The following is a 56259-nucleotide window of genomic DNA, read 5'->3' on the forward strand; positions in this document are numbered from 1 at the left end:
GACCCTGTGGGAGAGTAGGACGCCGCCGAACTCCTTTTAGAGCTCTGGCTCTTGGGCATCTGGCCCAAGAGCCAGAGCTTTTTTGCGTTGAGGTAAGGTCAGGGGGCAAAGTTGGCTCGTTTCCCACCACAGGAGGCCCCCGGGTGGAGGTCCAGGAGACCCGCGTCCAGACGGATCGGGTACTCACCATCCCGAACATCCTCAGCATGGCGCGCCTCGTCGGCGTACCCGTCTTCCTGTGGCTGATCCTGTGGCCCGAGTTCGGCGGGCCCAAGAGCGACGGCTGGGCCCTGCTGGTGCTCCTCTTCAGCGGCGTCAGTGACTACCTGGACGGCAAGCTGGCCCGGCGCTGGAACCAGATCAGCAGCCTCGGCCGGCTCCTCGACCCGGCCGCGGACCGGCTCTACGTCCTGTCGACCCTGGTCGGACTCACCTGGCGCGAGATCCTGCCGCTCTGGCTGACAGGCGCGCTGCTGCTGCGTGAACTGATGCTGCTGGTGATGGTGTGGATCCTCCGGCGGCACGGCTATCCGCCCCCGCAGGTGAACTTCCTGGGGAAGGCCGCCACCTTCAATCTGATGTACGCGTTCCCCTTGCTGCTCCTCAGTGACGGAAGCGGCTGGATCTCGTCACTCGCTGCTATTTTCGGATGGGCGTTCGCCGGATGGGGTACAACCCTCTACTGGTGGGCAGGAGTGCTCTACGTGGTGCAGGTCCGCCGCCTGGTCCGTGCGGACGCCACAGCCGATTGAGCTCGGCGATTGTCCGGACGTAGTGGCTCTCGATTCCTCTCGATGGCTCGCAGCGCAAAAGTGCGGGACAATCTTGACGGGTGAAGTCGGCTAGACAGTCATCTCTTAGAGGAGGACGCTTCCGACATGAAGGCCGTCGTGATGGCCGGTGGTGAAGGCACACGCCTTCGCCCCATGACCTCCAGCATGCCCAAGCCACTCCTTCCGGTCGTGAACCGACCGATCATGGAGCATGTGCTTCGGCTGCTCAAAAGGCATGGGCTCACCGAGACCGTTGTCACCGTGCAGTTCCTGGCATCGCTGGTCAAGAACTACTTCGGTGACGGCGAAGAGCTCGGCATGGAGCTCACCTATGCCAACGAGGAGAAGCCACTCGGTACCGCCGGAAGCGTCAAGAACGCCGAAGAGGCGTTGAAGGACGATGCTTTCCTCGTCATCTCCGGCGATGCGCTGACCGACTTCGACCTCACCGAACTGATCAACTTCCACAAGGCAAAAGGCGCGCTTGTCACGGTGTGCCTCACGCGTGTGCCCAATCCGCTGGAATTCGGCATCACCATCGTCGACGAGGAAGGCAAAGTCGAGCGCTTCCTGGAGAAGCCGACCTGGGGTCAGGTGTTCTCCGACACGGTGAACACGGGCATCTACGTGATGGAGCCCGAGGTATTCGACTATGTCGAGGCCGACGTTCCCGTCGACTGGTCCGGCGACGTCTTCCCGCAGCTGATGAAGGAAGGCAAGCCCGTCTACGGCTATGTGGCCGAGGGTTACTGGGAGGACGTCGGCACGCACGAGTCGTACGTGAAGGCGCAGGCCGACGTGCTGGAGGGCAAGGTCGACGTCGACATCGACGGCTTCGAGATATCTCCCGGCGTCTGGGTCGCGGAGGGCGCCGAGGTGCACGCCGACGCCGAACTCCGCGGGCCGCTCTACATCGGTGACTACGCGAAGGTCGAGGCCGGCGCGGAACTCCGGGAACACACCGTCGTGGGTTCCAACGTCGTCGTGAAGAGCGGAGCCTTCCTGCACCGGGCCGTCGTGCACGACAACGTGTACGTCGGACAGCACAGCAACCTGCGGGGCTGTGTCGTCGGGAAGAACACGGACATCATGCGGGCCGCGCGGATCGAGGACGGGGCGGTCATCGGTGACGAGTGCCTGATCGGTGAAGAATCGATCGTTCAGGGCAACGTCCGGGTCTATCCGTTCAAGACCATCGAGGCCGGCGCGTTCGTCAACACGTCGGTGATCTGGGAGTCCCGGGGACAGGCGCACCTGTTCGGTGCCCGTGGTGTGTCCGGGATCCTGAACGTCGAGATCACGCCCGAACTGGCCGTCCGGCTGGCCGGCGCGTACGCGACGACGCTGAAGAAGGGCTCCACCGTCACGACGGCCCGCGACCACTCCCGCGGCGCCCGTGCGCTGAAGCGTGCGGTCATCTCGGCGCTCCAGGCCAGCGCCATCGACGTACGGGACCTGGAGAACGTACCGCTGCCGGTGGCGCGGCAGCAGACCGCGCGGGGCAGTGCCGGCGGCATCATGATCCGGACCTCGCCGGGGGTGCCGGACTCCGTCGACATCATGTTCTTCGACGGGGCCGGCGCGGACCTCTCGCAGGCCAGCCAGCGCAAACTGGACCGGATCTTCGCGCGGCAGGAGTACCGGCGCGCGTTTCCCGGTGAGATCGGCGACCTGTACTTCCCGGCCAGCGTCTTCGACTCGTACACGGGCTCGCTGCTGCGCAACGTCGACACGACCGGGATTCTCGAGTCCGGCCTCAAGGTCGTCGTGGACGCGTCCAACGGCAGCGCCGGGCTGGTGCTGCCCAGCCTCCTCGGCAAGCTGGGTGTGGACTCGCTGACCATCAACCCCGGCCTCAACGAGGCGCGGCCCACCGAGACGGCCGACCAGCGGCGGTCCGGAATGGTGCGCCTCGGCGAGATCGTGGCGTCCTCGGGAGCCGCGTTCGGCGTGCGGTTCGACCCGGTCGGCGAGCGGCTGTCCCTGGTGGACGAGAAGGGCCGCATCATCGAGGACGACCGGGCGCTGCTGGTCATGCTGGATCTGGTCGCGGCGGAGCGGCGCAGCGGCCGGGTGGCGCTCCCGGTCACCACGACCCGGATCGCCGAGCAGGTGGCCGCCTACCACGGCACCCAGGTCGAGTGGACCACGACCTCGCCCGACGACCTCACGCGCGTGGGCGGTGAGGAAGGCACCATCTTCGGCGGTGACGGCAAGGGCGGGTTCATCGTCCCCGAGTTCAGCAGTGTCTACGACGGCACCGCGGCCTTCGTACGGCTGATCGGTCTGGTGGCGCGGACGCAGCTCACGCTCAGCCAGATCGACGCTCGGATTCCGCGGGCGCATGTCCTCAAGCGCGACCTGGCGACCCCGTGGGCTGTCAAGGGTCTGGTCATGCGGCGTGTCGTCGAGGCGGCCGGTGATCGCTTCGTGGACACGACCGACGGTGTGCGGGTCGTCGAGACCGACGGACGCTGGGTGATGGTGCTGCCCGACCCGGCCGAGGCGGTCACCCACCTGTGGGCGGAAGGGCCCGACGACGCCTCCGCGCAGGCCCTGTTGGACGAGTGGGCGGCGATCGTGGACAGCGCCGGACGGTAACCGCGCCGCACGCGCGCGTGCCGGACAAGTGTCCCCAAGGGGGCCTGTCCGGCACGCCGGAGGGGCCGTTCGGAGGTACTGGTCGCGACGTGCGACGATGTGCGGCATGCCGCAGCAACCCCCCGTTCGGAGCAGCGTCCCCCGGCCGCAGCGCCCGGACGCCTCCATGTCGTTGATCACCAACGTCATGGATCACAGCCTCGACGACGGGTACGCCGAGGCAGCGGCCCGGAAGCGGGCCCTGGGGGAGGGCGGTGGCATGCCGAAGACCCTCCGGGCCAGGCTGGGTCTCGCCGGCGGTCTGGTGCTCGCGGCGCTCGTGGTGACCGTGGGAGCCGCGCAGGCGCGTGTGACGGCGCCCGTGGTGGCCAAGGAGCGCCAGGAGCTCATCGACCGCATCGACCGTGAGACGACGTCCGCCGACAAGCTGGAGACCGACGTCGACAAGCTGCGGGACGACGTCAGCGACCGGCAGCGGGCGGCGCTGAGGGAGAGCGGTGGCAGCGGGCAGGCCGACCTGGTGGGCGTTCTGTCGGGTGCCACGGCGGTGCACGGCCCCGGTGTGAAGCTGGTGGTGGACGACGCCAAGGAGGCCTCCGCCGGCGGTGACGCCGACAATCCGCGGGAGACCTCCGGGTTCTCGGACACCGGCCGGGTCCGTGACCACGACATGCAGCGCGTCGTGAACGGGCTGTGGGCCTCCGGCGCCGAGGCGGTCTCCATCAACGGCCAGCGGCTGACCGCCCTGTCCGCGATCAGGGCCGCCGGAGAGGCGATACTGGTCGACAACAGGCCGCTGGTGCCGCCGTACACGGTGCTGGCGGTGGGGGACGGGAAAAGCCTCGCCTCCAGGTTCCAGGACAGTCCCGACGGGCTGTATCTGCACGCCCTGGAGGACAACTTCGACATCCGGGCGACCATCGCCACGGAGAGTGACGTCCGGCTGCCGGCCGCGCCGAGCGTGATCGTACGTACTGCGCAGCCGTACACCGAGAAGACTGAGAAGGGCACATCGTGATCGCCGTACTTGGCCTCGTCGTGGGCGTCGTGGCCGGACTGTTGGTCCGTCCTGAGGTTCCGGCGGTCGTCGAGCCGTATCTGCCGATCGCCGTCGTCGCGGCGCTCGACGCCGTCTTCGGCGGTCTTCGGGCCATGCTCGACGGGATCTTCGACGACAAGGTCTTCGTGGTGTCGTTCCTGTCGAACGTGGTGGTGGCCGCGTTGATCGTCTTCCTGGGCGACAAGCTCGGCGTCGGCTCGCAGCTGTCCACCGGGGTCGTGGTGGTGCTCGGTATCCGTATCTTCTCCAACGCCGCGGCGATCCGGCGGCACGTCTTCCGGGCGTGAGTGGCATGAGCGAACACGACAAGCGGCCGGAGCACCGGCTGCGCAGAGAACTGCCCGCCGAGGTGCCCCCGGCGGTGCCGGCGGCCGGCGTGGCCGACGAGCCGACGGCGGAGCCCGGGCTGACCGGTCGGCAGCGGCTGGTCCAGGGCCTGTGGCCGCCGAGGGCCAGCCGGGCCCAACTGATCGTCGCCGTGCTGCTGTTCGGGCTCGGGTTCGGGCTCGCCGTGCAGGTGGCGTCGAACAGCGACAACGACAGCGCGCTCCGCGGGGCCCGGCAGGAAGATCTTGTTCGCATCCTCGATGAACTGGACGACCGTACTCAGCGTCTTGAGGACGAGAAGACAGGACTCGAGAAGCAGCGGCAGGAGTTGCAGAGCAGTTCCGACCAGGCCGCGGAGGCCCGAAAGCAGACGGCCGAGAAGGAGAGGCAACTCGGCATTCTCGCGGGCACCGTGGCGGCGCAGGGTCCTGGTATCACGATGACGGTCGACGACCCGAAGGGGACGGTGCAGGCGGACATGCTGCTCGACGCGATCCAGGAGTTGCGTGCGGCCGGGGCGGAGGCGATCCAGGTCAACGGCGTCCGGGTGATCGCCGGCACCTATCTCACCGATTCCGGCAAGAGTGTCAGCGTCGACGGGAACAAGATCACCCAGCCCTTCGTTTTCAAGGTGATCGGCAAGCCGCAGGACCTGGAGCCGGCCCTCAACATTCCCGGAGGCGTGGTGCAGACCCTCGAGAAGGAGCAGGCGACCGTGAGTGTCGAGCGGTCGGCCGGGATCGTCGTGGATGCCTTGCGACCGGCGAAGGAGCCTGACTACGCTCGGTCGTCCTCACAGTGAACCGGTGGTGCATGGGGGACGTCCGGCGAGGGCATGAGGATGCGGGGGGTCGGCGCACCGGGGACCCGGTGCGTGGTGGAAACTGTTTGGTGGATACGGACGTTGTGAGGTTGTCCGGGTCGGCCGGTTTATTCAGTCAGGGTTCGTCCTGCCCCACGGGCGGGTCTGTTTCGGTCAAGGGGAATCGCCCGTGAAGTTGTTTGCGAAGTTGTTCGGCAAGAGCGCGCGAGAGGGCAGCGACAACGCGACCGCTCGCCATCGCGCACAGCCCGACGCAGAGGGCCAGCGCCCCCTGTTCCGGGATCAGGTGGCTGGTCCGGGGGGTGACATTTCGGGAGGTCAGGGCGCGCCGTCAGTTGACCCGTCCCAGTCCGGCGGCATAGGTTTCGGGCAACCGTCAACCTCAGGTGCGGGTGGAGGGTTCACCTCCGGCCCGTACGCGTCCAACGCCCCGGCGGGGCAGCCGCGGCAGGAGGATCCGTCCATGTCGGCCCTGGTTTGTACGAGGTGCGGTAACCGCAACGCGGAGAACGCCCGCTTCTGTTCCAACTGCGGTGCCCCGCTGCGCGCGGGCGCCGTTCCCGAGCGGGCGTCGGAGACGACGTCCACGATCTCGATCTCCGGGCTGGAGGCGTACGACGCCGAGGTCACCGGTCAGACCCAGGTGCCGGCGCTCTCGCCCGAGGCGCAGGCGGCCGTCGACGCGCTGCCGCTCGGCTCCGCGCTGCTGGTGGTGCGCCGTGGGCCGAACTCCGGCAGCCGTTTCCTCCTGGACAGCGACCTGACCACGGCAGGCCGGCACCCGCAGAGCGACATCTTCCTGGACGACGTGACGGTCTCGCGCCGCCATGTGGAGTTCCGCCGCCAGCCGGACGGCTCCTTCACGGTGGCCGACGTGGGCAGCCTCAACGGCACGTACGTCAACCGGGAGCGCATCGACCAGGTCGCCCTGTCGAACGGTGACGAGGTCCAGATCGGCAAGTACCGGCTGGTCTTCTACGCGAGCCGGCAGGGCATCTGACCCGCCGGACCTCGTCTGGGGGACCCCAGGGAAGAAGGTCCATGCCGCACACACCGAGCGGCGGTGCCGGTCATGGCACCGCCGCCACGGAAACCGGGCTGATGAGCATCGGCACGGTGCTGAACGTGCTGCGCGACGAGTTCCCCGAAGTCACCATCTCCAAGATCCGCTTCCTGGAGTCGGAGGGGCTCATCGAGCCGCGCCGGACCCCTTCCGGGTACCGCAAGTTCAGCGCCGGGGACGTGCAGCGTCTCGGACACGTCCTGCGGATGCAGCGGGACCACTATCTGCCGCTCAAGGTCATCCGGGAGCACCTGGACGCCATGGAGCGCGGTGAGGCCGTGCAACTTCCCGTGCTGGGGCGCCAGCGCGACGGGGAGGCGGTGCCGATGGTGCCGGAGGCGCCCACGGTGGCGCGGATCGGGCGCCAGGAGCTGCTGGCGGCCGCCGAGATCGACGAGGGCTGCCTCGCGGAGTGGGAGTCGTACGGGCTGATCGCCCCGCTGGAGGACGGCGTGTACGACGCCGAGTCGGTCACGGTGGCGTCGCTCGTGGCCGAGCTGGGGCGGTTCGGGATCGAGCCGCGCCATCTGCGGGTGATGAAGGCCGCCGCCGACCGTGAGGCCGGCCTGGTGGACCAGGTGGTGGCTCCGCTGAAGCGGCACCGCAACCCGCAGACCAGGGCCCATGCCGAGGCCCGTACGAAGGAGCTGGCGGCGCTCGCGGTGAAGCTGCACGCCGCGCTGGTGCAGATCGCACTCGGGGTGCGGCTGCCGTGACCGAAGTGACAGGACCCGGGCTGAGGCCGGATCGGGCGCGCGTTGTCGGCCCGACTACCCAAACGTCCCGGGCACGGCCTAGGGTTGCTGTGTGAACGAGCTCGATGTCGTAGGTGTCCGGGTGGAAATGCCCTCCAACCAACCGATCGTGCTCCTGCGCGAAGTGGGAGGCGACCGTTACCTCCCCATCTGGATCGGGCCGGGGGAAGCGACGGCGATCGCCTTCGCCCAGCAGGGCATGGCCCCCGCGCGACCGCTGACCCACGACCTGTTCAAGGACGTGCTGGAGGCCGTCGGTCAGGAGCTCACCGAAGTACGCATCACGGACCTGCGTGAGGGCGTCTTCTACGCGGAGCTGGTGTTCGCCAGCGGCGTCGAGGTGAGCGCCCGTCCGTCCGACGCGATAGCGCTTGCGCTGCGCACCGGTACGCCGATCTACGGCAGCGACACGGTGCTGGACGACGCGGGGATCGCCATTCCGGACGAGCAGGAGGACGAGGTGGAGAAGTTCCGGGAGTTCCTGGACCAGATCTCGCCCGAGGACTTCGGCACCAGCAGCCAGTGAGAGAACCGAGCGGCCCGTTACCCACCGGAAGGTCGGTGACGGGCCGGTTCGTGGCCGGGGCGGCCGAAACTCATGGGCAATTGCCAGCGGCCACTGAGAGCGTCCTACGGCCTCCCGCCAGAGCATTCGGCTAGCCTTTCCCCGCGGTGGGGCACGGGAAACCACTCCTAGGGTGATTATCACTCGGCGTGCCGAGTGTGGCGATCGTTGACGCGCCCCTGGTGACTGCCTACCGTCGAGAAGGCAGGTCAAGGACGGAGGTCGGCGTGAGAAGCAGCGGCGACGGTACGGCTGGGGGTGCCCCCGGACACGGTTTCGGGGAGAGCGGTCCATACCCGCTTCACAGCAGCACAGCCGGTCACGCCCCGCAGCGGCCGACGGCAGTGCCGAGCGGCGGAGGGGCGGCGTCCATGGCCACCGAGGAGATCGGCTACCGCGGGCCCACGGCCTGCGCGGCGGCCGGCATCACCTACCGGCAACTCGACTACTGGGCCCGCACCGGCCTGGTCGAGCCCAGCGTGCGGCCCGCCTACGGGTCGGGCACGCAGCGTCTGTACAGCTTCCGGGACGTCGTCGTCCTGAAGATCGTCAAGCGGTTCCTGGACACCGGGGTCTCCCTCCAGAACATCCGCAGCGCGGTCCAGCACCTCAGAGAACGCGGTTTCCGCGACCTGGAGCGCATGACCCTCATGAGCGACGGCGCCACCGTCTACGAGTGCACCTCGCCGGACGAGGTGCACGCCCTGCTCCAGGGCGGTCAGGGCATCTTCGGGATCGCGGTCGGCGTGGTCTGGCGGGACGTGGAGAACGCGCTCTCCCAGCTGCACGGCGAACGCGTCGACACCGGCGAGACCCTGGTCGGGCACAACCCTGCCGACGAACTGGCCCGGCGGCGCAACAAGGCGGTCTGACCTCCCGGCGCGTCCGGTGCGTCCGGCGCGTTGTCAGTGGCGTGGTGCAGCATCGGAGACGTGAGAAACGCGCCCACGGTCCTGCATCTCGACATGGATGCCTTCTACGCCTCGGTGGAGCAGGCGTCCAAGCCGAGCCTGCGCGGGAAGGCCGTGGTCGTGGGCGGGCTCGGACCGCGTGGCGTGGTGGCCACCGCGTCGTACGAGGCCCGGGTGTTCGGGGTGCACTCCGCGATGCCGATGGCGCAGGCGCGCAGGCTGGCGCCGAACGCGGCCTACCTGGTGCCGCGCTTCGCGCTGTACCGCTCGATCAGCGAGCAGGTGATGGCCCTGTTGCACGAGCTGTCGCCGCTGGTGGAGCCGTTGAGCCTGGATGAGGCGTTCGTGGACCTGGAGGCCGGTGAGAGGGCCTCGGACGAGGCCTCGGCCCGATCGGTCGGGGAGCGGCTGCGCGCGGACATACGGGCCGTCACGGGGCTCTCCGGGTCCGTCGGGCTCGCCGCCTCCAAGATGCTCGCGAAGATCGCCTCCGAGCAGGCAAAGCCGGACGGGCTGGTGCTGATCGAGCCGGGCACCGAGCGGGCGCTGCTCGGGCCGATGCCGGTGCGGACCCTGCCGGGGGTGGGGCCGGCGACGGGGGACCACCTGCGACGGGCCGGGATCACCACGGTCGCTGAGATCGCCGAGGCCGGTGAGGACGAACTGGTGCGGCTGCTGGGCAAGGCCCACGGGCACGCGCTGTACGCGATGGCGCTCGCGCACGACGAGCGGCCCGTGGTGGCCGAGCGGGAGGCCAAGTCGGTGTCCGTGGAGGACACCTACGACGTGGACATCCACGACCGGCTGCGAGTGGGCATGGAGGTGCGGCGGCTGGCGGACCGGTGCGTGCGGCGGCTGCGGGGAGCCGGGCTGTCGGGCCGGACGATCGTGCTGAAGGTGCGGCGGTACGACTTCTCGACGCTGACCCGCTCGGAGACGCTCCGGGGGCCGACCGACGATCCGGCGGTGGTGCGGGAGGCGGCCGCGCGGCTGCTGGACTCGGTGGACACGACGGGCGGCGTGCGGCTGCTGGGGGTGGGGGTGACGGGCCTGGCCGACTACACCCAGGAGGACCTGTTCGCGCAGGCCGCGGGGGAGGTGACGGAGGTCACGGCGGAGGAGGAGACCGCGGAGCCGGTCGCCGCGGCCGAGCAGGACGCGGCGGCCGGACGGCGCTGGCCCGCGGGGCACGACGTGCGGCACGCGCAGTACGGACCCGGATGGGTGCAGGGCAGCGGGCTGGGGCGGGTGACGGTGCGCTTCGAGACGCCGGCGTCCCTGGTGCCGGGTCGGGTGCGGACGTTCCGGGTCGACGATCCGGAGCTGGAGCCCGCGGATCCGTTGCCGTTGGTGGAGGACATGGCGGGGGCCGCGCCTGACGGCCCGCACCGGGACGCCGGCGGCCCTCAGGCCCCCGTGTCCTCCGTGCCCGCCAGCTTGCCGAACTCGTGGTCCGGGCGGGGCGGGGGCGGGACCGCCGTGTCCAGACCGTAGTGGTGGTAGAGCTGGAGCTCCTGCTCCGGGGAGAGGTGACGGCCCACTCCGAAGTCGGGGGCGTCCTTGATCAGGGCGCGGTCGAAGGGGATGCGCAGGGTGCCCTCGACCAGCTCGCTGGGTTCCAGGGGCACGAACGCGTCCCGGGAGAACAGGCCGGTGCGTATGGCCGCCCACTCCGGCACGCCCGTCGCGTCGTCGAGGTACACCTCGTCGATCGTGCCGATCTTCGTGCCGTTGCGGTCGAACGCCTTGCGGCCGATCAGGTTGCGCGGATCGATGTCGGTCTGCACGGGCCCTCCACTTGGTCGCAACTCATCCGTAAGCACTACAAAAGAGCACATTCAAGGAGGCGGCCACTCGAAGGTCCGTGCGTTGCCCCCGCTGGTACGCTGACAGCGGCTGCTGACCCCGTGCGGGAGAGTCCTCCGGGCAATCCGGAGGCGCCGAAGGAGCAAATCCTCCCCGGAATCTCTCAGGCCCACGTACCGCACGGACGAGGTCACTCTGGAAAGCAGGGCGGACGTCGACGGTGTCCGCCCTCACCGACGGTGAAAGCCGGAGCCCGCGGGCGTCCGGCGAAACTCTCAGGTTGAGATGACAGAGGGGGAGGCCGTCGGGGTACCCGTGCCGGGGTGCCCCTCGAAGGTCGCGTCAGACCAGGAGGCCTCCGCAATGACCGCCCACCGCCCTTCGCTCTCCGAGCTCGAACAGGGAATCCCCTTCGAGCAGCGCCACATCGGGCCCGACCACGAGGCGCGGGCCAAGATGCTCGCGCAGGTCGGCTACGGCTCGCTGGACGAGCTGACGGCCGCGGCCGTGCCGGACGTGATCAAGAACGCCGACAGCCTGGAGCTGCCGGGTGCCCGGACCGAGGCCGAGGTCCTCGCCGAACTGCGCTCGCTCGCCGACCGCAACCAGGTGCTCGGCTCGATGATCGGCCTCGGCTACTACGGGACCTTCACCCCGCCCGTCATCCTGCGCAACGTGATGGAGAACCCCGCCTGGTACACGGCTTACACGCCGTACCAGCCGGAGATCTCCCAGGGCCGGCTGGAAGCGCTGCTGAACTTCCAGACCGTGGTCGCCGACCTCACCGGGCTGCCCACCTCCGGCGCCTCGCTGCTCGACGAGGGCACGGCCGCCGCCGAGGCGGTGGCCCTGTCACTGCGCATGGGGAAGAACAAGAAGGGCGTCTACGTCGTCGACGCGGACGCGCTGCCGCAGACCATCGCGGTGATCCGGACGCGCACCGAGCCGACGGGTGTGGAGGTCGTGGTCGCCGACCTCTCCGCGGGCATCCCGGCGGACCTCGCCGCACGTGAGATCAACGGGGTGCTCGTCCAGTACCCCGGTGCCTCCGGAGCCGTACGCGACATCAGGCCCGTCATCGAGCAGGCGCACGAGCTCGGCGCGCTCGTCACCGTGGCCGCCGATCTGCTCGCCCTGACCCTGCTGACCTCGCCGGGCGAGCTGGGGGCCGACATCGCGGTCGGCACCACCCAGCGGTTCGGCGTGCCGATGGGCTTCGGCGGGCCGCACGCCGGCTACATGGCCGTCCGCGAGAAGTTCGCGCGCAGCCTGCCCGGACGGCTCGTGGGCGTGTCCGTGGACGCCGACGGGAACAAGGCCTACCGGCTCGCGTTGCAGACCCGCGAGCAGCACATCCGCCGGGAGAAGGCCACCAGCAACATCTGCACCGCGCAGGTGCTGCTCGCCGTGATGGCCGGCATGTACGCCGTCTACCACGGCCCCGAGGGGCTCCAGGCCATCGCCCGGCGCACCCACCGGTACGCCACGGTCCTCGCCGCGGGTCTCCGGGCCGGCGGCGTCGAGCTCGTGCACGGCGCCTACTTCGACACCCTCACCGCGCGGGTGCCCGGCAAGGCCGCCGAGGTCGTCTCCGCCGCCCGGCAGAGCGGTGTCAACCTGCGGCTCGTCGACACCGACCACGTCTCCATGGCGTGCGACGAGACCACCACGCGCGCCCAGCTGAGCGCCGTGTGGGGCGCCTTCGGGGTCGACGGCGACGTCGAGGCGCTGGACGCCGTCACCGAGGACACGCTGCCCGAGGCGCTGCTGCGCACCGACGGCTACCTCACCCACCCCGTCTTCCAGCAGCACCGCTCCGAGACCGCGATGCTGCGCTACCTGCGCAAGCTCGCCGACCGTGACTACGCGCTGGACCGGGGCATGATCCCGCTGGGCTCGTGCACCATGAAGCTCAACGCCACCACCGAGATGGAGCCGGTCACCTGGCCCGAGTTCGGTCAGCTGCACCCCTTCGCGCCCGCCGAGCAGGCACAGGGCTACCTGACGCTCATCCGGGAACTGGAGGAGCGGCTCGCCGAGGTCACCGGCTACGACAAGGTGTCGTTGCAGCCCAACGCCGGATCCCAGGGCGAGCTGGCCGGGCTGCTCGCCGTACGCGCCTATCACCGGGCCAACGGCGACGCGCAGCGGACCGTGTGCCTGATTCCCTCGTCGGCCCACGGGACCAACGCCGCCAGCGCGGTGATGGCGGGCATGAAGGTAGTCGTCGTGAAGACCGCCGAGGACGGCGAGATCGACGTCGAGGACCTGCGGGCCAAGATCGAGCAGCACCGCGACGAGCTCGCGGTGCTGATGATCACCTACCCGTCCACCCACGGTGTGTTCGAGGAGCACGTCGCCGACATCTGCGCTCAGGTCCACGAGGCCGGCGGCCAGGTCTACGTCGACGGCGCCAACCTCAACGCCCTGGTGGGGCTCGCCAAGCCGGGGCACTTCGGCGGTGACGTGTCCCACCTCAACCTGCACAAGACCTTCTGCATCCCGCACGGCGGCGGCGGGCCGGGCGTCGGTCCGGTGGCCGTACGCGCCCACCTGGCGCCGTTCCTGCCGAACCATCCGCTCCAGCCGGCCGCCGGGCCCGAGACCGGGGTCGGGCCGATCTCGGCGGCGCCCTGGGGGTCGGCCGGGATCCTGCCGATCTCGTGGGCGTACGTCCGGCTCATGGGCGGCGAGGGGCTGAAGCGGGCCACCCAGGTGGCCGTGCTCAGCGCCAACTACGTCGCCAAGCGGCTCGAGCCGCACTTCCCGGTGCTCTACACCGGGCCCGGCGGGCTGGTCGCGCACGAGTGCATCATCGACCTGCGGCCGCTCACCAAGGCGACCGGGGTCAGCGTCGACGACGTCGCCAAGCGGCTCATCGACTACGGCTTCCACGCGCCGACGATGTCCTTCCCGGTCGCCGGCACGCTGATGATCGAGCCGACCGAGTCCGAGGACCTGGGTGAGCTGGACCGGTTCTGCGACGCGATGATCGCCATCCGTGCGGAGATCGACAAGGTCGGGGCCGGACAGTGGCCCGCCGACGACAACCCGCTGCGCGGCGCTCCGCACACCGCTGCCGCGCTCGGCGGGGAGTGGGAGCACGCGTACAGCCGCGCGGAGGCCGTCTTCCCGGCCGGGGTGTCCGCCGCCGACAAGTACTGGCCGCCGGTGCGCCGGATCGACCAGGCCTTCGGCGACCGGAACCTGGTGTGCTCGTGCCCGCCGCTGGACGCGTACGAGGACTGAGCCGTAGTACCCGCACAGAGGACTGAGCCGTAGTACCCGCACACACGAGCAGGAGGCCCCGCTTCGGCGGGGCCTTCCGCGTTCACGCCGGGTACGCGTGGGTCTGGGTCGCCTTCACCGTCGCCCAGACCGTGACGCCCGGACGCAGGTCCAGTTCGGCCGCCCCGACCGTGGTCAGGTCGGCGGCCAGGGAGAGTTCGCCGGTCAGGTCGGCGCGGATCCGGTCGCCGTGGGTCTCCAGGCCGGCGACCTCGCAGCGCCAGAGGTTGCGCGCGCTGACGCCCGTGGGGCGGTCCCGGAACAGGGTGACCGCGCTCGGCGGGAACGCGACGAAGACGTCACCGGTCAGCTCTTCGGTGACGGTGATCGCGGGGCCCGTCTCCAGTTTGACCGTGTGGCCCTCGGCCCGGCCCCGGTAGAGGTTGAGGCCGACCAGGTGGGCGATGTAGTCGGTGCGCGGGTGGCGGGCGATGTCGGCGGGGGTGCCCTGCTGGACGATCCTGCCGTGTTCGATCACTATCAGGCGGTCGGCCAGCACCATGGCGTCCAGCGGGTCGTGTGTCACCAGGACGGCCACGGCCTCGAACTCGGCCAGGTGGCGGCGGAGCTGGGAGCGTACGTCCAGGCGGGTGCGGGCGTCGAGGGCGGCGAGGGGTTCGTCGAGGAGGAGGAGCCGGGGGCGGGTGGCCAGGGCGCGGGCCAGGGCGACGCGCTGGGCCTGGCCGCCGGACAGCCGGCGGGGTTTGTCGCCGGCGTGCGCGGTGAGACCCATGCGGTCCAGCCAGCCGGCCGCGACGGCACGGGACTCGGCCTTCGTCGCGCCCTGGCAGCGGGGGCCGAAGGCGACGTTGTCCAGGGCCGTGAGGTGGGGGAAGAGGAGGTAGTCCTGGAAGACGACGCCGACCGGGCGGGACTCGGGCGGTGTGCCGTCCAGCTGTTCGCCGTCCAGGCGGAGCCGGCCTGCGGAGAGCGGGGTGAGGCCGGCCAGGGCGCGCAGGGCGGTGGTCTTGCCCGCGCCGTTGGGGCCAAGGAGGGCGACCACCTCGCCGGGGGCGGCGGTGAGGGTGATGTCCAGGTGGAAGGCGGCGCGGGTGACCACCAGGTGGGCGTCGAGGCCGGTCGGGCCGTGGCTGTCGGGCGGGGGCACAGTGGTCATGGCGCTGTCATCCAACGGTCCCGCAGCCCCGCCAGTACCGCGATCGACACCGCGAGCAGCACCAGGCTGAGCGCGATCGCCGCCTCGGGGTCGTTCTGGAGGGCCAGGTACACGGCGAGGGGCATGGTCTGGGTACGGCCGGGGAAGTTGCCGGCGAAGGTGATCGTCGCTCCGAACTCGCCCAGCGCACGGGCCCACGCGAGGACCGCGCCGGCCGCGATGCCGGGGGCGATGAGCGGGAGGGTGACGCGGCGGAACGCGGTGAAGCGGGAGGCGCCCAGGGTCGTCGCCGCCTCCTCGTAGCGCGGGTCGGCGGCGCGCAGCGTGCCCTCCACGCTGATCACCAGGAACGGCATGGCCACGAAGGACTCGGCGATCACCACCGCCGTCGTCGTGAACGGGAGCGTGATGCCGAACCAGGCGTCCAGCCACTGGCCGACGACGCCGTTGCGGCCGAGCGCGAGGAGGAGGGCCACACCGCCGACGACCGGCGGGAGGACCAGGGGCAGGGTGACCAGCGCTCGTACGAGACCCCGGCCGGGGAACTCCGTACGGGCCAGCAGCCAGGCCAGCGGCACCCCGAGGACCAGGCTCACCGCCGTCGCGGCCGTCGCGCTGAACAGCGAGAGCTGTAGGGCCTGCCATACGTCGGGGCTGGTCAGGAGGGACGGCAGGCTGCTCCAGGGGGCGCGCAGGAGGAGCGCGACCAGGGGCAGCAGGAGGAACGCCAGAGCCACCGCTCCGGGGAGGAGGAGGGGCAGCGGTACGGCGAACCGGACGCGCCGGCGGCGCGGGCGGCCCGTGCGGGCGCCGGCTGCGGCACCGGACTCGTCGGTCTTCGTCACGGCTTGAGGAACCCGGCCTGGTTCAGGACCTGCTGACCCTCCGCGGACTGCACCAGCGCGATGAACGCCTTGGCCACCGTCGGGTTCGGGGCGTTCTTGAGCAGGGCGATCGGGTAGTCGTTGACGGCGTTCGCGGACTCGGGGAACTCCACGCCCTCCACCTTGCTGCCCGCGGCCTTCACGTCGGTCTTGTAGACGACGGCCGCGTCCGCCTCCTTGAGGACCACCTTGTTGAGGGCGGACTTCACGTCCTCCTCGTAGGAGACCGGGGTGAGCTTGAGCTTGGCGGCGTCCAGTGCCTTCTGGGCGGCGGCGCCGCACGGCACCGTCTTGTCGCACAGCACGACCTTCAGCGAGGACTTGGTGAGGTCCTTCAGGGAGGAGACCTTGTCGGGGTTGCCCGGCAGGGTGGCGATCTCCAGCTGGTTGCGGACGAAGGTGGCCGGGGTGGTGGCGGTGTCCTTCTTGTCCGTCACGATCGCCATGGTCTTGGCGCTCGCGGCGGCGAAGACGTCGGCCGGCGCACCGCTGGTGATCTGCGCGGCGAGCGTGTCACTGCCACCGAAGCTGAAGTTGACCGTGGTGCCGGGGTGGGCCTTCTCGAAGTCGGTCTTCAGCGTCGTGAAGCTCTCCTTGAGCGAGGCCGCGGCGAACACGGTGATCGACCCGGACAGCTTGGGCGACGCCGACGACGAGGTGTCCGACTTGGTCTTCGCCGACGAGTCGCTGTCGGACGAGCCGGAGGACGAGCAGGCGCTCAGGGCCAGCAGGGCCGCGACCGAGACACCGGCCACCTGCATCGTCCGCCGGGTCCGGCGCGCGGAACGGGTCATCACGGGTGAACTCCTCTGAGTCTTGGGAAAAAACTGTCGCGCCCTGCCGCGACCGGCAACGGCCGCGAGGTGATGATACTGCCGCATTTGCGAGACGTAAGTCTCCTGTCGCATCGCATGAGCTGCAAGCTTTGGATGGGAACCTGGCATGTGCGTTTGTACGGCAGGGCGTCGCGGGTACCGTCATCCGGGAGGTGGCCGCACATGACGCTCGCCGAACTCGACCTCACCGGAGATCTGGCCCGTCCCGCCCGGCTGACCGTGCCGGACCTCCTGCGCTGGCCCCAGCACCAGGTCCGGGTGAGCTTCGAGTGCGCCACCAGCGGTGTCCAGCACCACGGCTTCACGGGCCCCCGGCTGTACGACGTCCTGGCCGGCGCCGGTCCCGGCTTCGATCCCGCCCGCCGCAAGGACCGGCTGCGTTTCCTCATCGCGGTCAGCGGCGCCGACGGGCACCGAGTGCTGCTCTCCTGGGCCGAGATCGACCCCGACTTCGCCCACGCTCCCGTTCTGCTCGGTGTCAGCATCGACGACACCCCGCTTGACCGGGCGGGCCCGCAACTGGTCCTGCCGCAGGACCGCTGCGGGGCCCGGCACATCAGCGGCATCAGGGAGATCCGCCTGGACGGGGATTATGAGGTCCGGCGCCCGCGGGCTGCCGCACCCGGCGACACGTCCGCCGCGGCCGGGTGACGGGTCGGACGCGACGGTGAGGCGGCCGGGTGAGGCCGGGGACGCGGCCGGCTGAGGCGGCCGGGTGACGGGTCAGACGCGGTCGATGTGCACGTTCGTGGACTTCACCCGGGCGGTGGCCTCCATGCCTACCTCCAGGCCGAGTTCCTCCACGGCCTCCCGGGTCAGCAGGGAGACCAGGCGGTGCGGGCCGGCCTGGATCTCGACCTGGGCGGCGACGTCGCCGAGCTTGATCGCGGTGACGATGCCGGGGAACGCGTTGCGGACCGACGTGTAGGAGGCGTCCTCCTCGCCGGCGCCCGCCTTCGCCAGCTCCACGGAGAACGCGGCGAGATCGGCGCCGTCGATGAGCCTTCGGCCGCCCTCGTCGCGGTGGGTGGCCATCCGGCCCGCGTCGGCCCAGCGGCGGGCGGTGTCCGGGCTGACGCCGAGCAGCCGTGCCGCCCGGCCGATCGTGTAGGAAGGCATGCGCTCACCCTAGGGGCAGGCGGCCGGGCTCATGGACACGGGCCGCCGGTCAGCTGAGCCCGGACACCTCCAGGACCGCGCGGGCGTTCGTGTCATCGATCTCGTGACCGAGCCGGGCGAGCACCTCGGAGCCGCGGCGCAGGGTGCCGCGTTCCAGGGAGCGGCGGACGCCGGTGTCCAGCTCGTGCCAGAGCAGGGGGTTGGCGTGCAGGACGCCGGGGTCGAGTTCCAGCCGGTTGCCGAGGGTGTCGCGCAGGACCAGATGCGCGGCGACATCGCCGTACCGGCCGACGTGGACGAGGGAGTCGGTACGGACCGTACGGCGGCGGAGCGGGCCGCGCACCGCGAGCCACCCGGGGCCCGCCGTGACGCGGGCCGGCAGCAGCAGGCCTAGGACGGTGGCCGAGAGGGCGATCCAGAGCAGGGCCCGGGCCGGGGTGAGGCTGCCGGCGTCCCAGTCCACCGCGAGGGTGAGGGCGCCGAATCCGAGGGCGCAGCCGACGGCGAGGAGGGCGCCGCCGCGCCAGGTGCGGTCGCCGGTCGCCCGGCCCGGGGGTCTGCTGTCCGCCATGAGGCCGACGGTAGGGGCCGGTGGGCGCGGGCGAGCGGCCGCTGACGGGGTTCTTATGCGGACTGAGCGGTTATTGACGGGATTCTTACGACACGCGGATCCCGGTGGTCGGCGGGCAGCAGGCGGGGGGGGCTCAGCCCGTGTGGACACGCGGTCGTCGGGTGCGGTTCGGTTCGGCCTCGCGCAGCACCTCGCGGGTGACCGGGGCGACCTCGCCCTGGCCGAAGAGGAAGAAGCGCAGGAAGTTGGCGAACGGGCCGCCCTCGGTCCACTCGAAGTAGATGTGCGGGATGCAGCCGGTCTCGTCGCGGACGTGGAGCAGGAGGGCGGCCAGGGCGTTGGGGATGGACGCGGACTCCAGGGTCAGCACGCGGTAGCGGCCGTGCAGGACCTCGCCGCGGACGGTCAGGCCGGCCTCGAACTCGGAGGGGTCGGTCACGGTGACCTCGACGAAGACGAAGTCCTCCTGCTCGGGCATGTCGTTGTCGGCGCGGATCTGGTCGACCTTGTCGCGGTACTCGGCCTTGTCGCGGGCGTCGGGCTCGTTGGCGATGAACCGGATCCTGCGGCTGGCCATGTCCCTGATGAAGCGTTCGGCCATGTCGTCGAGGGTCACGCTCGTCACGCGCAGCTCGAAGGCGCGGGCCAGCCGGGACAGCAGCGACACCAGGATGATGCCGACGATGAAGCAGGCGCCGATCTTCACACCGTCGGGGCGCTCGATGACGTTCACAACGGTCGTGTAGAGGAACACCGCCGAGATCACCGCGAAGGCGACGGTCCACTTGCGCTGTCCGGCCTTGCGGGCGGCGATGGTCACCGCGATGGCCGCGGAGCTGATCAGGACCAGTACGCCGGTGGCGTAGGCGCCGCCCTGGGCGTCCACGCTGGCGTCGAAGATCCAGGTGACCAGGAAGGCGATCAGGGTGAAGACGATGACCATGGGACGGACGGCGCGGGCCCAGTGCGGGGCCATGCCGTAGCGGGGCAGGTAGCGGGGCATCAGGTTGAGCAGACCGGCCATCGCGGAGGCGCCGGCGAACCACAGGATGCAGATGGTCGAGACGTCGTAGACCGTGCCGAAGGCGCCGCCGAGGTACTGGTGGGCCAGGTAGGCGAGGGCGCGGCCGTTGGCGGCGCCGCCGGGCTTGAACTCGTTCTCCGGGATCAGCAGCGTGGTGATGAAGCTGGTCGCGATGAGGAAGCAGCTCATGATCAGGGCGGCGGTGGTGAGCAGCTTCCTGGTGTCCCGGATCCGGCCGGTGGGCCGCTGCTCGGTGTCGCCCGGGTCGCCCTTGACGTGCGGCATGACGGCGACGCCGGTCTCGAAGCCGGACAGGCCGAGAGCGAGTTTGGGGAAGACGATCAGGGCGACGCCGATCATGACGAAGACGTTGCCGTGTTCCGCGGTGAGGGCGCTGCTCCAGTCGGTGATGACGTGTTCGGCGGTGATGACGTGCCAGAAGCCGACGATCACGACGACGACGTTGAGGGCGAGGTAGATGCCGACCAGGGCGACCGCGACACCGATCGCCTCCAGGAAGCCCTTGAGGAAGACCGCACCGAGCAGGGCCACCAGGAACAGCGTGATGACCATCTGATGGCCGTGCAGGGTGCTGGTCAGATGCGGGTTCTCGACCAGGTGGGTGGAGGCGTCGGCGGCCGACAGCGTGATCGTGATCAGGAAGTCGGTGGCGGCGAAGCCGAGCAGGGTGAGCACGAACAGCTTGCCCTGCCAGAAGGAGAGCAGCCGCTCCAGCATGGCGATGGAGCCCTCGCCGTGCGGGCTCTCCGCGGCGACGCGGCGGTACACCGGCAGGGCGCCCGCCAGGGTGACGATCACGAGCACGATGGTCGCGATCGGGGAGAGCAGGCCGGCCGCGAGGGCGGCGATGCCCGGCTGGTAGCCGAGGGTCGAGAAGTAGTCCACACCGGTCAGGCACATCACCCGCCACCAGCGCTGGCCCTGGTGCGCGGGCGCGGGCTGCGCGTGAGGGCCCGTGTGGCCGCCGCCCTTGCCCATGTCGGACAGCCCCTCCAGCATCCAGGCGCGCAGGCGACTGGGAGGGGGGTGCTCGGTCGTGGCCATGGAAAGGGCTCCTGGTGTCCGGCGCGGTGAGGTGCGGCGCAGTTCGAATCCGGCCATCACGCGGACGGCGGCACCAGCGTATGCAGAGAGTGACGCGTGGGCCCATGGATCGGCAGGCCCGAGGCGTCAAGCTTGCGTTAAGAATGACCTGGCGGGCGGGGTTCGCGCAGCACGAAAGCGTCCGGCGGAGACCGGACCGGGGCGTTCGGCTGTCCGGGGGACGGCGGGCCGGAACCCCGCATCGGACACCGAGCGTTATCCCGTACGACACCCCGGATCCCGGCCGTTCGACTACGGCCCGGCCGGCCCGGAAGCACACCACCGGTCCGACGGCCGTCAAGACGGTGTCAACATCGCCGTCGGCGGCGCCAGAGACGCGTCAAGAAGGTCGTGTCCGGGTCCGGTCGCGGGTTCTTCTTCGAGGTGATGAACGATGCACCACGCGGACGGCTGAAGGTCTACCTCGGGGCGGCCCCAGGGGTCGGCAAGACCTACCGCATGCTCGACGAGGCCCGGCGCCGCGCGTCCCGGGGCGCGGACGTGGTCGTGGGGTTCGTGGAGTGCCACGGGCGCCCCCGGACCGAGGCCATGACCGAGGGCCTGGACGTCACGCCGCGACTGCGCCGCGGCTACCGGGGCGGCGAGTTCGAGGAGATGGACCTCGCGGCGGTGCTGGCGCGCCACCCGGAGGTGGCGGTCGTCGACGAGCTCGCGCACACGAACATCCCCGGTGACGGCCGGCACCCCAAGCGCCGGCAGGACGTCGAGGATCTGCTCGCGGCCGGCATCGATGTGATCACCGCCGTCAACATCCAGCACCTGGAGTCCCTCAAGGACGTCGTGGAGAAGATCACCGGGGTACCGCAGCACGAGACGGTGCCCGACGAGGTCGTCCGGCGCGCCGAGCAGATCGAGCTGGTGGACATCCCGCCGGAGGCCCTGCGCCGCCGGATGGCGCACGGCGACATCTACGCCCCCGAGAAGATCGACGCGGCCCTCGCCAACTACTTCCGCCCCGGCAACCTGACCGCCTTGCGCCAGCTGGCCCTGCTCTGGGTCGCCGACCGGGTCGACGAGGCACTGCGGTCCTACCGCGCCGAGCACGCGATCGGCGGGGTCTGGGAGACCCGGGAGCGGGTGGTGGTCGCGCTGACCGGCGGCCCGGAGGGTGACACGCTGGTCCGACGGGCCGCCCGGATCGCCGACCGGTCCGCGGGCGGCGACCTGCTCGCCGTGCACGTGGCCCGCAGCGACGGACTCGCGGCGGGTGTCTCGCACGCCTCGCTGGCCCGGCAGCGCCGGCTGGTCGAGGACCTCGGCGGCAGCTACCACTCCGTGGTCGGCGACGACGTGGCCACCGCGCTGGTCGAGTTCGCGCGCGCCGGGAACGCCACCCAGCTCGTCCTCGGCACCAGCCGCCGCGGCCGCCTCGAACGCTTCCTGACCGGGCCGGGCACGGGGGAGACCGTGACCGCGCTCTCCGGCGACATCGACGTCCACCGGGTCACCCACGAGCGCGAGGGGCGCGGCGCCCTGCTGCCCTCCCGTCGCCGTACCCTCTCCACCCGGCGGCTCGTCGCCGGACCGGTCGCGGGGCTGGTGCTGCCGCTCCTGCTCACCGCGGCCCTCGCCCAGGTCCGCGGCACCGTCAACCTCACCAGTGAGGCCCTGCTGTTCCTGCTCGCCGTGGTGGGCGTGGCCTGCATAGGCGGGGTGACCTCCGCCGTGATCGCCTCCGTCACCGCGTCCCTGCTGCTCAACTACTGGTTCATCCCGCCCGTCGGCCGGTTCACCCTGGACGACCCCAACGCCCTGCTCGCGCTGGGGGTGTTCGCGGTCGTCGCCGCCACCGTCGCCGGGGTCGTGGACCGCTCCCTGCGGCTGTCGAGACGCGCGGCCCGGGCCACCGCCGAGGCGGAGACCATGTCGTCGCTGGCCGGCAGCATCGTGCGCGGCGGCCAGACCATCCCCGCCCTGTTGGAACGCACCCGGGAGACCTTCGGCGTGGACTCCGCCGAACTGGTCGACGCCCCGCCCGACGGCGCCGACGCCACCGTCGTGCCGGCCGGCCCGGGCCACCACCTGGTGCTGCGCGGCCGTACCCCCTCCGCCTCCGAACGGCGGGTCCTCGCAGCGTTCGCCGCGCACGTCGGCTCGGCCGTGGAGCGCGCCCGGCTGGCCCAGGCCGCGGCCGAGGTCGAACCGGTCCGCGCCGCCGACCGGATGCGCACGGCACTGCTCCGGGCCGTCGGCCACGACCTGCGCACCCCGCTCGCGGCCGGCTGGGCGGCGGTCACCTCGCTGCGCAGCCACGAGGTGGAGTTCACCGCCGAGGACCGCGACGAACTCCTCGCCACCGCGGACGAGTCCATGGCCCGGCTGAGCCGACTGGTCGACAACCTCCTCGACCTCAGCCGTCTGGAAGCCGGTGTCCTCACCCTCAACCTGCGGGCGACGGCGCTGGAGGAGGTGCTGCCGGCGGCCCTGGCGGACACCCCGGCGGTGGACGTGCACGGTGCCGTGGAAGACCTGCCCCCGCTGCTGGCCGACCCGCCGCTGCTGGAGCGCGTGATCGCCAACCTGGTCGGCAACGCGGCCCGGCACAGCCCGCCCGGCACCCGGGTGTCGGTGACGGCGAGCGCGCTGGCCGGCCGCGCGGAGCTCAGGGTCATCGACCGCGGTCCTGGGCTGCCGGCGGACGGCCGCGACCGCCTCTTCGAACCCTTCCAGCGGCTCGGCGACACGGACAACAGCACCGGTCTCGGCCTCGGGCTCGCGCTCGCCCGCGGCCTCACCGAGGCGATGGACGGCACCCTGACCCCCGAGGACACCCCGGGCGGCGGCCTGACCATGGTCGTCTCGCTGCCCCTGGCCGACCTGCCCCCTGCCCTGCGGGCGCCGGAGCGCGTGGGCGGAGCGTCATGAACCCGGGGCCCCTGTTGACATGTTCTTGACGCACATTTGAACGCCCGGGAGGGGCCCGGCAGGAACCGGTGTCCCGACCGGTGCCGTTCTGGCTGATGTGACGTCAACCCTCCCCGTACCAGCGGCCTCCGGAGAGCGCACCGGGCACATGGTGATCTGCGGCGACGACGGGCTCGCCCACCGGCTGGCCGTCGAACTCGACGCCGTGTGCGGGGAGGTCGTCACCGTCGTCATGCCGTCCGCCGCCGACGTGCACGGAGCCCAGGTCGCCGTCCTGCACCGCGACCCGGACTCGGCCGTCCGGCTGCACGTCGCCGCCCGCCCCGACGAGGCCACCCTCCGCGCGGCCGGTGTCGAACGGGCCGCCGCGCTCGCCCTCACCTACCGCGACGACCAGGTCAACGTGACCGCCGCCCTGCTCGCCCGCGCCGTCAACCCCTCCGTACGGCTGGTCGTGCGGATGTTCAACCGCGAGCGCGGCAGCCATCTGGAACGGCTCCTGGACCGGGCGGCGGGCCTGTGCGACACCGCAGCCGCGGACACCTCCACCACCGTGCTCTCCGACGCCGACACCGCGGTACCGGAGCTCGTCGCGGCCGCCGCCGTCGGCCACGGCCACACCCTCCAGGTCGACGGCAGGGTGTTCCGCGGGGTGGTACGTCCGGCGGGCACCCCGCAGCAGGCCACCGACCTCGCCACCCTCGCCGTGCTCTCCGGCGCCCACGAGGACGACCCGGCCAGCCAGGACAGCCCCGAGACGGCCGGCGAGGACGGCACCCAGCTGCTGCCGGACGACCGGACGGCGTACCACCGGCAGTTCACCCACGGCCGGCTGATGCTGGAGGAGGTCGTCCACCACCACACGGCCGAACCGGCCCGCCGCACCCGGCACTTCAGGCCGGTGCGCTGGGTACGGGCGCGCCTGGCCCACCTGCCGTGGCGGGTCTTCCTCTCCCGCCAGCTCGCCGCCGTCTACGGCTCGCTGGCGGCCGTGGTGGGCGCGCTGGCCACCGCCACCGCGCTCTTCGCCGACGAGCACCCCTGGTGGAAGAACTTCTACCTGCCCCTCCTGGACATCTTCACCATGGGCGACCCGGCCACCGAGGAGTCACCCGCCCGCCGCATACTCCAGCTCGTCGCCGGCTTCGTCGGACTCGCCGTGCTGCCCCTCGTCGTCGCCGCGACCATGAACGCCACCGACGCGTTCCGCACGGCCTCCGCGAACCACCCGCCCGGGGAGGACGTCAGCGGCCACATCGTCCTGGTGGGCCTGGGCATGGTCGGCACCCGCGCACTGGACCGGCTGCGCACCACCGGGCACCGGGTCGTGGCCATCGAGCGCGATCCCCGCGCCCGGGGCGTCGCCCTCGCCCGCGCACTCGGCGTCCCGCTGATCCTGGAGGACGCGACCGCCCCCGGCGTACTCGAACTCGCCCGGGTACGGCAGTGCCGCTCCCTGCTCGTCCTCACCCGCGACGACGGCCAGAACCTCGACATCCTCATGGCCGTCCGGGAGTACCACCCCGGCGTACGCGTGGTGGCCCGGCTCTACGACGACGACTTCGCCGCGACCGTCCAGCGCACCCTGCGGGCCTCGTACCCGGACGCGCTGACCCGCAGCAGGAGCGTCTCCGCCCTAGCCGCGCCCTCCTTCGCCGCCGCCATGATGGGACGCCACGTGCTGGGCGTGATGCCGGTGGAGCGCGGGTCGCTGCTCTTCACGTGCGTGGACGTGGCCGGCCATCCGGAGCTGGAGGGACGGTCCGTGCACCAGGCGTTCCGGCGGCGCGAGTGGCGGGTGCTCGCCGTGGGACCGGCCGGAGGGGGCACCGGGGACTCCGGGACGCCGCGTGTACCGGACGCGGACGCCTTCGACTGGCGACCGGCGCAGGGGCGGGTGCTGGCGGCCGGGGACCGCGTGGTGATGGCGACCACCCGGCGGGGGCTGGACGTACTGATGACAGGAGTCGCGGGGAGGGGCTGACCAGGGACTCGTCCCACCGTAAGAGTCCCGTCAAAGGGGTGTCCGCGCCCGTAAGGGAGACGTCAACGCCGGTCGGATCCGGCCACGGAGGCGGTTTGCTCTAACCGTCCACGTCCCTTTCGCACCTCACTCCAGGAGCTCACGATGGCCGATCTGGCCTTCGTCGTCACCGTCCTCGCGGCTTTCGCGCTGGTGGCCCTCGTCGCCAAGGGGGTGACGAAGCTGTGACCGCCGAGAACATCGTCGGCCTCGTCGTGGCCGTCGCCCTGCTGGGCTACCTCGTCCTCGCCCTGATCTTCCCGGAGAGGTTCTGAGACAGCCATGGGTCCCGTACTCGCAGGCGTGCTCCAGCTGCTCGCGCTCATCGGCGCGCTGGCCCTCGCCTACATACCCCTCGGCAACCACATGGCCAGGGTCTACTCCGCCGACCGGCACTGGCGGGTCGAGAGGTGGATCTACCGGGGCGTCGGCGCCGACCCCGACACCGAGATGCGCTGGCCCGCCTATCTCCGCGCGGTCCTCGCCTTCTCGCTCGTCGGTGTGCTCTTCCTCTACCTGCTCCAGCGGCTCCAGGGCGTGCTGCCCGGCTCGCTCGGCTTCTCCTCGGTGAACCCGGCGCAGTCGTTCAACACGGCGGTCTCGTTCGTGACCAACACGAACTGGCAGTCGTACTACGGCGAGCAGACCATGGGGCACGTCGTGCAGACCGCCGGTCTGGCCGTGCAGAACTTCGTGTCCGCGGCCGTCGGCATGGCGGTGGCGGTGGCCCTGGTGCGCGGGTTCGCGCGCTCGCGCACCGGTGAGATCGGCAACTTCTGGGCCGACCTGGTGCGGGGGACCGTACGGATCCTGGTGCCGGTCGCCGCCGTGGCCGCGGTCGTTCTCGTGGCCTGTGGCGCGATCCAGAACTTCTCCGGCATCCATGAGGTCGGTCAGTTCATGGGCGGTTCGCAGCAGTGGAACGGCGGCGCGGTCGCCTCCCAGGAGGCCATCAAGGAACTGGGCACCAACGGCGGCGGGTACTTCAACGCCAACTCCGCCCACCCCTTCGAGAACCCGACGCCCTTCACCAACCTCTTCGAGATCTTCCTGATCCTGCTCATCCCGTTCGCGCTGACCCGCACCTTCGGTGTCATGGTCGGCTCGGTGAGGCAGGGCTACGCGATCCTCGCGACGATGTTCACCATCTGGGTGGGCTTCGTCGCCCTGATGATGTGGACCGAGTTCACCCACCACGGACCGGCGCTCCAGCTCGCGGGCGGGGCGATGGAGGGCAAGGAGGTCCGCTTCGGCGTCGGCGGTTCGTCGATCTTCGCGGTGTCGACCACCCTCACCTCCACGGGCGCGGTGGACTCCTTCCACTCGTCCTTCACCGGACTGGGCGGCGGGATCACCCTGCTGAGCATGATGCTGGGCGAGATCGCGCCCGGCGGCACCGGCTCCGGCCTCTACGGCATCCTCATCATGGCGGTCATCGCGGTGTTCATCGCCGGTCTGATGGTCGGCCGTACGCCCGAGTACCTGGGCAAGAAGATCGGCCCGCGTGAGATCAAGCTGTCGGCGGTCTACATCCTGATCACCCCGGCGCTCGCGCTCGTCCTCACCGCCCTCTCCATGGCCCTGCCGACCCCGCCGCACTCCATGCTCAACTCCGGCGCCCACGGCTTCTCCGAGGTGCTGTACGCGTTCACCTCGGCGGCCAACAACAACGGTTCGGCCTTCGCGGGTCTGAACGCGAACACCGACTGGTTCAACACCATGACGGGGATCGCGATGCTGCTGGGCCGTTTCCTGCCGATGGTGTTCGTGCTGGCGCTGGCCGGCTCGCTCGCCGGGCAGCGGCCCGTCCCGGCCACGGCGGGCACCCTGCGCACCGAGAAACCGCTGTTCACCGGCCTGCTCGTCGGCGCGATCCTGATCATCACCGGTCTGACCTACTTCCCGGCCCTGGCGCTGGGGCCGCTGGCCGAGGGGCTGGCGTCATGACCACCCGAACGGAAGCCCACGAGGACACGATGTCCACTCCCACCCTTGCGCCCCACCAGGACGCGCCGACCGGACACACGCCGGCCGACAGCCGCGTCGGCGCGGGCCTCTTCGACCCCAAGCAGCTCATCAGGTCGCTCCCCGAGGCCTGCCGCAAGCTCGACCCGCGGGTGATGGTCAAGTCGCCCGTGATGTTCGTGGTGTGGACCGGCTCGGTCCTGACCACGGTCTTCTCCTTCAAGGACCCGGGCGACTGGTTCGGCTGGACCATCAGCGCCTGGCTGTGGCTGACCGTGCTCTTCGCCAACCTCGCGGAGGCGGTCGCCGAAGGCCGCGGCAAGGCCCAGGCGGACACCCTGCGCAAGGCCAAGACCGACACCGTGGCCCGCAAGGCCGACGGGACCGTGGTCGCGGGCACCGAGCTGAGGATCGGAGACCTGGTCGTCTGCGAGGCCGGCGACGTCATCCCCGGTGACGGTGACGTCGTCGAGGGCGTCGCCTCGGTCGACGAGTCGGCGATCACCGGCGAGTCGGCCCCGGTCATCCGGGAGTCCGGCGGCGACCGCAGCGCCGTCACCGGCGGTACGAAGGTGCTGTCCGACCGGATCGTCATCAAGATCACGACGAAGCCGGGCGAGACCTTCATCGACCGGATGATCGGCCTGGTCGAGGGCGCGGCCCGGCAGAAGACGCCGAACGAGATCGCGCTGAACATCCTGCTCGCCTCGCTGACCATCGTCTTCCTGCTGGCCTGCGTCACCCTCCCGCCGTTCGCGGACTACGCCGGCACGCACCTGACGATGGTCGTACTGGTCGCCCTGCTGGTGTGTCTGATCCCGACGACGATCGGCGCGCTGCTCTCCGCGATCGGGATCGCGGGCATGGACCGGCTGGTGCAGCGCAACGTCCTCGCCATGTCGGGGCGCGCGGTCGAGGCCGCCGGTGACGTCTCCACGCTGCTGCTGGACAAGACCGGCACCATCACCCTCGGCAACCGCCAGGCCGCCGAGTTCGTGCCGGTGCGCGGGGTCACCGAGGCCGAGGTGGCCGACGCGGCCCAGCTGTCGTCGCTGGCCGACGAGACCCCCGAGGGCCGCTCGGTCGTCGTCCTGGCGAAGGAGAGGTACGGGCTGCGGGAGCGGCACCAGGGGGAGCTGGCGCACGCGGAGTGGATCGCCTTCACCGCCCAGACCCGGATGTCGGGCGTGGACGTCGACGGCCGCAGGATCCGCAAGGGCGCGGCCGGTTCGGTCATCGCCTGGGTCCAGGAACAGGGCGGTACCGTCGCGGAGGACGCGGACACCCTCGCGGCGGCCGTCTCGCAGGCCGGCGGGACCCCGCTGCTGGTCGCGGTCGAGGACGCCGGGGGCGCCCGGATCCTGGGCCTCGTCCACCTCAAGGACGTCGTCAAGGAAGGCATGCGGGAGCGGTTCGAGGAACTGCGCCGGATGGGCATCAGGACGGTCATGATCACGGGTGACAACCCGCTGACCGCCAAGGCGATCGCCGACGAGGCGGGTGTGGACGACTTCCTCGCCGAGGCCACCCCCGAGGACAAGATGGCCCTCATCAAGCGGGAACAGGCGGGCGGCAAGCTGGTCGCGATGACCGGCGACGGCACCAACGACGCACCGGCCCTCGCCCAGGCGGACGTCGGCGTCGCGATGAACACGGGTACGTCGGCCGCCAAGGAGGCCGGCAACATGGTCGACCTCGACTCCAACCCGACCAAGCTCATCGAGATCGTCGAGATCGGCAAGCAACTCCTCATCACCCGGGGCGCGTTGACGACGTTCTCCATCGCCAACGACGTGGCGAAGTACTTCGCGATCATCCCGGCGCTGTTCGCGGCCGTCTACCCGGGCCTGGACAGGCTCAACATCATGGGCCTGTCCTCGCCGGACTCCGCGATCCTGTCGGCCGTCATCTTCAACGCGCTGATCATCGTCGCGCTGGTGCCGCTGTCCCTGAAGGGGGTGCGGTACCGGCCGGTGAGCGCCGACCGGATGCTGCGCCGGAACCTGACGGTCTACGGCATCGGCGGCCTGATCGCCCCGTTCATCGGGATCAAGATCATCGACCTGCTCATCTCCCTCATCCCCGGAATCGGTTGACGGCCATGAACAACTCCGTTACGAACAGCGCCCGGTTGCTGGGCGCGGCGCTGCGGGCGCTGCTCGCGCTGACCCTGGTGACGGGCGTCGGCTACCCGCTGCTCGTCACCGGTGTCGCCCAGGCCGCGTTCCACGACAAGGCGAACGGCTCCGAGACCAGGGCGGACGGCAGGGTCGTCGGCTCCTCGCTCATCGGCCAACAGGGCTACAGTCTCGCCTACTTCCAGTCACGGCCGGCGAACGGCCTCGGCACCAACTCGGTCAACACCCAGTACAAGTTGATCCTTTCAGGCGCGACCAACCTCTCCGCCGACAGCAAGAAGCTCATCGCGTCGATCGAGGAGGCCAAGGCCAAGGTCGTCAAGGACAACTCCACGGCCGACTACAGGGTGCTGCCCTCACAGGTGCCCGCCGACGCCGTCACCTCCTCGGGCTCCGGCCTGGACCCGGACATCTCCCCGGCGTACGCGGAACTCCAGGTGCACCGGGTGGCCGAGCGCAACCACCTGCCGGTCGGCACGGTCGACAAGCTGGTCCAGGACCACACCGAAGGCCGCACCCTCGGCTTCATCGGCGAGCCCAGGGTGAACGTCCTCGAACTCAACATCGCCCTCAGGGAACTGGTCGAGGGCCGCTGACGGAGCGACTGCGAGGGCGGCCGGCCGGCCGCCCTCGCAGTCGCGCAGGACAAGGCCGCCTACGACAACTGCTTCGAGTCCAGCGGCAGATGCCAGCTGTTGCGACGGTGGGCGGCCGCCAGCACACCCTCCAGCGGGGAGGGCGGCACGGCCAGCACGCAGCAGCGCGCGTGACCGAGGCAGTAGCCGGCCACCCGGCCCGAGAAGGCACGGTGCCAGCCGCGCCGGCCGGTGCCGACGACCAGTACGTCGTCGTCCCGGTCCGCGAGTTCGACCAGCGCCCGGCCCGGATCGCCGCGTACGACGAGGCCGTGCACCGGGACGCCGGGCCCGGCGTCGCCGAAGACCTCCGCCAGCACCTCGCGCAGCCGTTGCCGGGCCAGCCGCTCCCACTCGTCCACGAGCAGGATCGAGGCCGCCGAGCGCCGCGCCGCGAGTTCACCGCCCGGCGGCTCCCAGGCCAGCACCGGCCACAGCGCGGCACCGCGCCGCCGGGCCTCCGCCGCCGCCCGGCACAGGGCCGTGACGCTGCCCAGCGAACCGCTCACGCCCACCATCACCCGACCGGGCCCGCAGGCGTCGTCACCCGACATCGACTCCACCGTTCATCCGTAGCTGACCCCGGGGTCTGCCCCAGAGGGGGCCGAGTACCCCGACCGGTGTCCATCACACGCCCCGGGACGCACCGTGACCAGGGCATGGAGGGGGTTTCCTGGCACGCCCTGACGGTCATCGTGCCCGCCGCCGCAGCGGGTTGGGGCCCCACGTCAGCGTCCCGTCAACACGGTCGACCCCAGTGGTCGGCGCCGGTCCCCGCCCCCGGTACGGCCGCTCGCCGCAGCCGCAGCCGCAGCCGCAGCCGCAGGCGCACCCGCCGTCGCAGCCGCACCCGCCGCCGTGGCCCTGCGGATCGCCTGAACCGCCGGAACCGGCGCTGTCGCCCTGACCGCCCGAGCCGGGCGGCGGTCACCACCGGGTTCCCGTCGAGGGGATCCACGTCGTGGCGTGCTGCCGCCGTCCCGCCCGAAGCACTGACCGCACTTCTTGTCGGGCCCGGAGCACCCTTCTACAGTGCGCCTCGTAAAGTTCGCCAATCTCGCCGAAACTTTCGGCGGTCCGGGAAGGGCGCAGGCGCATGCGGACGTACGACAACCCGGTCATCCCCGGCTTCCACCCCGACCCGAGCGTGTGCCGGGTCGGGGAGGACTTCTACCTCGTCTGTTCCAGCTTCGAGTACTTCCCCGGCGTGCCGCTCTTCCACAGCCGGGACCTGGTGCACTGGCGGCAGCTCGGCAACGTCCTGGACCGGCCGCTGCCCGACGACACGCCGGCCTCCGCCGGGGTGTACGCGCCGACGATCCGGCACCACGACGGGCTCTTCCACGTCATCACCACCGACGTCGGCGGCCGCGGCACCTTCCTCGTCACCGCCGAGCGCCCCGAAGGGCCCTGGTCCGACCCGGTGTGGGTGGACGTCCCCGGTATCGACCCCGACCTCGCCTGGGACGAGAACGGCGACTGCTGGTGCGCGGTGGCCGGGGTGGCCGTGGCCCGGATCGACACCCGTACCGGGAAGGTGCTCGAAGGTCCGCTGCCGACGTGGTCAGGGACCGGGCTGCGCGACCCGGAGGCACCGCACCTCCACCGGATCGGCGCGTGGTGGTACCTGCTGGTCGCCGAGGGCGGCACGGCGCTCGGGCACGGGGTCTCCGTGGCCCGCGCCCGCTCGCCGCGCGGGCCCTGGGAACCGGCGCCCGGGAATCCCCTCGTCTCCCACCGGGGCACCTCGGAACCGGTCCAGTGCACCGGCCACGCCGACCTCGTCCAGGCCGTCGACGGCAGCTGGTGGGCGGTGCTGCTCGGCACCCGGCCGCGCGGCTGGTTCCCCGAGTTCCACGTGCTCGGCCGGGAGACCTTCCTGGCCCCGGTCGAGTGGGCCGACGGCTGGCCGCGGATGGGACGGGTGCGCGAGCGCGAGACGGCTCCGGCCGCCTGGCACCCGGTCGAACAGCCGCCGGCCCGCGACGACTTCACCGCTCCCGGGCTCGCGCCGCACTGGATCTCCCCACGCGCCCGGCCCGCCGGTTCCTGGTCGCTGACCGAACGGCCGGGGTGGCTGACCCTCACCGCCACCGGGGACAGCCTGGACCGCCCCGGACACACCTTCGTCGGCCGCCGTCAGCAGCACTTCGACTGCCGTGCGGCCGCGCTGCTCGACCCGGGCCCGGGCGCGGGACGCGCCGGCCTCTCGCTGCGCGTCGACGAGGCCCACCACTACGACCTGGAGGTGAGCGGGGGAGTGGTGAGCGTCGTCGCGCGGATCGGGCCGCTGCGGCAGCGGCTCGCCGAACACCCCGTACCGCCCGGGCCGTTGACGCTCGTCGTGGAGACGCGCACGGACCGGGTGCCGCCGCCCACCGGCGTCGCGCCCGGTGAGCAGCCGCCGCCCGGTGCCCGCGGCGCCGGACCCGACGCCGTGCTCCTCGCCGTCGAGACCCCCGAAGGCCCGGTCCGGCTGGCCGAACTGGACGGGCGGTATCTGTCCACACAGGTGGCGGGCGGCTTCACCGGCCGGGTCGTCGGCATGTACGTCACCGAGGGCCGGGCGGCCTTCGACTGGTTCGAGTACTTGCCATCAGCTGCTGCGCGACACCTTGACGCTCCTGATCCGCCTTTCTAGAGTCGCCGTTCGGAACGTTCGGTGAAAACATCGAATGTTTCGAAGCCCCGCAGGGCGGAGACGGACCCGAAAGTTTCGAAGTTCCGAGAACCATCGAACCAGGACGGCGTCGGTCGTCCCGTACCCCGAGGAGCGCATCATGGGCGACCCGGCACTGTCCCGTCGCGGTTTCCTGGCGGCCACCGCGGCCGCCGGTCTGGGCATGACCGCCCTCAGCGGCTGCGGTTCGGGCTCGGACGGCGGCTCGTCGTCGGGGATCACCACCGTCGAGTGGTGGAACATCTCCACGACCAGCCCGACGAAAGGCGTCTGGGCGGCCCTCGCCAAGAAGTTCGAGGCGCAGAACCCCAAGGTCAAGGTGAAGATCACCCAGCTCGAGAACGACGCCTACAAGACGAAGATGACCGCGCTGACCGCCTCCGGGAAGCTCCCCGACATCTTCCACACCTGGGGCGGCGGCGTCCTCCAGCAGCAGGTCCACGCGGGACTCGTCAAGGACCTCACCGACACCACCAAGCCCTGGTCCGACGGGCTCCTCCCGGTCGCCAAGGAGCCGTACATCCTGGACAAGAAGACGTACGGCATCCCGTTCGACATCGGCATGATCGGCTTCTGGTACAACAAGGCTCTCTTCAAGAGGGCCGGGATCAGTGCGCCCCCCACCACCTGGAGCGCCTTCCTGGACGCCGTGAAGGCGCTGAAGGCCGCCGGTGTCACCCCGCTCGCCCTGGCCGGCAAGGAGAGCTGGACCGGCATGTACTACTGGGCGTACCTCGCCATGCGCACCGCCGGGATCGACGCCCTCAAGAAGGCGGACGACGACAAGGACTTCACCGGCGCCGGCTTCGTCGAGGCCGGACAGCACCTGAAGGACCTCGTGCAACTCCAGCCGTTCCAGAAGGGGTTCCTGGGCGCCGCCTACTCCAGCCCGACCGGCCAGGCCGCCACCGTCGGCAACGGCAAGGCCGCGATGGAGCTGATGGGCCAGTGGGCGCCGGTCGTCGAGGCGGACGCGGGCAAGGGGGTCGGCGCGAACCTCGGGTTCTTCCCGTTCCCGGCAGTCGAGGGCGGCAAGGGCACCATCACCGAGATCTTCGGAGGCGGCGGCGGACACGCGCTGCGCGCCGACGCCCCGCAGGCCGCCGTCGACTTCCTGAAGTTCTTCGCCTCCGAGACCACGGATGTGGAACTGGTCAAGAAGACCGGCGTGATACCCGTCGTACCCGCCGCCGAGAGCGCGCTGACCGACACCAACCTGAAGCTCGTACAGACCCAGTTGAAGGCCGCCACCGGCTTCCAGCTCTACCTCGACCAGGCCTACGCGCCGGCCGTAGGCCAGCAGGTCAACGACAGCGTGGCCGGACTGATCGCCGGCTCCAAGTCGCCCGAGGACGTCACCCAGGCGATCACCAAGACCGCGAAGGAAGAGCAGTAGGCCGCCCGATGACCTCGACCTACCTGTCCGACACCAGGTCCGGGCCGGACGCCCAGGTCCGGCCGCCGACGCGGCCGGACCGGGCGCGCACCCGGCGCCGGGTGCTGCACTGGCTCACCGCGGTGGGCTTCCAGCTGCCCGCCCTGGCCCTGTTCGGCGTCCTCGTCCTGCTGCCGATCCTGTTCGCGCTGTACGCCTCGTTCTTCCGCTGGGGCGGCTTCGGCATGCCCTCCGACTACACCGGCACCGACAACTTCACCCGCCTCTTCCAGGACGACGTCTTCCTCGGCGACCTCTGGCGCTGCCTGCTGCTGGTCGGGCTCTCGCTGGCCCTGCAACTGCCGTTCGCGCTCGCCATGGCGGTCCTGCTCAACCAGCGGATCCGCGGCCGGGCCGTCTACCGGATGCTGTTCTTCGCGCCCTACGTGCTCTCCGAGGCCATCACCGGTGTGCTGTTCGGCATGATCTTCGCCCCCGACCAGGGGCTCGCCGACCACGTGCTGGGCGCGATCGGACTCGACGGGCTCGGCGGGGAGTGGTTCTCCGACCCCTCGACCGTCATGGCCACCCTCTTCCTCGTCATGACCTGGAAGTACTTCGGCTTCCACATGATGCTCTACCTGGCCGGACTCCAGTCCATCCCGGCCGAGTTGACCGAGGCCGCGATCGTCGACGGCGCGGGCTCCTGGCAGCGCTTCCGCCACATCACGCTGCCGCTGCTCGCCCCCACCCTGCGGATCAGCGTCTTCCTCTCGGTCATCGGGTCCATCCAGCTCTTCGACCTGGTGTGGGTGGTCACCGCGGGCGGCCCCGACCACCACTCGGAGACCATGGCCGTGACCATGTTCCAGTACGGCTTCAAGCGCTACCAGGTCGGCTACGCCAGCGCGATCAGCGTGGTCATGTTCGCCATCAGCCTTGTCTTCGCCCTCGCCTACCAGCGGTTCGTGCTCCGCCGCGACCTGGCGGGCGCCACCACGAACATGAGAGGGGACGGCGCATGAACGGCCGCAGGACGTCCGGCACTTCCGTACGCAGCCTGCCGCTGCACCTGGTCCTCGTCGTGGTCGGCGCGCTGATGGCCGTACCCGTGCTGTACGCGGCACTGTCCGGGTTCAAGTCCACCGACGAACTGTCCGCCAACCCGGTCGGCCTGCCCCGTTCCTGGGTCACCTCCAACTACACCGACATCCTCCGCTCCGGCTCCTTCTGGCGGCTGGTCGGCAACAGCACCCTGATCGCCGTGGCCACCACCGTGCTGGTGGTCGCGGTGTCGGCGCTGGCGGCCTTCTCCTTCGCCCGGTTCGCCTTCCGCGGCCGGGAGGTCCTGTTCACCGTGTTCACGATGGGGCTGATGTTCCCGTTCGCGGTGGCCGCCCTGCCGCTCTTCTTGCTGCTGCGCTCGATGAACCTGCTGGACAACCCGCTGGGGGTGATCCTGCCGCAGGCCGCGTTCGGACTGCCGATGACCATCATCATCCTGCGCGGCTTCTTCCGGGAGATCCCCGGGGAGCTGGAGGAGGCGGCCACCCTCGACGGCTGCGGGCCGTTCGCCTTCTTCTGGCGGATCCTGCTGCCGATGGCCCGGCCGGCGCTCGGCACGGTCTCCGTGCTCGCGGTCGTCACCAGCTGGAACAACTTCTTCCTGCCACTGCTGGTCTTCAACGACTCCACGTGGTGGACCATCCCGGTCGGCGTGCAGCAGTTCCAAGGCCAGTACGCCACCGACTACGCCCGGGTCTTCGCCTACCTGGTCCTCGCCATGGTGCCCGCCCTGGCCTTCTACTCGGTCGCCGAACGCCAGCTGGTCGGCGGCCTCACCGCAGGTGCCACCAAGGGCTGAACATCCCTTCCGCGAACAGGAGTCGTACGATGGCACGCACCCGTCTCAGACTCGCCGGTGCCCTCGCGGCCGTGCTCGTGGCGGCCGGAATCGCCACCGGCCCCGCCGCCCGGGCCCACGACCGGCAACCCACCCTCGCCGAACTGGCCGAGCGGCACGGCCGCTACTTCGGCAGCGCCACCGACAACCCCGAACTCACCGACACCGCCTACACGCGGCCGCTCGGCACCGAGTTCGACATGATCACGCCCGGCAACGGCATGAAGTGGTACGCCACCGAGCCCCAGCAGGGCGTCTTCGACTGGACCGACGGCGACCAGATCGTGAACCTCGCCCGGAAGAACCACCAGCAGGTCCGCGCCCACACCCTGGTCTGGCACAGCCAGCTCCCCGACTGGCTCACCTCCCGCACCTGGACGGCCGACGAGCTGCGCGCGGTTCTCAAGAACCACATCCAGACCGAGGTCCGGCACTACCGGGGCAGCGTCTACTCCTGGGACGTCGTCAACGAGGCGTTCAACGAGGACGGCAGCTACCGCGAGACCATCTGGTACAAGACGCTCGGCCCCGGCTACATCGCCGACGCGCTGCGCTGGGCGCACCAGGCCGACCCGCGCGCCAAGCTGTACCTCAACGACTACAACATCGAGGCCACCGGAGCGAAGAGCGACGCCTACTACGCGCTCGCCCGGCAGCTGAAGGCCGAGCACGTGCCGCTGGACGGCATCGGCCTCCAGGCCCATCTCGCCCTCCAGTACGGCTATCCCGCCACCCTGGAGGAGAACCTCCGCCGCTTCTCCCGCCTCGGCCTGGACACCGCGCTCACCGAGGTGGACATCCGGATGCAGCTGCCCGCGACGGACGGGAAACTGGCCGAGCAGGCTACCTGGTACGCGGATCTCACCAGGGCGTGCCTCGCGGTACGGCGGTGCGTGGGCATCACGGTCTGGGACTGGACGGACAAGTACTCGTGGATCCCGGCCTTCTTCCCGGGCGAGGGCGCGGCCCTGCCCTGGGACGAGCAACTCGCCCCCAAGCCGGCCTACTTCGCGCTGCGCACAGCCCTCGGCTACAGGGGGTGACGAACCCCGGACGCACGTCGGGGCCGGTGCGCACCAGGTGTGCGTCCGGCCCCTTGATTGTCACCGGGCGGAGCGGCGGGGCCGCCCGGGGGTGGTGCGGTGTCCGCTCAGGCGGCGGTCATCACGCTGCCGGCACCGAGCGGGCGGTGCGGGGCGATGATCTGACCGTCGGGCAGGAGCTCGCCGGTGTCCTCGAAGAGCAGCACGCCGTTGCACAGCAGGCTCCAGCCCTGCTCCGGGTGGTGCGCCGTGAGACGGGCGGACTCCCGGTCGGCGGATTCGGCGGTCGGACACGGCGGTTGGTGCTGGCACATGGGTAGGGTCTCTCGCTCTGTCGTGGTCATGTCGGTCCCCCGTGGTGATGAGTCGTTCGGAAACCAGTGTTGCCCTCCGGGCGTTGTTCCGCAGGGATTTCGCGGCACCGCTTCTCACAGGTTGGAGACGCGTCACCCGCCCGGACGGTTCATCCCGGCCGGGTTGTCAATTCGGATGGTTTCTCATGGCCGGATAGGGCTAGTTCCTCTCTGGGGAGCGGTGAATTGCTCGCATGAGCAATTCACCGCTCCCCAGAGAGGCGAGGCCTCAGGCGGGCGTTCGGGCGGGTGTGATGAGCAGGGGTGCCGGAGTGACCCGGTGGGTGAGGACCGGGAGCAGTTCGGCGACCAGGTGCGGCCGGTGCGCCGCGATGCCGGGCGGAGCGGGCGCCAGCGGGACGAGCAGGTCGGTGGCGGCCGGGTGCCCCTCGGCACCGTCCGCCGTGCGGTCCCCGTGCAGCCACAGGGTGAGCATGTAGAGGCCCGGCACGGACAGCAGGCGCGGCTGGTACGTCTGCGGCAGGGCCTCGGCCTGGTGCAGGGCCCGCTCGGTGGACGTGATGTAGGGCCCCTCGAAGAAGTGCGAGAAGGCCCAGCCGTCCGGGGTGAGCATCGTGTCGGCCGCGGCCACCGCCCGGTCGCCGCAGCGGATCAGGAAGCGCCAGCCGGCCAGCCGGGTGGCGGACACGCCCTCCGGGGTGATCCGGTCCAGGACGTGCACGGGCAGCGGGAGTTCGGGGACCGCGGGGCCCTGCGCGGTGCGCAGGGAAGGGGTACGGGCCTCGCTGACCGCGGTCGGGGAACCGAGGGCCGTGAGGACGGAACGCAGTGCGGGCGCGGGGGCAGGAGGGACTTGCAGCGGCATGGTGGGTCGCCTCTCATTCGACAGGCGCGGTGGCGCGAGGGCGGGGGCGGACGGCGCTGTCAGCTCACAGGGGGTCAGAGAGGCGGCGGCCCGGTTCGGTGAAGAGAGGTGCGGACGGTGTCCGCACGCACCGGACGGCAGGAACCAGGACCGTGGGCGCCGGCCTTCTGCCTTGTTCCGCGGAGTTTATACGACACGTGTTCAGGTGGTGTTTCACCGAGCCGTTTCACAGAGCAGAACAAGGCGCAATTCGGCCGCTGATTCGTGGGGAATCCTCCCGGTTTCCCGCCCGGCGGTACCCTGCTGACCTCGAAATACGAGGCTCTCGCGGTCGGCCGAATGTCGTCGGCGTTTTTCACGAGGAGTACGGGGAACCCGCAGTTGCACAGTGCTTCATGCCCCGTGAATGTGCCGCAGGACACATTCCAACAGAGTAGCGGGTGTCCGTCCTGCGCGCGACGTTATCGATCGTCCCGGCTGGGCATCATCCCACCTGGACCCGGGACACCGGCGGCCGGAACCTCGGTCCGCCCATTCGAGGAGGGACACTTCGATGGGGGAGAAGGTCGTGGCGGGCCGGTTCGACCTGTCCGATCGCCAGCGCTACCGCGAAAAGCTCCGCGACTGTCTGTCGGGGCTGGAGCGGCTGCTGGTGGAGAAGCGGTTCGACCGCCCCAAGAACCTCATGGGTGTCGAGATCGAATTGAATCTCGCCGGCGCGGACGGTATGCCGAGAATGCTGAACGGGCAGGTGCTCGAACGTATCGCGAGCCGTGATTTCCAAACAGAACTCGCCATGTTCAACCTGGAAGTCAACATAGCTCCACACCGGCTCGGCGGCCGGGTATTCGACCGGCTCGCGGAGGAACTGAGGACTTCGCTGGCGTACGCCGACCGCAAGGCCGGCGAGGTGGACGCCGGCATCGTGATGATCGGCATCCTGCCGACGCTGGAGCGGGACGACCTGGTCTCCGCGAACCTCTCCGAGGTCGACCGCTACACCCTGCTCAACGACCAGATCGTGGCCGCCCGCGGCGAGGACTTCCGGCTCGACATCGAGGGCGTCGAGCATCTCGTCTGCACGTCCAAGTCGATCGTCCCGGAGGCCGCCTGCACCTCCGTCCAACTGCACCTCCAGGTCACCCCGGGCCGCTTCGCGGACGTGTGGAACGCCGCGCAGGCGGCCGTCGCCCCGCAGATCGCCGTGGGCGCCAACTCCCCCTTCCTCTTCGGCCGTGAACTGTGGCGGGAGTCCCGGCCCCCGCTGTTCCTCCAGGCCACCGACACCCGCCCGCCCGAGCTCCAGGCCCAGGGCGTGCGGCCGCGCACCTGGTTCGGCGAACGCTGGATCAGCTCCGCGTACGAACTGTTCGAGGAGAACCTGCGCTTCTTCCCGGCGCTCCTGCCGATCTGCGACGAGGAGGACCCGCTGGCCGTGCTCGACGCGGGCGGCGTGCCGAAGCTGGCCGAACTCGTCCTGCACAACGGCACGGTGTACCGCTGGAACCGGCCCGTCTACGGCATCGCCGACGGCGTCCCGCACCTGCGTGTGGAGAACCGGGTGCTGCCGGCCGGGCCCACCATCACCGACGTCATCGCCAACGCGGCCTTCTACTACGGCCTGGTCCGGGCCCTCGCCGAGGAGTCCCGGCCGGTGTGGACACGGATGCCGTTCGCCGTGGCCGAGGCGAACTTCGACGCGGCCTGCCGGGACGGGATCGACGCGCGGCTCGTCTGGCCGAGGCGGGCGCGGTACGGCGGCGGCACGGCCGAGGTGGACGCGGTCACCCTGGTCCGCGAGGAACTGCTGCCGCTGGCGGAGGCGGGGCTGGACGCGTGGGGCGTGGAACCCGCCGACCGGGACTTCTACCTGGGTGTGATCGACGAGCGGTGCCGGCGGCGGGTGAACGGGGCGTCCTGGCAGGCGGCCACCTTCCACCGGGCGCTGGAGCAGGGGCTGCCGAGGGACGTGGCGCTGGCCGGGATGACACGGCGCTACGCGGAACTGATGAACGCGGGAGAGCCCGTGCACACCTGGCCGGTGGGGTTATTGGAGCCGGTGCTGCTGGGGTGAGCGGTGTGGGTGTGAGGGCGTGAGCGCCGTGGGCGGTGCGGCGGACGGCGGGGCGCGGCCCGGTGGAGGCCTGTCGCGCAGCTCGCCGCGCTCCTGACGGGACGCCGTGGTCGGCCCTCCTTCACCAGGGGGCCGCCCGTGCCTCCCCGGTCCCGATCGGGCAAGCTGTGACGACCCACGGCGTGGGGTTTGCCCGACCGGAGTCAGGAGCGCAGGTGGAGTACCCGCTGGAACAGCCCTCGCAGCGGATGTTCAGGGACGAGACGCTACTGGTTCTGGGACTGTCGCTCGGGGCGAGCGGAGTGTCGGCGCTGATCAGCTTCGTCGGGTCGGTCACCAGACCGGGCGGCCTCAAGGACCAGGCGGCGACCCTCAACGCGTCCGCCGCGCCGGGCCGGCCCTGGCTGGACCTCGCCTGGCAGCTGTTCGGCATCGCCAGCGCGCTGGTTCCCGTCCTGCTGGTGGCCCACCTGCTGCTCCGTGAGGGCGCGAGCCTGCGCACGCTCGGCTTCGACCGCACCCGCCCCTGGCCCGACCTCGGACGCGGAGCAGGGATCGCGGCGGTGATCGGCAGCACCGGGATCGCCTTCTACCTGGCCGCGCGCGGACTCGGCTTCAACCTCACGGTGGTGCCGGAGGCGCTGCCCGACGTGTGGTGGAAGTACCCCGTGCTGATCCTCTCCGCGATGCAGAACGCGATCCTGGAAGAGGTCATCGTCGTCGGCTATCTGCTGCGCCGCCTGGACCAGCTGGGGTGGAGCGCGGGCACGGCGCTGGTGGCCAGCGCCGTGCTGCGTGGCTCGTACCACCTCTACCAGGGGATCGGCGGCTTCGTCGGCAACATGGTGATGGGCGTCGTCTTCGTCTACCTGTACCGGCGGTGGGGCCGGGTCGGTCCCCTGGTGGTGGCGCACTCGCTGCTCGACATCGGCGCGTTCGTCGGTTACGCGCTGCTCGCCGGCAAGGTGGGCTGGCTGCCTACGGCGTGAACAGCTCGCCGTCGACGACGGTGACCGCGTGCCCGGTCAGCAGCACGCGGTCACCGCGCAGGCCGGTGCGGACCAGCCCGGTACGGCGGGAGGCCTGCAACCCTGTCAGGTCGTCGGCGCCGAGCCGGCCGGACCAGTGCGGTGCCAGCGCCGTGTGCGCGCTTCCCGTCACCGGGTCCTCGTCGATGCCGACGTTCGGGAAGAAGCAGCGGGAAACGTAGTCGTAGCCCCTGGCCGGGTCCTCGGCCCGCGCGGTGGCGATGATCCCGCGCTCGGAGTAGGCGCCGAGGGCGCGGTGATCGGGGGAGAGGCCCAGCACCGTCTTCTCGTCGGCGAGTTCCACGAGGAGGTCGCCGACGTTCGGGCCGGTGTCGAACACGGCGACGGGCTCGGCGCCGAGCGCCTCGGCGACCCCGTCGGGCGCGTCGAGGCGGGTGAGCGGGGCGGTCGGGAAGTCGAGAGTGATCGTCCCGTCGGTGCCGGGCGTCGCGATCAGCACGCCGCTGCGGGTGGCGAACCGTAGGGGGCCCGGGTGCGCCCCGGTCGTCCCCAGCACATGGGCGGTGGCGAGCGTGGCGTGCCCGCACATCGCGACCTCCGTGACCGGGGTGAACCAGCGCAGCGCCCAGTCCGCGTCCCCGCCTTCGGGCAGCGGGTGCGCGAAGGCGGTCTCGGCGTGGTTCACCTCCATGGCGACGTTCTGCATCCAGTCGTCCTCGGGAAAGGCGTCGAGCAACACGACACCGGCCGGGTTCCCGGCGAAGGCCCGCTCGGCGAAGGCGTCCACGATTCGAATCCGCATACCCCGGACGCTAGGCCCCCCGCCCCCCGCCCACTAAGGCCAATCCAGGACCCCTGGCCCGATTTCCACCAGAGAGACGCCCGAAACACCCCCAAGGCGCCCGACAGGGGCGCGGGGAACTGCGCGAGAACACACGACGGCGCCGCACCGCCCCCCGACCGCCGCGCACGACGGCGCCCGACAGGGGCGCGGGGAACTGCGCGAAAACCACGACGGCGCCGCACCCGGCCCGCCACCCGTCGCCCCCGCCCGCCGGCCCAGGCTCCCGCTCCGGCTCCCGCTCCGGCAGTCAACCCGATGGCGACGAAAAGGGGCCGACCCTTGGCGAGTCGGCCCCTCTGAGCGTGTCGCTCAGTCCGTGCCCAGTTCCATCGCGGCCCGGTCCAGCAGTTCGTCGGCGTCCGGCGCGGCCTCGCCGCGGGACGCGATCGCCTCGGCGCCCCCCTCCGGCATGCTGCCGATGAGCCCGGTCGCCGCCGCCTGCGCCGCCCCGATCGCCGGGTTCGCGGAGCCGATCAGACCCAGCCCCGCGTACTGCTCCAGCTTCGCGCGGGAGTCGGCGATGTCGAGGTTGCGCATCGTCAGCTGGCCGATCCGGTCCACCGGACCGAACGCGGCGTCCTCGGTGCGCTCCATCGACAGCTTGTCGGGGTGGTAACTGAAGGCGGGCCCGGTCGTGTCGAGGATCGAGTAGTCCTCGCCGCGCCGCAGCCGCAGCGTCACCTCACCGGTGACCGCCGCGCCGACCCACCGCTGAAGCGACTCCCGGATCATCAGCGCCTGCGGGTCCAGCCACCGGCCCTCGTACATGAGGCGGCCGAGCCGCCGGCCCTCGTTGTGGTACTGCGCGACCGTGTCCTCGTTGTGGATCGCGTTGACCAGCCGCTCGTAGGCCGCGTGCAGCAGCGCCATGCCCGGCGCCTCGTAGATCCCGCGGCTCTTCGCCTCGATGATCCGGTTCTCGATCTGGTCCGACATGCCGAGCCCGTGCCGGCCGCCGATCGCGTTGGCCTCCATGACCAGCTCGACGGCGGTCCCGAACTCCTTGCCGTTGACCGTCACCGGCCGGCCCTGGTCGAAGCCGATGGTCACGTCCTCGGGCAGGATCTCGACCTCGGGGTCCCAGAACCGCACGCCCATGATCGGGTCGACGGTCTCGATGCCGTTGTCCAGGTGCTCGAGCGTCTTCGCCTCGTGCGTGGCGCCCCAGATGTTGGCGTCCGTGGAGTACGCCTTCTCCGTGCTGTCCCGGTACGGCAGCCCGTGCGCGACCAGCCACTCGGACATCTCCTTGCGGCCGCCGAGCTCGGTCACGAAGTCCGCGTCCAGCCACGGCTTGTAGATCCGCAGGTGCGGGTTGGCGAGCAGCCCGTAGCGGTAGAACCGCTCGATGTCGTTGCCCTTGAAGGTCGAGCCGTCGCCCCAGATCTGGACGTCGTCCTCCAGCATCGCCCGCACCAGCAGCGTGCCGGTGACCGCCCGGCCCAGCGGGGTGGTGTTGAAGTACGACCGCCCGCCCGAGCGGATGTGGAACGCGCCGCAGGTCAGCGCGGCCAGGCCCTCCTCGACCAGCGCGGCTCGGCAGTCGACCAGACGCGCGATCTCGGCGCCGTAGGTGTGCGCACGCCCCGGCACCGACGCGATGTCGGGCTCGTCGTACTGGCCGATGTCGGCGGTGTAGGTGCACGGGACGGCGCCCTTGTCGCGCATCCACGCGACCGCGACCGAGGTGTCGAGCCCGCCGGAGAAGGCGATGCCGACGCGCTCGCCGGCGGGAAGGGAGGTGAGGACCTTGGACATAGGAAGATTATGCATCAGACCGCATGGTCATGCAACGTCCCTGCTGAATCCGCCCCCGGCGGTCGGAAGGGGGTTGTCAGGCGAACAGTTCCGATATATCGTTGAGGTATCGCGAACGATACGCGACAGATCAACGATGGATGGAGTGATTGCCATGCGTTCCCACGGATTCGAGCGTGGACATGGACAGGACGGCCCCCGCCCGAAGGGTGGCCGTGGTGGTTTCGGCGGACGTGACGGTCGCCGTGCGGCGTTCGGGCCCTTCGGTCCGGGTGGCCCTGGCTTCGGTCCCGGTGGGCCCGGTTTCGGACCGGGGCACTGGGGGCCGCGAGGACGTGGCGGCCCCAGGGGGAGGGCGCGGCGCGGTGACGTACGGGCCTCGATCCTGGCCCTGCTGAAGGACCGCCCGATGCACGGATACGAGATGATCCAGGAGATCGCCGAGCGCAGCGGCGGCGCGTGGAAGCCCAGCCCCGGCTCGGTCTACCCCACCCTGCAACTGCTGGAGGACGAGGGTCTGATCGCCAGTGAGAGCGAGGGCGGCAAGAAGCTGTTCTCCCTCACCGACAGCGGCCGCACCGCCGCCGACGAGGGTCCGGACGCCCCCTGGGAGGAGGCTTCCCGCGGAGTCGACTTCGAGGCGCTCGGCGAGATCCGCCAGGCCGGCTTCGGCCTGATGGAGGCCTTCGGGCAGGTCTGGAAGACCGGCACCAAGGAACAGCGCGAGAAGGCGCTGGCCGTCATCAACGAGACCCGCAAGAAGCTGTACCTCATCCTCGCCGACGAGGACTGACCGACGAGGACCGGTCGGGGAGGGCCGGTCGGCGACGACTGGCCGACAAGGGCTGGCCGACGGCGACTCGTCGGCGACGACCGATCGACGGCGTACCGGGCGCCCCGCGGACCGTTCCGCGGGGCGCCCTCGCGGGTGCGGCAGGGGCGTGCGGCCGGGCTCAGGCCACCAGGCCGCCCAGCTTGCGCAGCGACTCGTTCAGCGCCGCCGTCGCCGAGTCCTTGAGCTTGCCCGCCATCAGCGACACGGCGGCGCCCGTGAACTCGCCGTCGATCCGCACCCCCGTGGCGTCCCCGTCCGGCGTCAGCGTGTACCGCGTCGCGACGGTCACCGCCATCGGCCCCTTGCCGCGGATCGCCAGCACCCGGGCCGGCTCCAGCTCCTCGATGGTCCACTCGACCTCCGCCGGGAAGCCCATCAGCTTCATGTTCTCCTGGAAGGTCCCGCCCACCGCCAGGGTCTCCGGACCGCCCTTCGGGAAGTTGGTGTGGGTCGCGTTCCACTCCCCGTACGCCGGCCAGTCGGTGAGCTGCGCCCACACCTTCTCGGCCGGTGCCTGGATGCGTGCCTCCGCGCTGACTTCGGCCATCGGGCCACCCCTTCGTGTCGGGCTACGGTGTCGCGGAACGTAGCCGCAGGGCCTCGAACATTCAATACTGATGAACCGTCAGGAAATGTGCGGACCCGCCCGCCGTATCTCCGCCGCGTCGAACAGGTCCCACGCGCGCGGGTGCGGGCCCTCGTCGTGACAGTGCCAGGCGTCCCAGAACAGGTCCGCGAGCAGGGCGTCCGCCGGGGCGTGCACCCGGTACACGTACTGCCTCCCGTCGACCGCCGGCAGGACGACCAGCCAGCAACAGCACCCGCTTTCCACAACGGAGGAGGACGTACGGCGGGTGCGTGACGGTTGCGTACGGGGCGCACGGCAAGGAGGCGCGCGCCTTTCCGCCGGAACCGGCCTGATCTCATCCGTAAGGAGGAGATCGGCGGCACCGGGGTCCACTCTGTGTGGGACGCGGAAATGCTCCCCCTCGCGGATGACTCGGCCGCCCTGGGTTGATGGGGTGGGGGTGTGCAACCCCGTATTCCCCGCCAGCCCGCCCAGGACCAGGGTGGTATCCACGCGGACGACGATGCCGGGCTCGGTGCCGAGCTGGCAGCGGTGGTCGCCGGTGCCCGCCGCCGGGCCGTGCGGGACGGGGACCGCCAGGTCGACACCGCCCATCTGCTGCACTCCCTGATCGAGTACGACCCCGAGGTCCGCGACGTCGTCGGCGACGCCCCGCAACTCGCCCGGCTGCTCGGCTACCTCGTGCAGCGCAGCATCGGCTACGGCCTGCGCTGGCAGAGCGGGGTCGAGGACTCCGGCGCGCTGCCGTCCGTCGGGCCCGGCGAGGTGAGGCGCGACGGGAGGACCGGCGGTGCCTGGTCTCCGGTGGCGGCGGCCGCGGTGGAGTACGCCCGCAGCCGCGCCCGGCGTCGCGGCGGCACCCGCGCCCAGGGCGTCGACCTCCTCGCGGGGCTGGTCGTCGACCCGGAGTCGCGGGCCGTGCAGGTGCTGGAACGGGCGGGTGTGGCCGCCCGTGGCCTGGCCGCGCGGATCGACACGGACGACGGGCTGTGGGACCCCGGCATGGAGAGCCGCACGTCCAGCCGTTGAGACAGGAGTCATGGGGGATGACGGTCATGTCGCCCCCTGTCATCATGTGCCGGTGCACACCACTGACAGCAGCCATGAAAAGAGCCTCGGGCTCCTGCTCGCCCTCGGCTCGGCGCTCGCCTTCGGCGGCTCCGGCGTCGCGGCCAAGCCCCTGATCGAGGCGGGGCTCGCGCCGCTGCACGTGGTGTGGTTGCGGGTGGCCGGTGCCGCCCTGGTGATGCTTCCGCTCGCCGTCCGTCACCGTGACCTGCCGCGCCGCCGGCCCGCGCTGCTCGCCGGGTTCGGCCTGCTCGCCGTCGCGGGTGTCCAGGCCTGCTACTTCGCCGCGATATCCCGGATACCCGTCGGGGTGGCGCTGCTCGTGGAGTACCTCGCTCCCGCGCTGGTGCTCGGCTGGGTCCGCTTCGTGCAGCGACGGCCGGTGAGCCGGGCCGCCGCGCTCGGAGTGGTCCTCGCGGCGGGCGGCCTCGCCTGCGTCGTGGAGGTGTGGTCGGGGCTGCGCTTCGACGCCCTGGGGCTGGCGCTCGCGCTGGCCGCGGCCTGCTGCCAGGTGGGGTACTTCGTGCTGGCCGACCACGGCGGCGGCGAGGGCGTGGACCCGCTGGGCGTGATCGCGTACGGCCTGCTGGTGGGTGCCGGGCTGCTCACCGTGGTGGCCCGGCCGTGGGAGATGGACTGGTCGGTGCTGGGCGGCTCCGCGCGGATGCACGGGGTGGCCGTGCCGGCGGTGGCCCTGCTGGTGTGGATCGTGCTGGTCGCGACGGTCGTCGCGTACGTCACGGGGGTGCTGTCGGTGCGGCGGCTGTCGCCGCAGGTGGCGGGGGTGGTGGCCTGCCTGGAGGCGGTGGTGGCGACCGTGCTGGCGTGGGTGCTGCTGGGGGAGCGGCTGGGCGCGCCGCAGGTGCTGGGCGGGGTCGTGGTGCTGGCCGGGGCGTTCATCGCGCAGTCCGCCACGCCCGCGAAGGGCTCCGCCGAGCCCCGGGCGCGTGGTGAGGCCGTCGTGCGGGAGCCGGCCGTCTGAGCGTCGCCGGCTGCCGGTGGGTGGCGGCCGGTCAAGCGGTTCCTCCCTCGGCCTTCGGTCAGGGGTCCCCCGTCGTCCCGGGGGGCGCCGCGACCTCAGCGGGCCGTCAGGTATCCCGGGACCGCGATGTCCCCGGCCAGGTCGTCGTTCGGGACCGGGGCTTCGTAGCCCTTGCGCAGTGGCAGCACACCCGCCCAGTACGGGAGGTCCATGTCCTCCGGCTCGTCGAGCGCGCCGCCCGTGCGGGTCTTCGCGGAGACCTCGTCCAGGTCGAGGCGGATCACCGCGGTCGCGGCCAGTTCCTTCTTGTCGGCCGGACGGGAGTCCGCGGAGCGCCCCGTCACCACATGGTCGACCAGCGCGTCCAGGGCGAGGCGCTTCTCCTCGGGGTCGGTGACCTGGTGGGCGACGCCGTGCACCACGACCGAGCGGTAGTTGACCGAGTGGTGGAAGGCCGAGCGGGCCAGCACCAGGCCGTCGACATGGGTGACCGTCACGCACACCGGGAGCCCGGGGTCGGTCCGCCCGGTCATCCGCAGCGGGCGTGAGCCCGTCGAACCGTGCAGGTACAGCACCTCGCCGACCCGGCCGTACAGCGTCGGCAGGACCACCGGCGCGCCGTCGCGCACGAAGCCGAGATGGCAGACATAGCCCTCGTCGAGGATCGCGTGCACCACCTCCTTGTCGTACGACGCCTTGTGCGCGGCGCGCGTGGGGACGGTGCGGTCGGTCGGCTCGTAGGCGGCGGGCTGGGCCGGTACGGTCGCCGGCTGGGCTGTCTCCATTGCGGAACTCCATTGCACTAGTGCATAATCTGCTTTGTGCTAGGAGAATATCGGATCGAAGGGCGTGGCGCAGCAGAGATTGCCGCCAGCGTCGAGCGCGCGGTGGGTTCCGGAGAGCTGGAACCCGGGCAACTACTGCCTCCGATGCGGGAGTTGGCGGCCCAGCTCGGGGTGAATCCCAATACGGTCGCGGCCGCGTACCGCACCCTGCGCGACCGCGGGGTCATCGAGACCGCCGGCCGCCGGGGCAGCCGGGTCCGGTCCAAGCCGGCCACCACCGGACGGGACGGCATCCGGGTGGACGTACCGGCCGGGGTGCGCGACCTGTCCTCCGGCAACCCCGACCCCGCGCTGCTGCCCGCCCTCGCGCCGGTGCTGGCGGCCGTGGCGGCGGAGGGTGACCGCGCCCCGGTCCTCTACGGCGCCGACCCGGTCGAGCCGGAACTGGAGCGCGTCTCACACGCCGGGTTCGCCGCCGACGGCGTGCCCGCCGGTCCGGTCACCGTCACCTCGGGCTCCCTCGACGCCGTCGAACGCGTCCTGCTGGCCCACCTCCGCCCCGGGGACCCGGTCGCCGTCGAGGACCCCGGCTGGGGCCGCACCCTGGATCTCGTCCCCGCGCTCGGCCTGCGTACCGTGCCGGTGCCGGTGGACGACGAGGGACCGCGCCCCGACGGACTGCGCCGCGCGCTCGAATCGGGGGCGCGTGCGCTGATCGTCACGGCGCGGGCGCACAACCCCACCGGCGCCGCGGTGAGTGCCCCGCGCGCCCGAGCCCTGCGGGCCGTCCTGCGCGCCCACCCGGGCACCGTGCTGATCGAGGACGACCACGGGCACGGCATCGTCGACCTCCCCCTGCACCCCCTGGTGGGCGTCACCCGCCACTGGGCCTTCCTCCGCTCGGTCGCCAAGGCCTACGGCCCCGACCTGCGCCTGGCCGTCATGACCGGCGACGAGGTCACCGTGGACCGGGTACGGGGGCGTCAGCGCCTGGGGCCGGGGTGGGTGAGCCGGCTGCTCCAGCGCACGGTGGTCCGGATGTGGGCGGACGGCGCGGTCGACGGGCAGGCGGTCGCCGCGGCCTACCGGGCCCGTCGCGACCTGCTCATCGACGCGCTGGCCGACCAGGGCGTCCAGGCCCACGGCCGCAGCGGCATGAACGTGTGGGTCCCGGTCCCGGACGAGACGGGGGCGGTGTCCCGGCTGCTGCACGCCGGCTGGGGCGTGTCCCCCGGGGCGCGCTACCGCCTGGCGACCCCACCGGGCATCCGGATCACCGTCTCGACGCTGACCCCCGAGGAGACCGGCCGCCTGGCGGCGGCGGTGGCGGCGGCGGTGGGACCGGGGAGGGGCCGGGTACTCGCCTAGCCCGGTGGCCAGGTTTTCGCATGTGTCCCCCGGAGGCAGGCTCGTGGCATGTGTCCCCCGGAGGCAGGCTCGTGGCGTGTGTCCCCGGGGACGGGCTCGTCACGTTTGTCCCCGGGGGCAGGCTCGTCACGGGTGTCCCCGGGGAAGCAGGCTCGTCGCGTGTGGCCCGGGGAGCCGGGATCCTCAGGTGGTGACCGTCCTGGGCCGCATCTGGGTGAGCGCCGCCCCCGCCAGCACCACCACCGCCCCTACCGGCGTGCTCCAGTGCAGCGACTCGCCCAGCACCGCGACGCCCGCCGCCGTGGCGATGACCGGGATGAAGTACGTGACCATCTGGGCGGTGGTCGGGCCGACCTCGGCGACCAGCCCGTACTGGATCAGCACCGCGAGCCCGGTGCCCAGCGCGCCCAGCGCGGCGATCGCCAGCAGGGGCAGCCAGGAGACATGCCCTGGGAAGGACGTGAACAGGGGTGTCACGACCGCCAGTTGCGCTGTCGCGAGAAGCAGTTGCGCCCCGGTCATGGACAGATGCGAGTTCCCCGTACCCGCCAGGGTCCGCCGGACGTAGATCCAGCCGATCGGATAGCTCAGCGACGCCAGCAGCGCCATCGCGGTGCCCGTGACGTCCAGCCCGTGGAAGCCCTGCCAGGCCCCCAGCACCGTCAGCACCCCGAGGAAGCCCAGGCCGAGCCCGGCGAAGCGGATCCGGGTCGGCCGGTCCTCCGACAGGGCCACCAGGGACAGCGCCATCCCCCACAGTGGCGAGGTCGCGTTGCAGATGCCGGCCAGGGTGGAGGGGATCGTCAGCTCGGAGTAGGCGAACAGGGAGAACGGCAGCGCGTTCAGCAGGAACGCGGCGACCGCCAGCCGGCCCCAGGTGCGGGCCCCGCGCGGCAGCCGCTCCCGCTTCCAGGCCATCGCCGCCGCCAGCACCGCCGTGCCGAACACCAGCCTGCCGAGGGTGACCTGGAACGGGGCGTACCCCTGCGTCCCCACCTTGATCAGGAGGAAGCTGAAGCCCCAGATCAGCGACAGGACGCCGAAGCGCAGACGCCAGTCGAGGCGGGGGCGGGGCGGATCGCCGGCAAGCGTCGGCTCGCCGGTCGCGGCGGTGGTGGTCACGGTGCTCATACCGTCCACCTTGCTGGAGCCGACGTCGTAGCACAATCGAGATTTCCCGTGCAGTACCTCGTAGGATCGCTTACATGTTGAACTTGGAGCGCCTGCGTACCCTCGACGCCCTCGCCCGGCACGGCTCGGTCAGCGGGGCCGCCGACGCCCTGCACGTCACGACGTCGGCCGTCTCGCAGCAGATGGGCAAACTGGAGCGCGAGGTGGACCAGCAGCTGCTCGCCAGGAACGGACGGGGCGTCCGGCTCACCGACGCCGGGCGGCTGCTCGCCGAGCACGCGGCCCGCATCCTCTCCCAGGTGGAGCTGGCCCAGTCCGACCTGGAGGCGCACCGGGGCCAGGTCGTCGGCGAACTCCGGCTGTCGGCGTTCCCGACGGCCGCCCGCGGCCTCTTCCCGGCCGCGCTGGCCGCGCTGCGCACCCGGCACCCGGCCCTGCGCGTCCGCTCCAGCGAACTGGAACCGGAGAGCGGCATCGCCGGGGTGGTCCGCGGCGACCTCGACCTCGCCGTCGTCCTGGACTGGTACAACAAGCCGATGCCGCTGCCCGACGGGCTGGTCAAGGCGCCCCTGCTCGACGACCCCGCCGACGTGGCCCTCCCGGTCGGCCACCGGCTCGCCGGCCGGGACGAAGTGGACCTGGGGGAGTTCGCCGAGGACGAGTGGATCACCTGGGGCGAGGGCGAGTTCTGCCACGAGTGGCTGATGTTCACGCTGCGCTCGCGCGGGGTCGAACCGATCGTCGGGCACCGAGCCGCCGAGACGCACACCCAACTCAACCTGGTGGCGGCCGGGCTGGGCGTCTGCATCGCCCCGCTGCTCGGTCGTCACCCGGTGCCCGAGGGCATCGTGACGGTGCCGCTCAGGCAGCGGGTGCGCCGCCACGTGTACGTCGTCTGGCGGGCGGACGCCGACCGCCGCCCGTCGATCCGGGCGGCGGTGCAGGCCCTGCGCGGCGCGGCCGAGGCGATCTCCTGACCGCCCCGCTCCTTTGACAGCCCTACGCCGAGCCGAGCTTGCGGAAGTCCCAGGAGGCGGTCTTCGTCGGCGTCAGCCGGGCCCAGGCGTGCCTGCCGTCGTGCGGCATCTCGTCCAGGCCGAAGTTCTTGCGGGCGAACAGCGTCTCCACGTAGTCGAGTTCGGCGACGAGTTCGCCGGTGCGCGGGACCTCGCCCACGAACTCGACGGACCCTCTGAGCTCGACACCCCGCAGACTGTCGTACTCCTCACCGGAGTCGACGACCACCGCCACCCGCGGATCACGCGTCAGGTCCTTCCAGCGCTGGCTGCGCACCACCGAGTACAGCCACAGTGACGTGCCGTCCCACGCGAACCACAGGGCGCTCACGTGCGGCGCGCCGGACGCCGAGACGGTCGCCACCCGGCAGGTGCGCTGGCTGGTGAGGAACTCGTCCAGCTCACCGGGCGTCATCATGATCTTCCGGCCCCGGCGCTGCGTGACGGTCATGCGGCCCCCCTTCTCTTCTCTTCTTCCGTTCCCGCGCGATGGCGGTTAGTGTCGCCCGCCCCGCACCAAGGCGGAAGGGGGCGTCATGCCGTCGTCGTACGAACGGCTCGCGGAGATCCTCGATCCCGTGAGCACGGTCCTGCTCACCGTCGAATGCCAGCAGGGCGTGGTGGGCCCGGACAGCGCGCTGCCCGAACTCGCCCGCGAGGCCCACGCGTCGGGCGCGCTCGCCAACATCGCCCGGCTGGTCGCCGCCGCGCACGAGACGGGCGTCCAGGTGATCCACGCGATCGCCGAACGCCGTCCCGACGGCCGGGGCGCGAACCGCAACGCCCGGCTCTTCCGCGCCGCCGAACGGCTGCCGGTCCAGCAGCTCTCCGGTACGGCGGCGGTGCGCGTGGCGCCCCCCGTCGAGGTCGCGGAGCAGGACCTGGTCGTACGACGGCTGCACGGCCTGTCGCCGATCCAGGGCACCGATGTCGACCCGCTGCTGCGCAACCTCGGCTGCCGCACCCTGGTCGTCACCGGTGTCTCGGCCAACGTGGCCGTGCCCAATGCGGTGTTCGACGCGGTCAACCTGGGCTACACGGCGGTCGTACCGGCCGACGCCATCGCGGGAGTTCCCTCCGAGTACACCCCCGCGATGGTCCGCAACACCCTCGCTCTGGTCGCCACGGTCGCGACCACGGACGAGGTGCTCGGCTGCCTCAGGCGCCCGCGCCGGCGGGCCTGAGCGTCAGGCCAGCGAGATCTGGTCGCCGGCGACCGTGATGTTCGCGGCGGTCAGGCCGGTCGTCGCCGGGCCCTGCTTCACGCTGCCGTCCGCGATGGCGAACTTGCTGCCGTGACACGGGCAGACGATCTCGCCGTCGGCCACGCTGGACACCGCGCAGCCCGCGTGCGGGCACTTCGTCGAGAACGCCTTGTAGGTGCCCGACGTCGGCTGGGTGACGACCACGGACTGGTCCTTGTAGATCGTGCCGCCGCCCTCGGGGATGTCCGAGGTCTTGGCGAGCGCGGTGCCGCCGCCCGCCGCGGTGGAGGTGTCGGTCGAGCCCCCGCCCGTGCCGTTGCTGTCCTGGGTGGTGGAGCCGGCGCCCGAGCCCGAGTTGTCGTCGGACGACCCGCAGGCGGTCAGCGCGGCGGCGAGCCCCGCCGCTCCGGCCGCCGCCATGACGGTGCGGCGGCCCGGTGCGGCTGAGGGGTTGAGCGGTGCGCTGGTCATGTGAGGGGTTCCCTTCCGCGGAGCTTCTCGTTGATCCGTCCAGGGGTACGGCCTTCGGGCACCACCTGTTCAGACGGCATCCAGATAGTGACCACCCTGGACATGAGCTTCCGGTGAAAGGGCGCTGTCGGTTCGCTGTCAGCCTGTGCGCCGCCGGGATCATTCCGCGGCGAAGGCGGCGAACATCTCGATCAGGGTCGCCGGGGCCCGGTCGTGGAAGAGGACGTCGAGGCCCCGTGCCGAGTCGCGGGCGGTGCTCTCGGCGCGCGGGAAGAGGATTGCCTCGTACGCGGTGAGCGCCGCCTCGGTGTCCCCGGGGTGTGCGACGAGGGCCCGGCCGAGGTCCGCGGCGTCGATCATCGCGAGGTTGGCGCCCTCCCCGGCGAACGGTGACATCAGGTGGGCCGCGTCGCCGAGGAGCGTGACACCGGGAGTGCGCCGCCAGCGGTGCCCGACGGGCAGTGCCTGGATCGGCCGGGGGACCGCGGGACCGTCGGCCTCGGTGATCAGGGCACGCAGCGCGGGTGCCCAGCCGGCGAACTCCGCCAGCAGGGTCGCCTTGACGGAGTCGGGGTCGGTGACGTCGAGGGCGGCCGGCCACTCCTCCGCCACCCGCAGCGCGGTGTAGACGTGCAGGCTCCCGTCGGTCTCGCGGTGGGCGAGGAAGCCCTTGTGGCCGCCGAGTGCGAAGAACATCCCGCCGCCGATCAGCGCGGCCGCCTCCGGGTGGCGCGCGTCCGCGTCGAGGAGATCGAGTTCGACGAAGGAGATGCCGGTGTAGGAGGGCCGGGCGGCGGAGAGCAGCGGGCGGACCCGGGACCAGGCGCCGTCCGCGCCCACCAGCAGGTCGGTGGTGAGGGCGGTGCCGTCGTCGAGCGTCACGCGGTGCCGGCCGGAGTCCAGCGGACGGGCGTCGGTGACCTTGCTGTGCCAGCGGACGGTGCCCTCGGGCAGGGACCGGAGCAGGATGTCGCGGAGGTCGCCGCGGTCGATCTCCGGCCGCTCGTACGTACCGGGATCCTCCTGGTCGAGCAGGACGGTGGCGGCCCTGTCGAGGACCCGCACGGCCTCGCCGCCCGGGTGCACCTTGGCGCGGAACTGCTCGTGGAGGCCGGCCGCGTGCAGCGCCTCCTGGCCGCTCTCCCGGTGCAGGTCGAGCATGCCGCCCTGGGAGCGCACGTGCGGGCCCGCCTCCAGGTCGAGGACGACGCTCTCGACGCCGGCCACGTGCAGGACGCGCGCCAGTGTCAGCCCGCCGAGGCCGCCGCCGACGATCACGATGGGGTGGTGGGTGGAGTTCATGGTGCGCCTGCTTCCCGGGGTGGCTGGGGTCTTCCGAGGACAGGCACCACTGTAACGAACGTGTTCGTCGCGAACAAGGTCGTGACGAACATGTTCGTCCATGCTCGTCGACGCCCGCCGTGCGGCGATCGTCCCGATGCCCCCGGCCCCCTAGCGGGCCGGTTCCGCCTCGCGGCCCGCGGTCATGCCGTCGCCAGGGACACCTCGGTCGACTTGATCAGCGCCACCACCGGGTCGCCGGCGGTCAGGCCGAGATCGGCGACCGCTTCCCGGGTGATCGCGGCGGTGACGTCCTGGCCGCCGTCGACACCGACGCGGACCGTGGCCATCGCCCCGCCCGAGGCGACCTCGCGGACCGTGCCCGGCAGCCGGTTCCGGATGGACACGCCCCCGACGGGACCGGTGGCGAGCGCGACCTCGGTGGACTTCACCAAGGCGTGCACCGCCGAGCCCTCGGTGAGCCCCAGGTCCTCGACCGCCTCCAGGGTGATCGCGGCGGTGAGGTCCTGGCCGCCGTCGAGGCGCACCTTCACGGTCGCCATCACCTCGCCCGGGGTGACGGCCAGGACGGTGCCGGGGAGCTGATTGCGGATGCTCAGGCTCATGACGGACTGCCTCACAGACACGGAGAGGAGAGATTCATGTGGTTTTGTCGTTTTCGTGACTCCTTAAGTTAGCCGGTTCCCCGGCAGCTGTTCGGGAGCCCCGGCACGGCTTCCGCTAGGTTCGGTCCATGGCTTCCACGGCTGACGACGAACCCACGCGCGCGGCGCGCCTGCTCGACGCCCAGGCCAAGGCCGCACGGCTGTTCGCGGAGATCGAGGCGCGCGGCCTCGTCGCGGCCGGAGAGCGGGAGCGGGCGGTCAGCGACCGGGTCCGCGACCTGGCGAACGAGATGTTCGGCACGACCCGGCACTGGCACAAGCGGATCGTGCGCTCGGGCCCGAACACCCTGCTGCCGTACAAGGAGAACCCGCCGGACCGGGTGATCGGCGCCGACGACATCGTCTTCGCCGACTTCGGGCCGATCTTCGAGGAGTACGAGGCCGACTTCGGCCGCACCTTCGTCCTCGGCGACGACCCGGTCAAGCAGCGGCTGCGCGCCGACCTGCCCGAGGTGTTCGCCGCCGGCCGGCGCTCCTTCGAGGCCGACCCCGGCATCACCGGTGCCGCGCTGTACGCCGAGGTCGCCCGGCTCGCCACCGAGGCCGGCTGGGAGCTGGGCGGCTGGCACGCCGGACACCTGGTCGGGGAGTTCCCGCACGAGAAGATCGACGGCGCGGACGTCGAGTCGTACATCGCCCCCGCCAACGACACCCCCCTGCGCCGCACCGACAAGGCGGGCCGCGCCTGTCACTGGATCCTGGAGATCCATCTGGTCGACCGGG

The 56259-nt window shown here is 71.4% G+C and carries 52 protein-coding genes and 1 riboswitch (1 of these 53 only partly in view); of the genes, 32 read left to right on the plus strand and 20 right to left on the minus strand.

Features of this window, described 5'->3' with window-relative positions:
- The first annotated feature begins 143 nt into the window (after positions 1-143).
- From clsA to AAW13_RS33490, 10 genes are all read left to right on the plus strand, one after another.
- On the plus strand, positions 144-752 hold the full coding sequence (clsA, locus tag AAW13_RS33445; protein ID WP_046727251.1) for a cardiolipin synthase ClsA: 609 nt from the start codon (positions 144-146) through the stop codon (positions 750-752).
- Between the two features lie 126 nt (positions 753-878).
- Positions 879-3374, plus strand: a complete 2496-nt coding sequence (locus AAW13_RS33450; RefSeq protein ID WP_046727250.1) for a mannose-1-phosphate guanyltransferase — start codon at positions 879-881, stop codon at positions 3372-3374.
- A gap of 106 nt (positions 3375-3480) precedes the next feature.
- Entirely contained in the window at positions 3481-4392 is a 912-nt protein-coding gene (locus AAW13_RS33455; protein ID WP_240528805.1) for a DUF881 domain-containing protein, read from the plus strand.
- Entirely contained in the window at positions 4389-4721 is a 333-nt protein-coding gene (locus tag AAW13_RS33460; protein WP_046727248.1) for a small basic family protein, read from the plus strand. Before AAW13_RS33455 ends, AAW13_RS33460 begins: the two co-directional genes overlap by 4 nt.
- Before the next feature lie 5 nt (positions 4722-4726).
- Positions 4727-5563, plus strand: a complete 837-nt coding sequence (locus AAW13_RS33465; protein ID WP_046727247.1) for a DUF881 domain-containing protein — start codon at positions 4727-4729, stop codon at positions 5561-5563.
- 190 nt (positions 5564-5753) lie between these two features.
- The gene (locus AAW13_RS33470) at positions 5754-6584 is read left to right on the plus strand and encodes an FHA domain-containing protein (protein WP_206306310.1); all 831 of its coding nucleotides are present in this window, start codon (positions 5754-5756) and stop codon (positions 6582-6584) included.
- 41 nt (positions 6585-6625) lie between these two features.
- Entirely contained in the window at positions 6626-7363 is a 738-nt protein-coding gene (gene ftsR / locus AAW13_RS33475; protein ID WP_046727245.1) for a transcriptional regulator FtsR, read from the plus strand.
- A gap of 91 nt (positions 7364-7454) precedes the next feature.
- On the plus strand, positions 7455-7928 hold the full coding sequence (locus AAW13_RS33480; RefSeq protein ID WP_026253112.1) for a bifunctional nuclease family protein: 474 nt from the start codon (positions 7455-7457) through the stop codon (positions 7926-7928).
- A gap of 266 nt (positions 7929-8194) precedes the next feature.
- Positions 8195-8839, plus strand: a complete 645-nt coding sequence (locus AAW13_RS33485) for a MerR family transcriptional regulator (protein ID WP_071659766.1) — start codon at positions 8195-8197, stop codon at positions 8837-8839.
- Between the two features lie 60 nt (positions 8840-8899).
- Positions 8900-10372, plus strand: a complete 1473-nt coding sequence (locus tag AAW13_RS33490; protein ID WP_046727243.1) for a DNA polymerase IV — start codon at positions 8900-8902, stop codon at positions 10370-10372.
- Here AAW13_RS33490 and AAW13_RS33495 read toward each other — a convergent pair.
- On the minus strand, positions 10285-10665 hold the full coding sequence (locus tag AAW13_RS33495; RefSeq protein WP_046727242.1) for a PRC-barrel domain-containing protein: 381 nt from the start codon (positions 10663-10665) through the stop codon (positions 10285-10287). The two genes, AAW13_RS33490 and AAW13_RS33495, sit on opposite strands and share 88 nt — an antisense overlap.
- A 113-nt stretch (positions 10666-10778) precedes the next feature.
- A riboswitch (glycine riboswitch) is annotated at positions 10779-10873 on the plus strand.
- Positions 10874-11047: 174 nt separating this feature from the next.
- Between AAW13_RS33495 and gcvP the strand changes: the two genes are divergently transcribed.
- Positions 11048-13933, plus strand: coding sequence for an aminomethyl-transferring glycine dehydrogenase (gene gcvP, locus AAW13_RS33500; protein WP_046727241.1), 2886 nt, complete (start codon positions 11048-11050; stop codon positions 13931-13933).
- 82 nt (positions 13934-14015) lie between these two features.
- Here the strand turns inward: gcvP and AAW13_RS33505 are convergent, their stop codons facing one another.
- Genes AAW13_RS33505 through modA form a run of 3 tightly spaced genes read right to left on the minus strand, consistent with a single transcriptional unit; the run spans position 14016 to position 16767 of the window.
- Entirely contained in the window at positions 14016-15089 is a 1074-nt protein-coding gene (locus AAW13_RS33505; RefSeq protein ID WP_046727240.1) for an ABC transporter ATP-binding protein, read from the minus strand.
- On the minus strand, positions 15086-15934 hold the full coding sequence (locus AAW13_RS33510) for an ABC transporter permease (RefSeq protein WP_046727239.1): 849 nt from the start codon (positions 15932-15934) through the stop codon (positions 15086-15088). The genes AAW13_RS33505 and AAW13_RS33510 overlap by 4 nt, the downstream gene beginning before the upstream one ends.
- The gene (modA, locus tag AAW13_RS33515) at positions 15931-16767 is read right to left on the minus strand and encodes a molybdate ABC transporter substrate-binding protein (RefSeq protein WP_046727238.1); all 837 of its coding nucleotides are present in this window, start codon (positions 16765-16767) and stop codon (positions 15931-15933) included. The genes AAW13_RS33510 and modA overlap by 4 nt, the downstream gene beginning before the upstream one ends.
- A 204-nt stretch (positions 16768-16971) precedes the next feature.
- Between modA and AAW13_RS33520 the strand changes: the two genes are divergently transcribed.
- Positions 16972-17460, plus strand: a complete 489-nt coding sequence (locus AAW13_RS33520; protein WP_046727237.1) for a molybdopterin-dependent oxidoreductase — start codon at positions 16972-16974, stop codon at positions 17458-17460.
- A 72-nt stretch (positions 17461-17532) separates the two neighbouring features.
- Here AAW13_RS33520 and AAW13_RS33525 read toward each other — a convergent pair whose 3' ends face one another.
- From AAW13_RS33525 to AAW13_RS33535, 3 genes are all read right to left on the minus strand, one after another.
- The gene (locus tag AAW13_RS33525; RefSeq protein ID WP_046727236.1) at positions 17533-17928 is read right to left on the minus strand and encodes a TOBE domain-containing protein; all 396 of its coding nucleotides are present in this window, start codon (positions 17926-17928) and stop codon (positions 17533-17535) included.
- A 49-nt stretch (positions 17929-17977) separates the two neighbouring features.
- Positions 17978-18499, minus strand: a complete 522-nt coding sequence (locus tag AAW13_RS33530) for a hypothetical protein (protein ID WP_046727235.1) — start codon at positions 18497-18499, stop codon at positions 17978-17980.
- Positions 18500-18632: 133 nt separating this feature from the next.
- Positions 18633-20588, minus strand: coding sequence for an APC family permease (locus AAW13_RS33535; protein WP_046727234.1), 1956 nt, complete (start codon positions 20586-20588; stop codon positions 18633-18635).
- 426 nt (positions 20589-21014) lie between these two features.
- Here AAW13_RS33535 and AAW13_RS33540 point away from each other — a divergent pair, with 426 nt between their 5' ends.
- From AAW13_RS33540 to AAW13_RS33565, 6 genes are all read left to right on the plus strand, one after another.
- On the plus strand, positions 21015-23513 hold the full coding sequence (locus AAW13_RS33540) for a sensor histidine kinase (RefSeq protein ID WP_046727260.1): 2499 nt from the start codon (positions 21015-21017) through the stop codon (positions 23511-23513).
- Positions 23514-23610: 97 nt separating this feature from the next.
- Positions 23611-25497: an NAD-binding protein gene (locus tag AAW13_RS33545; RefSeq protein WP_063777040.1), complete on the plus strand. Its 1887-nt coding sequence runs from the start codon at positions 23611-23613 to the stop codon at positions 25495-25497.
- 224 nt (positions 25498-25721) lie between these two features.
- On the plus strand, positions 25722-25811 hold the full coding sequence (gene kdpF, locus AAW13_RS33550) for a K(+)-transporting ATPase subunit F (RefSeq protein ID WP_016434100.1): 90 nt from the start codon (positions 25722-25724) through the stop codon (positions 25809-25811).
- 7 nt (positions 25812-25818) lie between these two features.
- Complete coding sequence (kdpA, locus tag AAW13_RS33555) at positions 25819-27483, plus strand: potassium-transporting ATPase subunit KdpA (protein WP_046727232.1); 1665 nt, start codon at positions 25819-25821, stop codon at positions 27481-27483.
- Positions 27480-29597 carry a potassium-transporting ATPase subunit KdpB gene (gene kdpB, locus AAW13_RS33560; RefSeq protein ID WP_046727231.1) on the plus strand — a complete coding sequence of 706 codons (2118 nt, stop codon included), beginning with the start codon at positions 27480-27482 and terminating at the stop codon, positions 29595-29597. Before kdpA ends, kdpB begins: the two co-directional genes overlap by 4 nt.
- Positions 29598-29602: 5 nt before the next feature.
- Positions 29603-30235, plus strand: coding sequence for a potassium-transporting ATPase subunit C (locus tag AAW13_RS33565; protein ID WP_046727230.1), 633 nt, complete (start codon positions 29603-29605; stop codon positions 30233-30235).
- Between the two features lie 59 nt (positions 30236-30294).
- On the opposite strand, the gene AAW13_RS33570 is transcribed toward AAW13_RS33565, so the two are convergent.
- Positions 30295-30828: a universal stress protein gene (locus tag AAW13_RS33570; protein ID WP_046727229.1), complete on the minus strand. Its 534-nt coding sequence runs from the start codon at positions 30826-30828 to the stop codon at positions 30295-30297.
- Positions 30829-31370: 542 nt separating this feature from the next.
- Here AAW13_RS33570 and AAW13_RS33575 point away from each other — a divergent pair.
- The 5 genes from AAW13_RS33575 (at position 31371) to AAW13_RS33595 (ending at position 37275) form a co-directional block, all read left to right on the plus strand.
- Positions 31371-32915 (plus strand): glycoside hydrolase family 43 protein, encoded by a 1545-nt coding sequence (locus AAW13_RS33575; RefSeq protein WP_071659768.1) that lies wholly within the window; start codon positions 31371-31373, stop codon positions 32913-32915.
- A 139-nt stretch (positions 32916-33054) separates the two neighbouring features.
- Positions 33055-34350 (plus strand): extracellular solute-binding protein, encoded by a 1296-nt coding sequence (locus AAW13_RS33580; protein ID WP_046727228.1) that lies wholly within the window; start codon positions 33055-33057, stop codon positions 34348-34350.
- 8 nt (positions 34351-34358) lie between these two features.
- The gene (locus tag AAW13_RS33585) at positions 34359-35354 is read left to right on the plus strand and encodes a carbohydrate ABC transporter permease (RefSeq protein ID WP_046727227.1); all 996 of its coding nucleotides are present in this window, start codon (positions 34359-34361) and stop codon (positions 35352-35354) included.
- Positions 35351-36193: a carbohydrate ABC transporter permease gene (locus AAW13_RS33590; protein WP_046727226.1), complete on the plus strand. Its 843-nt coding sequence runs from the start codon at positions 35351-35353 to the stop codon at positions 36191-36193. Before AAW13_RS33585 ends, AAW13_RS33590 begins: the two co-directional genes overlap by 4 nt.
- 29 nt (positions 36194-36222) lie before the next feature.
- Positions 36223-37275 (plus strand): endo-1,4-beta-xylanase, encoded by a 1053-nt coding sequence (locus AAW13_RS33595; protein WP_046727225.1) that lies wholly within the window; start codon positions 36223-36225, stop codon positions 37273-37275.
- A 107-nt stretch (positions 37276-37382) separates the two neighbouring features.
- Here the strand turns inward: AAW13_RS33595 and AAW13_RS33600 are convergent, their stop codons facing one another.
- Together AAW13_RS33600 and AAW13_RS33605 are read right to left on the minus strand one after the other, a co-directional pair.
- Complete coding sequence (locus AAW13_RS33600) at positions 37383-37589, minus strand: DUF5999 family protein (RefSeq protein ID WP_046727224.1); 207 nt, start codon at positions 37587-37589, stop codon at positions 37383-37385.
- A gap of 268 nt (positions 37590-37857) precedes the next feature.
- On the minus strand, positions 37858-38454 hold the full coding sequence (locus tag AAW13_RS33605) for a hypothetical protein (protein ID WP_046727223.1): 597 nt from the start codon (positions 38452-38454) through the stop codon (positions 37858-37860).
- Between the two features lie 553 nt (positions 38455-39007).
- Here AAW13_RS33605 and AAW13_RS33610 point away from each other — a divergent pair.
- Entirely contained in the window at positions 39008-40528 is a 1521-nt protein-coding gene (locus tag AAW13_RS33610) for a glutamate-cysteine ligase family protein (protein ID WP_046727222.1), read from the plus strand.
- A gap of 248 nt (positions 40529-40776) precedes the next feature.
- Positions 40777-41517, plus strand: coding sequence for a CPBP family intramembrane glutamic endopeptidase (locus tag AAW13_RS33615; protein WP_046727258.1), 741 nt, complete (start codon positions 40777-40779; stop codon positions 41515-41517).
- Here AAW13_RS33615 and AAW13_RS33620 read toward each other — a convergent pair.
- Positions 41507-42319, minus strand: coding sequence for a PhzF family phenazine biosynthesis protein (locus tag AAW13_RS33620; RefSeq protein WP_046727221.1), 813 nt, complete (start codon positions 42317-42319; stop codon positions 41507-41509). The genes AAW13_RS33615 and AAW13_RS33620 overlap by 11 nt on opposite strands.
- A 351-nt stretch (positions 42320-42670) precedes the next feature.
- Positions 42671-44119 carry an argininosuccinate synthase gene (gene argG, locus AAW13_RS33625; protein WP_046727220.1) on the minus strand — a complete coding sequence of 483 codons (1449 nt, stop codon included), beginning with the start codon at positions 44117-44119 and terminating at the stop codon, positions 42671-42673.
- A 154-nt stretch (positions 44120-44273) separates the two neighbouring features.
- Here argG and AAW13_RS33630 point away from each other — a divergent pair, with 154 nt between their 5' ends.
- Positions 44274-44912: a PadR family transcriptional regulator gene (locus tag AAW13_RS33630; protein WP_071659769.1), complete on the plus strand. Its 639-nt coding sequence runs from the start codon at positions 44274-44276 to the stop codon at positions 44910-44912.
- A gap of 160 nt (positions 44913-45072) precedes the next feature.
- Here the strand turns inward: AAW13_RS33630 and AAW13_RS33635 are convergent, their stop codons facing one another.
- Together AAW13_RS33635 and AAW13_RS33640 are read right to left on the minus strand one after the other, a co-directional pair.
- A complete protein-coding gene (locus AAW13_RS33635; protein ID WP_046727218.1) occupies positions 45073-45501 on the minus strand; it encodes a type II toxin-antitoxin system Rv0910 family toxin in 429 nt (142 codons plus the stop codon).
- A gap of 78 nt (positions 45502-45579) precedes the next feature.
- Positions 45580-45762 (minus strand): hypothetical protein, encoded by a 183-nt coding sequence (locus AAW13_RS33640; protein WP_046727257.1) that lies wholly within the window; start codon positions 45760-45762, stop codon positions 45580-45582.
- Positions 45763-45984: 222 nt separating this feature from the next.
- On the opposite strand from AAW13_RS33640, the gene AAW13_RS33645 reads away from it, so the two are divergent.
- Positions 45985-46572, plus strand: coding sequence for a Clp protease N-terminal domain-containing protein (locus tag AAW13_RS33645; RefSeq protein WP_046727217.1), 588 nt, complete (start codon positions 45985-45987; stop codon positions 46570-46572).
- A 46-nt stretch (positions 46573-46618) separates the two neighbouring features.
- Positions 46619-47593 (plus strand): EamA family transporter, encoded by a 975-nt coding sequence (locus AAW13_RS33650; RefSeq protein ID WP_046727216.1) that lies wholly within the window; start codon positions 46619-46621, stop codon positions 47591-47593.
- 95 nt (positions 47594-47688) lie between these two features.
- Here the strand turns inward: AAW13_RS33650 and AAW13_RS33655 are convergent, their stop codons facing one another.
- Positions 47689-48378: a pyridoxamine 5'-phosphate oxidase family protein gene (locus AAW13_RS33655; RefSeq protein ID WP_046727215.1), complete on the minus strand. Its 690-nt coding sequence runs from the start codon at positions 48376-48378 to the stop codon at positions 47689-47691.
- A 36-nt stretch (positions 48379-48414) separates the two neighbouring features.
- On the opposite strand from AAW13_RS33655, the gene AAW13_RS33660 reads away from it, so the two are divergent.
- Positions 48415-49746, plus strand: coding sequence for an aminotransferase class I/II-fold pyridoxal phosphate-dependent enzyme (locus tag AAW13_RS33660; RefSeq protein WP_071659770.1), 1332 nt, complete (start codon positions 48415-48417; stop codon positions 49744-49746).
- Between the two features lie 183 nt (positions 49747-49929).
- Here the strand turns inward: AAW13_RS33660 and AAW13_RS33665 are convergent, their stop codons facing one another.
- Entirely contained in the window at positions 49930-50877 is a 948-nt protein-coding gene (locus AAW13_RS33665; RefSeq protein ID WP_206306312.1) for a DMT family transporter, read from the minus strand.
- A gap of 74 nt (positions 50878-50951) precedes the next feature.
- Here AAW13_RS33665 and AAW13_RS33670 point away from each other — a divergent pair, with 74 nt between their 5' ends.
- Positions 50952-51854, plus strand: a complete 903-nt coding sequence (locus tag AAW13_RS33670) for a LysR family transcriptional regulator (RefSeq protein ID WP_046727212.1) — start codon at positions 50952-50954, stop codon at positions 51852-51854.
- Between the two features lie 22 nt (positions 51855-51876).
- Here AAW13_RS33670 and AAW13_RS33675 read toward each other — a convergent pair whose 3' ends face one another.
- Positions 51877-52344 carry a pyridoxamine 5'-phosphate oxidase family protein gene (locus AAW13_RS33675; protein ID WP_046727211.1) on the minus strand — a complete coding sequence of 156 codons (468 nt, stop codon included), beginning with the start codon at positions 52342-52344 and terminating at the stop codon, positions 51877-51879.
- 85 nt (positions 52345-52429) lie between these two features.
- Here AAW13_RS33675 and AAW13_RS33680 point away from each other — a divergent pair, with 85 nt between their 5' ends.
- Complete coding sequence (locus AAW13_RS33680) at positions 52430-53077, plus strand: cysteine hydrolase family protein (RefSeq protein ID WP_046727210.1); 648 nt, start codon at positions 52430-52432, stop codon at positions 53075-53077.
- Positions 53078-53080: 3 nt separating this feature from the next.
- On the opposite strand, the gene AAW13_RS33685 is transcribed toward AAW13_RS33680, so the two are convergent.
- The 3 genes from AAW13_RS33685 to AAW13_RS33695 all read right to left on the minus strand — a co-directional run bounded on the left by AAW13_RS33685 (position 53081) and on the right by AAW13_RS33695 (position 55476).
- Complete coding sequence (locus AAW13_RS33685) at positions 53081-53569, minus strand: Rieske (2Fe-2S) protein (RefSeq protein WP_046727209.1); 489 nt, start codon at positions 53567-53569, stop codon at positions 53081-53083.
- A gap of 159 nt (positions 53570-53728) precedes the next feature.
- Entirely contained in the window at positions 53729-54871 is a 1143-nt protein-coding gene (locus AAW13_RS33690; protein WP_046727208.1) for an FAD-dependent oxidoreductase, read from the minus strand.
- 182 nt (positions 54872-55053) lie between these two features.
- On the minus strand, positions 55054-55476 hold the full coding sequence (locus tag AAW13_RS33695; RefSeq protein WP_046727207.1) for a TOBE domain-containing protein: 423 nt from the start codon (positions 55474-55476) through the stop codon (positions 55054-55056).
- Positions 55477-55604: 128 nt separating this feature from the next.
- Between AAW13_RS33695 and AAW13_RS33700 the strand changes: the two genes are divergently transcribed.
- Positions 55605-56259 carry the 5' portion of a M24 family metallopeptidase gene (locus AAW13_RS33700; RefSeq protein WP_046727206.1) on the plus strand. The gene runs 44 nt beyond the window's last position, so the window shows 655 of its 699 coding nt (coding positions 1-655); its start codon is at positions 55605-55607; the stop codon falls past the right edge of the window.

This window comes from Streptomyces humi (assembly GCF_001005085.2).
Lineage (GTDB): Bacteria > Actinomycetota > Actinomycetes > Streptomycetales > Streptomycetaceae > Streptomyces > Streptomyces humi.

Coding starts and splice junctions, on each gene's coding strand:
- AAW13_RS33450 (WP_046727250.1), top strand. CDS start 879: ATGAAGGCCGTCGTGATGGCCGGTGGTGAAGGCACACGCCTTCGCCCC.
- AAW13_RS33455 (WP_240528805.1), top strand. CDS start 3,481: ATGCCGCAGCAACCCCCCGTTCGGAGCAGCGTCCCCCGGCCGCAGCGC.
- AAW13_RS33465 (WP_046727247.1), top strand. CDS start 4,727: ATGAGCGAACACGACAAGCGGCCGGAGCACCGGCTGCGCAGAGAACTG.
- ftsR (WP_046727245.1), top strand. CDS start 6,626: ATGCCGCACACACCGAGCGGCGGTGCCGGTCATGGCACCGCCGCCACG.
- gcvP (WP_046727241.1), top strand. CDS start 11,048: ATGACCGCCCACCGCCCTTCGCTCTCCGAGCTCGAACAGGGAATCCCC.
- AAW13_RS33505 (WP_046727240.1), bottom strand. CDS start 15,089: ATGACCACTGTGCCCCCGCCCGACAGCCACGGCCCGACCGGCCTCGAC.
- modA (WP_046727238.1), bottom strand. CDS start 16,767: ATGACCCGTTCCGCGCGCCGGACCCGGCGGACGATGCAGGTGGCCGGT.
- AAW13_RS33520 (WP_046727237.1), top strand. CDS start 16,972: ATGACGCTCGCCGAACTCGACCTCACCGGAGATCTGGCCCGTCCCGCC.
- AAW13_RS33525 (WP_046727236.1), bottom strand. CDS start 17,928: ATGCCTTCCTACACGATCGGCCGGGCGGCACGGCTGCTCGGCGTCAGC.
- AAW13_RS33530 (WP_046727235.1), bottom strand. CDS start 18,499: ATGGCGGACAGCAGACCCCCGGGCCGGGCGACCGGCGACCGCACCTGG.
- AAW13_RS33535 (WP_046727234.1), bottom strand. CDS start 20,588: ATGGCCACGACCGAGCACCCCCCTCCCAGTCGCCTGCGCGCCTGGATG.
- AAW13_RS33540 (WP_046727260.1), top strand. CDS start 21,015: ATGAACGATGCACCACGCGGACGGCTGAAGGTCTACCTCGGGGCGGCC.
- kdpA (WP_046727232.1), top strand. CDS start 25,819: ATGGGTCCCGTACTCGCAGGCGTGCTCCAGCTGCTCGCGCTCATCGGC.
- kdpB (WP_046727231.1), top strand. CDS start 27,480: ATGACCACCCGAACGGAAGCCCACGAGGACACGATGTCCACTCCCACC.
- AAW13_RS33565 (WP_046727230.1), top strand. CDS start 29,603: ATGAACAACTCCGTTACGAACAGCGCCCGGTTGCTGGGCGCGGCGCTG.
- AAW13_RS33570 (WP_046727229.1), bottom strand. CDS start 30,828: ATGTCGGGTGACGACGCCTGCGGGCCCGGTCGGGTGATGGTGGGCGTG.
- AAW13_RS33575 (WP_071659768.1), top strand. CDS start 31,371: ATGCGGACGTACGACAACCCGGTCATCCCCGGCTTCCACCCCGACCCG.
- AAW13_RS33580 (WP_046727228.1), top strand. CDS start 33,055: ATGGGCGACCCGGCACTGTCCCGTCGCGGTTTCCTGGCGGCCACCGCG.
- AAW13_RS33585 (WP_046727227.1), top strand. CDS start 34,359: ATGACCTCGACCTACCTGTCCGACACCAGGTCCGGGCCGGACGCCCAG.
- AAW13_RS33590 (WP_046727226.1), top strand. CDS start 35,351: ATGAACGGCCGCAGGACGTCCGGCACTTCCGTACGCAGCCTGCCGCTG.
- AAW13_RS33595 (WP_046727225.1), top strand. CDS start 36,223: ATGGCACGCACCCGTCTCAGACTCGCCGGTGCCCTCGCGGCCGTGCTC.
- AAW13_RS33600 (WP_046727224.1), bottom strand. CDS start 37,589: ATGTGCCAGCACCAACCGCCGTGTCCGACCGCCGAATCCGCCGACCGG.
- AAW13_RS33605 (WP_046727223.1), bottom strand. CDS start 38,454: ATGCCGCTGCAAGTCCCTCCTGCCCCCGCGCCCGCACTGCGTTCCGTC.
- AAW13_RS33610 (WP_046727222.1), top strand. CDS start 39,008: ATGGGGGAGAAGGTCGTGGCGGGCCGGTTCGACCTGTCCGATCGCCAG.
- AAW13_RS33615 (WP_046727258.1), top strand. CDS start 40,777: ATGTTCAGGGACGAGACGCTACTGGTTCTGGGACTGTCGCTCGGGGCG.
- AAW13_RS33620 (WP_046727221.1), bottom strand. CDS start 42,319: ATGCGGATTCGAATCGTGGACGCCTTCGCCGAGCGGGCCTTCGCCGGG.
- argG (WP_046727220.1), bottom strand. CDS start 44,119: ATGTCCAAGGTCCTCACCTCCCTTCCCGCCGGCGAGCGCGTCGGCATC.
- AAW13_RS33630 (WP_071659769.1), top strand. CDS start 44,274: ATGCGTTCCCACGGATTCGAGCGTGGACATGGACAGGACGGCCCCCGC.
- AAW13_RS33635 (WP_046727218.1), bottom strand. CDS start 45,501: ATGGCCGAAGTCAGCGCGGAGGCACGCATCCAGGCACCGGCCGAGAAG.
- AAW13_RS33655 (WP_046727215.1), bottom strand. CDS start 48,378: ATGGAGACAGCCCAGCCGGCGACCGTACCGGCCCAGCCCGCCGCCTAC.
- AAW13_RS33665 (WP_206306312.1), bottom strand. CDS start 50,877: ATGAGCACCGTGACCACCACCGCCGCGACCGGCGAGCCGACGCTTGCC.
- AAW13_RS33670 (WP_046727212.1), top strand. CDS start 50,952: ATGTTGAACTTGGAGCGCCTGCGTACCCTCGACGCCCTCGCCCGGCAC.
- AAW13_RS33675 (WP_046727211.1), bottom strand. CDS start 52,344: ATGACCGTCACGCAGCGCCGGGGCCGGAAGATCATGATGACGCCCGGT.
- AAW13_RS33680 (WP_046727210.1), top strand. CDS start 52,430: ATGCCGTCGTCGTACGAACGGCTCGCGGAGATCCTCGATCCCGTGAGC.
- AAW13_RS33685 (WP_046727209.1), bottom strand. CDS start 53,569: ATGACCAGCGCACCGCTCAACCCCTCAGCCGCACCGGGCCGCCGCACC.
- AAW13_RS33690 (WP_046727208.1), bottom strand. CDS start 54,871: ATGAACTCCACCCACCACCCCATCGTGATCGTCGGCGGCGGCCTCGGC.
- AAW13_RS33695 (WP_046727207.1), bottom strand. CDS start 55,476: ATGAGCCTGAGCATCCGCAATCAGCTCCCCGGCACCGTCCTGGCCGTC.